Genomic DNA, 57,671 nt, shown 5'->3' with positions numbered 1-57,671 from the left:
GGATCCCTACGCATCTTTGAACCCGAGATCCACAGTCAAAGAAATCATTGCCGAACCAATGGAAGTCCATGGGTTATTTCCAAATAAGAAGGAACGTCTTGAACGCATCTATCAACTGCTCGAGGATGTTGGCCTGAATCGGGATCATGCAAATCGTTATCCCCATGAGTTCAGCGGCGGCCAGCGTCAAAGGATAGGAATAGCAAGAGCACTTGCGCTCGATCCGGATTTCATCATTGCTGATGAACCGATTTCCGCACTGGATGTATCTGTACAGGCGCAAGTAGTGAATCTGCTGAAAAGACTGCAAGCGGAAAAAGGATTGACATATTTATTCATCGCCCATGACCTTTCTATGGTAAAGCAAATAAGCAACAGGATTGGTGTCATGTATCTTGGCCACATCGTCGAGCTGACCGTAAGCAGCCAGCTGTATAATAAACCGCTTCACCCATATACCCAGGCATTATTATCGGCCATCCCAATACCTGATCCTGATATCGAAGACCAGAGAGAACGCATCATTCTTGAGGGAGAACTGCCTAGTCCGATGAATCCGCCAAGCGGTTGTGTTTTCAGGACAAGATGCAAACACGCAATGGAAATCTGCGCCCAGAAGAAACCGGTCTGGCAAGAAATCGATAAGGACCATTTTGTAGCTTGTCATCTATATAATGAAGATGTAGCCAACGATAGGAATAAGGAAATGTTAGTAAATATCAGGTAAGGGTTTGGTATGATGCACATTGAAGAATTAGAGGATCAACTAGTAAAAGAACTCGCCAGTGGGAAAGGCCAGGCGAGTTTGTTTTTAGAAATTGAAGATAGGATCATAGAGTTTAACAGTACCGAAGTTTTCCGGTCAGCGAGCCTGATAAAACTGCCGATCTTATTTGAGGCTTTGAGGCAGTTGGAGGAAGGAATTCTGCAGCCGGATAGGCTGCTAAGTGTCAGGCAAGAAGACAAAGTGGGAGATACAGGGGTCCTGCAAGCAATGAACACACAGCAGATAACCATTCATGACCTGTTGACCCTTATGATAATCGTTTCTGATAATTCAGCAACGAATTTGGTGATCGACCTGATTGGAATGGCCCCGATTAATTCGACAATTTCAAAAATCGGGATGAAAAACACGATTCTGAAGCGAAGAATGCTAGATTTCAAAGCTGCCCAAGCCGGAAACGATAATTTCACCACTTCTGCGGATATTGTACTTTGCCTGAAAGAAGCTATTGAAGGCCAATGGTTGAAGGAGCAATCAAGAGATCGATTCACTGCTTTGCTCCTTCAGCAGCAATTTAAGGAAAAACTGCCTGCTTATATGGATCAATCTTTAATGGAAATTGGAAATAAGACTGGAGAATTGACTGGTATTGAGCATGACTGTGCTTTTATCACTTATGGAGACAAAAGAGCATATGCCGCTGTCCTGATCGATGGCCTGGAAGATAATGAGACAGGAAAATCGATAATTCGGCAAGTTGGAAAGCAGATAAACAGCTATATTTCAGGAATTTCGACAGGGAACCCCAATTATTGATAGCTATTGATATTAAAAAGATATAAATTGCTAGCAGCTTGCTATTAAGCGGGGTGGGTATGAATTATTAAGTGCAAGCGGATATACAATGATTATGGTCCCGCTTGGTTTTACCAATAAAATTTTCTCGAAATGAAAAAGAACGAGGGTTCACTCTCGTTCTTTTTTTCATGAATTCTTATCTGTTCATATTAATATGGTTTTTTTAATCAAAAATATATCCAAAAAAAATAAAATGTACTATAATGATTTTCGTATTTCTGAAGTTTTGATTTCAAGATGCTATTTCTTTATTATACAGGGGGAATGATGGATGAAAATGAGGGTTTCCGCAGTCCAATACCATCTTCACACGATCAGGTCGTTTGAAGAGTTCGCTCAGCAATGTGAGCATTATGTTAAAACAGCACAGGAATATGGTTCTGAGTTTGTATTGTTTCCTGAGTTCTTCACTACTCAATTGTTATCAATCGGCAGTGAACAGGGTACAAGACTGACCATCAATGAACTCCCTGGTTTTACTGAACAATACTTAAACCTGTTCCAGAATTTCGCTTTGGAAACAGGCATGCATATCATCGGAGGAACACATGTCATCGCGCGAGAAGGAAAATTATATAATGTGGCACATATGTTTTATCCCGATGGAAGGATCGTTGAACAGGCAAAGCTCCATATCACACCAACTGAAGTGAATGAATGGAATATGAGTGCGGGAGAGGATTTCAGGGTATTTGATACAGAAAAGGGGCGAATTGCTCTTTTGACCTGCTATGATATTGAGTTCCCGGAAATTGTCAGAATGGCTAAAGCTAAAGGTGCTGATGTTATATTTGTACCTTCCTGCACGGATGACCGACATGGTTTCCACCGTGTTCGTTATACAAGCCATGCACGGGCGATCGAAAATCAAGTTTATGTAGTTTTGACCGGCACAGTCGGTGCGTTGCCGACGGTCGATTTTATGCGTGCCAACTTTGGCCAGGCGGCAGTCATCACACCAAATGATATCCCATTCCCTCCTAAAGGTCTTCAGGTAGAAGGAGAACTGAATGATGATATGGTCGTTACTGCAGACCTTGACCTCGAGCTTTTGTACGAAGTAAGGGAGCGAGGTGCTGTGACAACTTGGCGTGACCGTCGAACAGATCTTTATCCAGACTGGGAAGAAGCAGAAAAAATCTAACTCGAGAAGGAGCATATTAGATGGAGTATATCCGTGTTAGCAGCATTGAAGATCCCCTTTTTGCCAAACTCCATAACTTAATGAAAGAGTTTTTCCCTCCTGAGGAAGTTTTGGAATTTGATCTGTGGAAAGAACCGCTTGAAGACCCGGGAATCCGTGTTTTCGTTGCCCTCCATGAAGAAGAAGTCGTGGGGGTGACTGAATACCGCTATTACCCGGATTGGAATATCGCAATGACAGACTTCACGATTGTCGGCAAACCGGGCCTTAGCATTGGGCGCTTTCTAGCCAATAAAAGAATGGATGATCTGCAAAGCCTAGCAGCTGAGCAGGGTGTAGACTTATTCGGGATGTTTGCTGAAATTTATGACCCTTATCGTAAAACAGACCACGAGTTTGGCGGCGTAAAAACAATGGACCCATTTGTTAGACGCGAAGTACTTTCGCACCTGGGTTATAAGCGATTGGATTTAGATTATGTCCATCCTTCATGGGAAAATGACGGAGAAGCTGTAGAAGGGTTGGATTTATGCTTCATGCCGGGTGATGAGGAAACCATTGAATTGCCGGCAGCTTTAATCACAGACTTCTTGACGACTTATTATTCTGTACTCGAAAAGAAGCCAGAGAAATGGATCAAGATGGTGGAGCAGCTTAAGAGGAAAGAAACAGTGTCCTTGCTGCCTCTATAATGTATAGGACTAGCAGTAATCGAAACTGCTGGTCTTTTAATATGCAAGTAGAATGAAATGACGTAGGCAAAAGCAATTTATACAGTGGTCCGCAATAACAGGATAGAACCATTTGGTTTTATCTTTTTTTTATTGCTCAGATTGCGATCGGCGTAGTATCCAAACGGTGTCCGTCTCAGAAATACACTTCCGTTGCTATTAGTACCTGGTGATAATTCCAGGTAAATCTGTTGTGAAAAAGTGCTTAAAATCCATAAAAATAGGGCGATGCTATTCTAGAAAACAACATTATTATGTTGAGATAATATTTTTAGATAAACAAAAAAACGGCCAAAGCCGTTTTAAAAAGCGTATTGAAAAATTCCATAATATAATGGTGCGACAGTAATCAAACCAACCAATCTCGCTGCCACTGGCATTGATTCCTCATCTTCATCAAAGCCAAAATCACCGGCAAAACGTTCAGCAAAGAAAATGGTGAATACCACATCCCACAGTAGTCCAAGAATAAATACCATTTTCCACACCAACGTTACCAGCATTTCCGTTTCAGTTACATATCCGAATAGACCCATCCAGGTTATGATCGAAACAATGAAGTCAAGTCTGGTGATATTGTTCTTGTATTTTCCTTTAATTAAAAACCAGATTGCCGTTGTCCCCAGAAACCCGAGATAAATTACCCATAAAAAATCAGCCATCTTATTAACCTCTAAATCTCTTAATATTTTTTGTGATTATTTATTTTAAACCTGTACCACTTTGCTATTATAAAGGGATTTAGGCATGAATGGAACAGAGTTTGTCGAAAAAACACGTATGGAAATTCCTGATAAAATATTGAATTATTTTATTAATGGTGTAAAATTACACTAAATGATCAGATTGGGATTATACAGGAATAGAGGGATAAAAATGGAATTCACTCCTAAAGAGGAAAGACGGAGAATTTTCCGTGATGAGCTCTATCATTTAAAGGAGCTAGGTTATGTTTCTGAACAGGAACATGACACCGTCGCTGAAGCGTATAATGAATATTTCATTGATTTGCTTGCCAGGGAACAGCAGGAGAAAGAGAAGGTAAGAACAGTCAGAAGTGCGGATCAACATAGTATTAAATCGGTAAAAACGAAACAGCAGGTTAAACACACAAGTAATGTTCATAATTCATCTGAAAATAAAGTGGAAACGAAGCCGAAATCGGTGAAAATCAGGCCTAAGAAATCTCCAGAAGACATTCGTGAACGGAATATATCCTGGTCTTTGAATATTGGGGTAATTATGCTCTTAATCGGCGGCCTGTTCGTGGCGACAAGCAATTGGGACACAATGACTTCCTGGATGAAAGCTGGATCGATCGCCCTTGTCTCGGTGTTATTTTATGGTATCGCCTATATAAGCTACACTGTGCTGAAAATCGAAAAGACCGCATTCGCGTTTGTGGTACTTGCAAGTTTATTTTTGCCTATTTTCACTCTGTCACTGGGTTGGTTTGAATTGCTAGGTCCTTATTTATCATTTTATGGTGAAGGAAGATTCATTTTAGGAACAATCAGCAGTTCAATTCTGATTCCGATTTATGCCATGCTTGCCAGGGGATTATCATCAAGACTATTTGTATGGTTTACGTTTATTTCATCTTCGATTGCGGCTGCTTATGTACTGAGGGCAACAGGTCTTGAATCAGATGGGTTTTACCTGGTATTGGTGATTTTCAATGGGATTTTGATCACTGGGTATCACCAGCTCAAAAAGAAAGGCCGTCTGCCTCTTTTCACAAGGGAACTTGCCGTTTATTCACAGGCTAACTTAGTCTTATCAACTTTGTTGATGCTCTTTTTCTATGAGAATCAGTTTTTCAATGGATTCAGTTTGATTTTAACTTCCATTGTTTATCTATCCATGATTTTTGTGATTGGCCAAAAGCAGTACCATTTTGTGTTCAGCACTATGTTAGTGTATGGTGCTTATCAAATCTTAGAAAATTGGCGTCTTACAGAAGTGAGTCCTATCGGCTATGCGCTTCTTGGATTTGTCTTTCTATTATTGCCAAGATTGTTCGGGGACCAATTTTCTTTGAAAAAGGCTTTCCAAATGACAAGTGCAGTTGTATCAGCTTTTGCGTTCCTCTTCATAACCGCTGAGGGACTGATGATGCACTCACAAAATCCGTCGCTGGTTTTATTTGTGGCTTACCTGCTGATTGCTGCTAATTTCATTTATCTTGCAAATGCAGATAGAAATATGATCTTTGCATATCTAAGCCCGATATTTCTTGCGGCCGCATTGTTTGAAGTGGTGTTGAAGCTGCAAAACTGGATTCAATTCGAGAATCTAACACTGCCGTTATACTTAATTGGTCTGGTCCTTTTTATGACCTTTGGCTGGCTGCTTCAACATAAGCAGCTTCAGGTCATTAAAACCAGCTCGCGTGATATTGGGTTGTTGATTATGCTTTTCATGGTCCTTATTACTTTTTCGATGTTTGGCTGGTGGGAGCTGGGACTGATGTTCATGCTCACGAGCTTTGTATTTTACAGCATGCGGAAAATCGATTCTAGGAATCTTATCCCTACTTTGGCTCAGTGGGCTGTTCCAGTCTGCCTTGGTTTGGCTGTTGCCTCATTTGGAGAGGAAGTAAGGACCCAATCCAGTATGTATGATGATTTTATTGGAATGGCAGGAAACTTTGCGATGGCAGGAATCTTGCTTTTAGCTGTTCACAGGGCCTTTAGGAAAATGAAAGATTCCGTTCTAGCCAAAAGTTCCTTCATCACTGCCCATGGTTTTTATGCTATCAGCCTATTCTTTACGTTCGTTTCACATATTGACAGCATATATGGCGAATCACTTATCTGGTTTGTCGGCATTTTCATGTCACTGCTGCTTTACTTTGCGGTCAGGGAAAGAATAATAGTATTTTTGCCGGGAATCATTTTCCTTGTCTGGTATCTGATCACTGTAAATTCAATAAGTGAAGAGATTATATTCTTTAATGACATAGCGGAGTCACTTTTAATGCCAGCAGGAGGATGGCTGCTGCTGGGCATGGCAGCAGGGCTGCGGGGTAAGGAAACGCGACTCGCAACAGGTTTTGCCTGGGTTGGAAATATATATTTAATTCCTCTCATGGCATTTAACTTTTTCTATTATGAAGATACTGCGGTGTGGAGCTACCTGGTCGCAACAGCTGTATATGCTGCAAGCCTTATATTCGCGAAGAAAGAATGGATGATCAAATCCTTCCTGTATGGAGCGTTCACTACATTATTTATGGCAACCAAGACTGGGATCAGCTATTTTACAACAGAAGAATCGAGTCAATATGCTTTTCTGATGGTCAGTATGTTAATCACAGTCATCTGGTTCTTTTCATCCAGGGATTTTAAAAACAGAACACAGTTTTATCTGATTCCGTTTTCGCTATTGGGAATCTTAAAATTTCTCGTCGCCTATCCATACACATGGGTTTTATATGGTATAACGATTGGTTATGCGGTGATTGTATTGGTCCTGCTCCGCCGATTTAAGTGGGATTTGATTGCCATTGCACCGTTGCTGATGATTTTTTACGGAACAATCCAGTTTATGTTCCTGTCCAATCTTCAAGTGTTTTTCGAGATTGCCATCCTTGCTGCCTTTGGAGTCACGACTGTTTTACTAGGAACATGGCTGTATAAGCATTTTTGGGAGAGTGGCGGTGTTTATGGGCTGAAGAGTCTAGATGCTTATACAATCGTTGGCTTCCTGTTCATCTGCTCAATCGCACCACTTCACACTGAAACGTACTGGGCACTGATTATTCATGGTCTGCTTCTTTCAGGAGGATTATGGCTTCAAAAAAACAGGATCAACGGTGTGAATTCTGAGTGGATTCTTTTTCTGGCAGGAGCCTATTTACTGGTACCGTATTATACGGTCATTGGGCAAATCGAAGTTCCAGCTTTATTAGAAAGGGAGGTATATGTATTGCCGTTCGTGGGGCTAGTCATCTTCATGCGACGGATGTTCAAAAAGCAAAATGCAAAGATTATAGACTATATTCAATGGGCAGTTCTCGTGATTGTCTCTCTGCTGCTAATTCAGGATGGGCTGGCAAGCAACACGGTCTATGATGCATTGATTCTTGGGTCCTTGTCGCTTGTTTCCATGCTTGTGGGTATGTGGCTGAGGGTAAAATCGTATTTCTTTGTTGGAGCGGGGGTCTTGCTTTTGAACTTGTTCCTGCAAACGAGACCTTTCTGGGGAAACCTTCCGTGGTGGGGGTACCTCCTGATTGCAGGCTCAATCCTTATCAGTGTCGCAAGTTTTAATGAATGGAACAAACAAAAGGGAGCTAAAGGAGAGAAGACCATTTTAGTAAGGATAAAAGAGAGTGTAAGAAAGAAGTTGAAAAACTGGAACTAATGACAGACTGCCGGCAAAGGGACTTCTTTGCCGGCCTTTTTAGCGTTACAAAGATAAGGAAGGTTTTAAGTGTGCAATTTTTCTTTAATTCTGTTAACATTCATAAAAATAAGCAAATCACTATGTATGGAGGTCAGCCAATGAGAGATGTCACTCTTTTGGATATATATGAACACCATATTGCCCAAAAGTATTTGAAACGTTCTGGAATGGCGCATGCAATCGCAGTTGCCTATCATGCGTTCCAGCTTGCCAAGGAGCATAATGTGGATGTAGATATGGCTGCCAAAGCTGGGTTCCTTCACGATATCGGCCATTTTACCTGGTACAAAAACGGAAAGTGGGATTACGAATTATACCGGAAGAACGATATCCACCCTATAAAAGGAGCGGAAAGAGCGCACAAGCTCCTGATCAGACTGGGTGAAAACCCCGTACAGGCGAAAGCCACTTCACTTGCCATCCTTTTCCACACAGACTCTTTTTTGCCTTCGAATGATATTGTCCGTACTCCGCTCCAAAAAGTCGTAAAATGGGCGGATGAAAAAGACGAAGAAGAAGGCGGTGAACACCATTACCGAAAAATAGATCACGATCGGGCGAAACAAAGTATTATCCGGCTTGATAAAATGATTGATGCAGAATTGTCGAAAGGGGCGGACAGCGGGGAAACCAGCCTGCCTATTTAAGTGATGATAAGGGCACCGGATATGTTCCGATGCCCTTTCACTCCGGATTGTTTTAACGATTTACAGGGAATGTCCTTTCAATCGTATCATTAAAATCTTCTGCGAGCCCTGGGATCGGTCTTCTGCTCTGCAGCTGATCACGATAATCCGACATTTCCACAACAAAATCTGCATTTGATGATACATAAACTTCCGAAATCGTTTCATCGGCGGCTTTAATTTGGCTGGTGATCTCATCGTATACGTCGTCGGGAACAGATTCAGTATTGCCATCCTCCAGCACAACAGCTACATAGGCTTGTCTCTGGATAGAAATGACGGTAGCGCTCTGCACATCCTGAAGCCTTACTACTTGATCCTCTAAGTCATCCTCGACCCTCATCCTGTATGTCTGATTATAAGAAGCAGAGCGGTATTCCTCATTAACATTTTGGATACGCGGGCTATTCTCCCCGTAAACTTGAGGATTTCCTGCTCCTTCATCTGTATAAGTATTGCAACCAGCAATCAAAAAGGCCGGTGCTAATAGTGTCAGGAATGACGAGTTGACGCGATTCATTGGCAAATCCTCCCTTATATCAAATTGGGAATAGACTGCCCAAATAAATCCCTTTTTATACGGTTTCAAATCAATCTTGCTGAATTCATATATTCCTTTTTTTATTTATGGAATTTTACGAAATCAATTCCATAAGATTTATAGATTATATATTTAGGAGGATTGATATAAGCAATGATCAGGGGATTTATAAGTTTATCTGTTTCGATTGTCCTGCTCCTTGTTCTTGTTTCACCCGCCGGTGCAGCCAAGAGGGTTACAGCGGCCTCTGAAAAAGATCCGGTTGTTTTTGTCCATGGGTTTACAGGTTCATCATCGAGTTATGATGATATGAAACAATGGCTTGTCAGCCAGGGATGGCCATCAAACTATCTGTTTGCTATCCAATATTCGAATACAACTGGAAGCAATATTAATAACGCGTATGAATTGGAATCGTTCATTAAAAATGTCCTTCGGCAGACAAAAGCATCGAAAGTAGACATAGTCGCCCATAGTATGGGTGGGTTAAGCACTCGCTATTATGTGAAGTACCTGGATGGTGCCCAGAATGTCGATGACGTTATAACTTTAGGTTCACCGCATCATGGAACAAATTCTTCTTATTTCGGCTTATGGACTGAGGGAGCAAGGGAAATGGTGCCAGGGAGTGCTTTCCTGAATGATTTGAACAGTGTTGATGAAACCCCAAATGGAAATGATTCTACCTCAGTTATCCAATATACATCGATATTCAGCAGTGCCGATACGGTTATTAACCCGTATACGAGTTCGATTATTGATGGAGCAGACAATGTGGAAATTAGCGGTGTTAGCCACAGTGGCCTGCTTACAGACTCGTCCGTTCGACCATTGATTCTTAATGGACTCCAGGATGGCGGGGAGAACTCTAATTAAGGAAAGACTAAGAACCCAGTTCCGTACTATGTACACGGCACATGTAAAAAAATGCAAGTTCCTGCTTCCTAATACCAAAAAAGACTGCCAGAGGAATTTGGCTGTCTTTTTCAGGTTATATCTTTTTATCTCGAAGTTTATAGAACTTCCAAACATCCTTGATGATGATCTTTACCACCGAGTATAGTGGTATGGCAATCAGGATGCCGATAAATCCATACAATGATCCGGCTGCAATCAAAATCAGGATGACGGTAATTGGGTGGATGCTGAGCTTTTTCCCCATTACCTGCGGAGTGACAAGATTACCCTCCAGCTGCTGCACGACCACCAGCACGATGAGCACCTTAAGCGCCATTAATGGACTGTTCGTTAATGCAATGAACAGCGCCGGAATGATTCCTAAAAGGGGGCCTAAAAATGGAACGATAGTTAAAAACATTGCCAAGACCGCAAGCAAGAGAGCGTAGTCCAGGCCGATAAATAAATATCCTAAGTACATTAAAATACCGTCAACCAGTGCGATTATGAATTGTCCTGTTACATAGGTAAACAAGGTTTTATCAATGTCCGTTAAAATTTTATTTCCTTCCTGTGCATGTTCACTGGGTATATGCTTTAGAATATATGGTCTTAATTTTTCATCATCCTTCAGGAAGAAAAAAGCCAGGAAAGGTACTACGACTAGAACAGTTGCAATACTCGTAATCACGGAAAATAATGTCATGATATTTTCCCCGAGATTTTGAGAGAGCTTGCTTAAATAATTTAAAGCCTTCTGCTTGATTTCATCTGCCTTGATAATTCCTATTTTATTGTCATTGATGACTTTTTGGGATTCTTCTGTAACCTCGTCGACTTTTTCAGGAAAATTTTCTGTCAGGGCGCTAATCTCTTCTCCCAATAGGGAGCCTGCAAAATAAGATAAGGCTGTAAATAATCCTGCTACAAGGGCGAACACGATTAAAATACTGGCGATTTTAGGGAGATAGCGGCTTATCCATTGAACCGGCTTACGTAAAATATAATACATCAGGCCTGAGATCAGGACCGGAAAGAAAATGGCGATTATAAAATTTTGCAGAGGCGAGACGAAGTAATCAATTTTACCAAAAAGAAAGATGATTAGCAGTATCAGGATAAGACCTGTCGAATATTTAAAAAAAGGCCGTTGAACCCACATTTCATTACCCCCTGGTTATTATATCTACTAATTACTTACCTTAAAGGGCCACTCGTTAAACAATGGTTGTCATATAGTGGACAGCTGCTGCATATATTATTAAAAATTGGTAGTTTGATAGTTTATTTAACGGGTAAATATTCAGGTCTGAGAAAACGGAATTACAGAAAATGCCAATGGTCATCTTGTGTGTAAAGGGGTCTCTGTATGGTTGCAGTAGAAGAACATCTTTTGTTTATCAAGGAATTAGGCCGTTTGTTCGATGAATATGCGCATTGTGAAGACAGTGATGTGAAAAACGAGATTTATAAAGACATTCAGTTAATTGGTGAAGCAATAAACATTAGCAACTAATATAGATTCTGGCAGGCCCTTAGAAAAGGGACCTGCCGTTTTTATTTTTCACGTTTGGGAGTTAAGGGGCGGTCACGAAAAAGTCGAAGATGTCGCGGAAATTTTGGAAAATCGGGCGCACTTCCATCATATAAATGGAACAAGCATATGAAAGGGGAGGGTGTAATGAGAATTGACCTTTCAAAAGATCAATTTTTGACGCTTGTCAAGCTGTTGCAGCTTGGAAATTGGCCGCTTGGACTGACGGAAGCAAATCATGGACTGGCCGAAAAAGCAGAGGACCTGGAACAGTATATTTTTTCCCTTGCAAGGGACTTTGAAGCTGGTGAAGAAATATACTTTGACAATGAAGAGGAGTATTACTATCTTTCCGATAGCCTTAAAGAAACAGTCGAAGCCATTATCGATGAATATGAGGAAGATGTCTTTTGGGACCAGCTTACGCATAAATTGGCAACGATTGATTTAAAACGTGAAGTCGATTTCAATTCTACGATTGAAGAAAAAATCAATCGACTATTCCAGCTGAAAGCCCGCTATGAAAAATACTTCCTTGAAAATGGGCTGGACAAGTTGGATCTTCTATAAGGTTTTTAAATCGAAAAGATTAAACCCGGCCTTTTACTGGCCGGGTTTATTTTATGAAGAATCTTGCTTTTTCCGAAATATAGTCTGCAGCAAAGACAAGAACAAGATAGAAGAACAGTAATAGTGTGATATCTGTATAATGGAAGAAGCTCATGCTTAATTTGAATTGCTGTCCAAGTCCGCCTGCTCCAACGAAGCCAACTACGATAGTGGTCCGCATGATTACCTCCCATCGGTAGAGTATATACGTCAGGAAACGGGGAAGCGCAGCCGGCAGGACACCGTATAATAATAATTGGACCCTGCTTGCACCGCAGGATGCCAGGTTCCTCACCGGGCGGGAATCTAAATCCTCTATTACCTCGGCCAACAGCTTGCCAAGAATTCCATAGTTATGAAGGGCAAGTGCTATCGCACCAGGCAGAATTCCAGGCTTGAAAATAAAGATGATCATCATAGCCCAAACCAGTTCCGGAACGGCCCTTGTAAAAATATACCCAGCCCGCACACTACCGAATGACAGCCATCCATACCATTTTTTTGACAGGGTAATCGACCCGTCTGCCACATTCCTGGCTGCAGGAATCATTGTTAATATGGCTGCAATGGTTGCAAACCCAGTGGCCATTATACTCATCACTAATGTTTCCCATGTAAGGGAAACAGCATTGGACCAGCTGTCACTGCTCAGAAAAGCCGGCTGATCTTCACCAATCCCAATTAGCCCTTTGAAGAACTGACTGGAGTATTGGAGATTTTCTTTTGTGAATAGCATTGATAGGCTAGCATTTTCGATGGTGTAAATGGAAAGCCAAGATCCAATGGCGAGTAGAATCATTGAATAGAAAGAAATTTTCAGCTGTTTTTTTTCTGCGTTTGCTGAATTCAGATTCTTCCTTAAAAGATTGCTCCAGACATCGATAAGGATGACAAGAAGGATCAGAAAGAACACAAATGTCCATACTTCATTATATTGTAAATCATCAAGGCTTAATTGTATTTGGTAGCCCAGCCCGCCAATGCCTACAAAACTCATGATGGCTGATGAACGAACCGCGCATTCAAAACGGTACATGGCATAACTTACGATGCTTGACCTGACCATCGGAAGGTATCCGTAAAATAGTGTCTGGAATTTGCCTGCGCCAGCAGCTTCCAATGCCTTGATTGGTTGTGTCGGGACGTCTTCTAGCATGTCTGCAAAAATCCTGCCAAGAATCCCCCCATAAGGGATGGCCAAGGCAAAAATAGCGGCAAAGGGGGAAAGGCCGATTGAAGCAACGAACAGCCAGGCCCAAACAAGCTCGTGGATTGCTCGCATGAAGCCAAGCTGACCTCTGAAGAATACTTTTACATGCCGCTTTGTTTTTAAATTGGATACAAGGACTCCAGAAGCAAGGATTCCCCAGAAAAAAGCAATGACAAGGGCCAGGCTCATTCCTGCCACAGCATAGCTTAGCGTCGTCCAGGTGGACTTCAGGGCAAGCTGGAGTATATCCTTCGATAAATCTGGACTGAAAAATGTCGTTGCAATCTGTTTGGCCGTTTTTATTCCTCCGCCATGAAACAAGTCCTTGTTCCAATGTATGGATGTCAGACTCCAAAGAAAGGCCAGCAAGAGGAGAAGACTAAGTATCTTTCTTTTATGAAGTTCGAATTTCCACCAGCTTCTCTCCATGTTACTCTTGCTCCTTCAGTTTGTACAAGCTGGCAATTTGAGCGTCTGATACGGATGATGAAGGCAAATCGAAGAAAATTTGCCCATCTTGCAGTGCGACCAAGCGATCGAAGTATCTTTTTGCATACTCAACGGAATGCAGACTGGCAATCAATGTTTGATTTTCCTCTGATGCGATTTTGACAAGGAGTGCCAGGATGTCCTCGGCACGAGCAGGATCAAGTGATGCGACAGGTTCATCCGCCAGTACGATCTCAGGGCTCTGGACAAGCAGCCGGGCAAGGGCAACACGCTGCTGTTCCCCACCTGAAAGGGCAGATGTTCGTTCATACAGTTTTTCACTCAGACCCACACGTGTAAGAGCTCGAATTGCATCATCCTTATCCTGAGGAAACAACATGGATAGGAGAGATTTTATGATGCCCCATTCTGATAATTTTCCTGCAAGCACATTATGAATCACCGGCAATTCCCCTATAAGGTCAAATTGCTGACGGATGATTCCGATCTTTTTGGCCCGTTTTTTCTGGTCGGTCATTTCAGCCAACAGCTGGCCGTCAATCGTAATTTCTCCTTGATCTGGCGATAAGTTAGCGGCAAGCAGATTCAGCAAAGTCGTCTTTCCTGCACCACTTGGCCCGATCAAAGCGATTAATTCACCCTTTTTTACCGACAAAGAAAGGGAAGATAAGGCTATCTTCCGCTCGTAAACTTTTTCTATATTTTTTACATCAATGAATTCGCTCATGAAGTCCACCTACTTGATGATCTTTAGTTGCTTGGCGACCTCTTCTATTGCTTTATAATTTTCATTATTTGTTTCAATGAATCGATCGGTTTGCAGTAATTCCATAATTTCATTGTCTTCTTTAGTCATTGATAGAATCGCATCTTTGATTTTCTTTTTTGATTCTTCATCTGCGATGTTGACAGTCCAGTTGTAGTCAAAATACTCAGGAGTTGTGTAGAATACTTTTACCTTTGATTCATCGACCTTGCCTTCTTTGACAGCTGCTTCCCAAACAGAAATATTCAATGCTCCTGTCTCGTAGGCTCCAGATTCAACTAGCTTATAAGTTTTATCGTGGGAACCTGAGTAGTTAGGTTTCCCATCAAGGTCTTGATCAGCGTCAATGCCTGCTTCCATCATGAAGTAACGAGGCATCAGGTGCCCCGAAGTTGAACTTTCGCTGCCAAATGTAAAAGATTTACCTTTTAAATCTTCAAGACTATCAATCTCACTATCTTTTTGGGCAATAAAAACAGACTTGAATTTTTCATCAATCGGCCTCTGTGCGAATGGTTCAGCTTCAGGGACTAAATTTCTAGCCTGGACACCCGTCAATCCTCCAAACCATGCAAGCTGAATTTCACCGCGTTGAAAAGCAGTTACTAAAGCTGAATAATCCACAGAAGGGACGTACTCAACATTCATACCTGTCTTTTTGCCCAGGTCCTTTGCAAAGTCTTCCATGCTCCTGTTCAAATCAGCTGCGTTTTGATCCGGAATTGCGCCAATCTTGATTGTTTCCTTTTTAGCTTCTTCGGTATTTTCCCCAGCACAGCCCGAAAGAGCAGTCAGCAGCAAGACTGCTGCGATCATAAGTTTTTTCATTTTCACATCACCTATATAAATAAATTTTATAACCTTTATAAAATTTATCAATAACGAGTGAATAACTCAATACATTTTACTAACTTTTTTATGGAAGGATGAAATTTCTTTAAACAACTCGAATCAGAGGTAATGATAAAATGGCAATTTTTGAATAATAAACAATAAACCTGCTGGTATATGAACCAGCAGGTTTATTCCTGGATTAGTTATTCGCATTCGCTGCCCATTCTTCCACGTTCCAAACTTTTGTAACCCAATCTTCATAGAAGTCAGGTTCGTGGCTGACCAGGACAATTGTTCCTTTATATGCTTTTAATGCACGTTTTAATTCTTCTTTTGCTGTGATATCCAGGTGGTTTGTCGGCTCATCGAATAATAGCCAGTTGCTTTCATTCATAAGCAATTTGGTCAGGCGTACCTTAGCCTGCTCGCCGCCGCTCAGTTGATTGAGGGGGCGTGAAATATGCTCGTTCTTGAGGCCGCTTCTGGCCAATGCCGCCCTTACTTGATGCTGGTCCATCCCAGGGAATTCACTCCACACATCCTCAATAGGTGTGATACTTCCTGCTTTAACTTCCTGTTCAAAGTAGGAAGGGAAGAGGAAGTCACCCCGCTCGATTTTGCCGCTCAATGGAGGAATCTTTCCGAGCATTGTTTTAAGTAGAGTGGATTTCCCGACTCCATTCATACCAACTAGCGCAATCTTTTCACCGCGTTCTATTGTAACGGATAGTTTTGGAAGCAGCGGGTGCGTATATCCGATTTCGAAATCTGTGCCTTCAAATACATATCGGCTGCTTGCGCGTGATTCCTTGAAATCAAAAGCGGGTTTTAAAGCCGTCTCAGGTCTGTCGATCCTTTCCATGCGATCAAGTTGTTTCTGGCGGCTCTTCGCGCGGCCTGTTGTCGAATAACGTGCTTTATTTTTTGCAATGAAATCTTCTTGTTTCTTGATGAAATCCTTTTGTTTTTCATATGCATTTAGATGCTGATTCTTGTTGATCTCAGCTAATTCCAGGAATTTTTCATACGTAGCAGTGTATCGTGTCAGTTTTGAGAACTCGAGCTGGAAAATGACGTTAGAAACCTGATTCATGAACTCGGTATCATGCGAGATCAAAATGAAAGCGTAAGGATAATCTTTCAGGTACCTGGTCAACCACTGAATATGCTCAACGTCAAGATAGTTAGTCGGCTCATCAAGCAGAAGGACCTTTGGTTTTTCAAGCAAAAGCTTAGCAAGTAAGACCTTAGTGCGCTGTCCGCCGCTTAATGCAGAAACATCACGGTCGATGCCGATTGCATCAAGGCCAAGGCCTCTTGCCGCTTCCTCAACTTCGATATCAAGGGAATAAAAACCGCCAGCATCAAGAGCATCCTGGATTTCCGCCATTTCTTCGAGCAGCTTTTCCAGTTCCTCAGGTGTTGCATCTGCCATTTTGCCGGTGACTTCGTTCAGCTCTTCTTCCTTTTTAAAGAGAGGGAGGAAGGCATCACGTAACACGTCCCGAATTGTTTTTCCAGGAGATAAAACCGTATGCTGGTCCAAATACCCGTACTCAACTCCGGGTGTCCATTCTACTTTTCCAGAATCGTGGATTAGTTGTCCGGTGATGATGTTCATGAGGGTGGACTTCCCGACACCGTTTGCGCCAACAAGGCCGACATGATCCTCGGCTAGCAGACGAAATGACACATCTTTAAAAAGGGTACGATCCCCAAATGTATGGCTTAAATTTTCTACATTCAATAAACTCATTGTTTTAGTCCTCGCTTTATATATTTTCAGTTCATTCATTCCTAATCACATTCATTAATCATACTAAAATCTTTGATTTTGTTCTAGAGTTTTGTGGGCAGGAAGTAATGGAAACGAAGAATTTAATTGTTGTGGAAATTTACCTAATTCGATTTTCGAAACAATTACCATTTCCTTAGGAATTTTTTGTAAAATTAGGGATAATTAACTGAATTTACAAAATATACAGTTTTTTGTTTGCTGATGAGTTTCTACCTCTGCTATATTGTTATTCAATACATAGGAGGAGGTTTTAAATAGTGAAAAAACGATTGTTCCCTAGCTTGATTCTTGCTGGAGCTTTAACTGTTTCTTCTGTTCCATTCAATGTCCTTGCCCATGATGAACTTGGTGATGTAAACATTGAGAAAGGTGAACGGACAGGCTATAGCGAAGTATCGGTCCCTGTCATGGAGGGAAATAAAAACCTCAAATTCTTACATGAAGCCGCTGCTCCTGAAATGAAAACAGTCAGGGCAGATGGAAAGCAGAATAGTTTTGCAGATGTATTTGCCCACAAAGGGTACGCTTATCTTGGCACCCATACCAGGAATGGCGGTAATGGCGGAGTACGTGTATTTGATCTCAAAGATCCGGCCAACCCAAAAGAAGTGTCTGTATTCGCGAATAATGACATCCCTGGTACATGGCAGGAAAAGGTTATCGTCAAGAGTGTGAACACACCATCTTTTAAAGGGGATCTTGCAGTTGTTAGTGTTCAGCAGCTTAATAGAAATAATCCTGACTCAAAGGGCGGATTTTTGCTATATGATGTAACAAATCCAGAAAGCCCTAAGAAGCTGGGTTTTTATGAAGTGACCAAAAAAACCAATGGAACGCATGAGCTGTACCTGACCATGCAGGGCAATCGCGCGCTTGTACTAGCTGCTAACCCTTATGCTGACTATTACAGTCATGGGGAGGAGAAGGATTTTCAGATTGTCGATGTAAGCGATCCGTCGAATCCAGAGAAGCTATGGGAATTCGATCCTAGGTCAATGGAAGAAATTCCTGAAGATTTTAACGGCTACCACTGGAATTCTCCTGATGGGAAAACACGTCCAGTCTTCAACCATAGCACTATGATCGATGAAACCGGGAAGTATGCATATGTTTCGATGTGGGATCTGGGAACGGTCATTTTTGACATCAGCAACCCAGAAAATCCGGAATATCTGGGAAGGACAGATTTCGCTTCTAACCAGCAGGGATCTGCACACTCAGCTACACTGGCAAAAGGCGGCAATGTGCTGATTGAGACAAGGGAAGTTTATAATCCATCTAAAGAAGGCTATGAACAATCATACGGCTATACTAGGATTTTTGACATTAAAGATAAAACAAATCCTAAATTGCTTAGCGAGTTCAAGACCGATTTAGTCGATAATATAGAAAATGGGGTTACTTTCGCCAATACAGTCCATGACCCGAAAGTACAGGGGAATACATTGTATTTATCACATTACGCTGGGGGAGTATACGCGGTGGACATAACGGATCCGGCAAATCCTAAACAAGCTGGGCAGTATGTTCCTGAAAAGTCAGATGTTTGGGGAGTATTTGTCGACAGGAACTTTGTTCTTGCTTCTGATATTGGATCCGGACTAAAAGTATTACTGAAAAACAATGGATCATCACCTGAAATCCAGGGAGTAGAATAGTACTTTGAATAGAACTTTGAAAAGCACGCATTTTGCGTGCTTTTCATTTGCAAATGAAGATTTTTAAAAGTAAATATTTTAACGAAACCGACACTTGATAAATGTAAATATATGCCTCGTTTTGCTATAATTGTATTGGGCTAGAATCGTTTCACAGTACAGACATCCATATCCCACATGGTAGGAAGGGGAGGATGCAATATGAAAGCTACAGGAATCGTGAGGAAGACGGATCAGCTGGGCAGGGTGGTCATTCCGATGGAATTAAGGAAGAAACTAAGTATCGGTGAAAATGATCCGCTGGAGATATTCGTGGATGAGGATATGATCATCCTGAAAAAATACCAGCCTGACCTGACTTGCCTTATAACTGGCACGATCAGCAATGACAACATGTCGCTTGCAGACGGAAAAATTGTGTTAAGTAAAGAAGGGGCTGAACAATTGGTTAAAGAATTGCAAAGCTACCTTGCTGCCAACTAGAATTTTCATATAAAAGCAGTCCTGAATTAAATCCAGGACTGCTTTATTCTTCTTATTTACAAATCTTCCCGGTAGATTGGCATACTCATACATCGAGGGCCACCGCGCCCGCGTGAGAGTTCAGAACTTGGAATTTCAATTACCTCGACGCCATTTTTCCTCAGCAAATCATTGGACACATAGTTTCGATCATAGGTGACAACGACTCCGGGAGCGATCGCCAGTGTATTAGAGCCATCGTTCCACTGCTCGCGGGCAGCAGCGATTTCATGACCGCCTCCACAGGGTATCAGGATTAAATCCTGAAGGCGAAGGACCTCCTTCAATGTTTCTGTTAAGTTGGAGCGTTCTGAGATGGCAAGTTTGTCTGGGTCTGTACCTTTTTCAAGAATATATATTTTCATATCACCGTTGGGCCCCTCGATTCCATGATGGATGGTGAATTTTTCATGGTCAACCATTGTAAACACTGTATCAAGGTGCATATATGCCCTCAATTTAGGGATTTCAACAGCTACCACCTTTTTTATTCGATCATTTTTGGAGAATATCTGTTTTGCCAATTTTTCAATTGCCTGGGCAGAAGTCCGCGCACTTACCCCGATGGCAATGACTTCAGGACTGAGCACGAGTTCATCCCCGCCTTCGAGAGGGTAGTACTGATCCCGGTCGTACCAAAAAGGAATATCATGGGCAGCGAACCGGGGATGATGCTTCATGATGAAATCCATGAAAAGTGACTCCCTTTTCCTTGCTCCTTCACACATTTTGTTCAATGATATTCCATCCCCAATCACGGCGGCTGGATCTCTTGTAAAATAGAGATTTGGCATAGGATCCAGGAAGAAAGGATAGTAGTCGTCCAGAAGTTCATGCAAGTGCACTTTCTTCTCCTGTTCGATTTCTGATTTCAACACGCCAGACATCACTTTTTGAATCATCTCTTCAGTAGAATAGGAATGAAGATACTCTTCCACTATGCTTCTCGATCCGTTCAAATTGCTTTTGCTTTCATTGAGTACCTGATCAATGAATTCCTGTCTTAATTCTTCTGTATGTAAGGCCTCTTCCATTAATTTTTCGAGATAAAGAACCTCGATGCCTCGGTTCCTTAATACATCAGCGAAATAATCATGTTCTTTTTGGACTGCTGGAAGATACGGAATGTCGTCAAAAAGAAGCCGTTCCAAATATTTTGGTGTCAGATTTTCGACTTCCTTGCCAGGCCTATGCAGCACTACTGACTTCAACTCTCCAATCTCTGAATTTATATTAAGTGGATATTTCATAAAAATTAACCTCCAAAACTCAGTTTCTATTTCTATATGAGACATGAGGGAGTGATGATGATGCAGATGAAAGGTTGTTCGCTGCCCTCTTGATGCCTGCCTGGTTACAGACGGGCCCTCTTTTATTTACCCTTTAAAAATTATTCAAACCACGTTTTAATAAAATCATGTTTTTTAAAGCACATTAGGGAAAAGTAATAAAAAGTAAGCGTTTTCTGTCCTTCATAGATGTACAATTCATAGAAATGTGATAAAGTATAATTTATAAATACCCATTACATATGGATTGATGGACTTAGGTGTTGTCCGCTCCAAAAAGACAGTTGTTTTTGTAAAAATGACATGCCGTTTCGGCAGAAAGGGGAATTCGATGTCTAGCAAAACATTGGATCAATTTTTGAACGAGAACCTGGAGGAATTAAAGGGGAAGGGGCTATACAATGTAATCGACCCGCTAGAAAGCCCTAATGGACCAGTCATAACAATCAATGGAAAAGAAATGATCAATCTATCTTCTAATAACTATCTAGGACTGGCTACTGATGACAGATTGAAAAAAGCTGCCGATGAAGCGATTTCCCGGTTTGGAGTGGGAGCAGGCGCCGTTAGGACGATTAACGGCACACTTAAGCTTCATGTTGAACTTGAAGAAAAGCTTGCCAAGTTCAAAAAGACAGAAGCTGCTATTGCTTATCAATCCGGCTTCATGTGTAATATGGCTGCGATTTCCGCTGTAATGGATAAAAATGATGCGATTCTTTCTGATGAATTGAATCATGCTTCGATTATTGACGGCTGCCGTCTGTCACGTGCAAAAATCATCCGTTTCAACCATTCTGACATGGAAGACCTGCGCGCAAAAGCAAAAGAAGCCAAAGAATCCGGTCTATACAATAAAATCATGGTCATCACCGATGGCGTATTCTCCATGGATGGAGACATTGCAAAATTGCCGGAAATCGTTGAAATCGCCGAAGAATTCGACTTATTTACATATGTCGACGATGCACATGGTTCTGGAGTACTTGGGGAAGGCGCAGGAACTGTCAAGCATTTCGGACTTTCAGATAAAGTCGATTTCCAGATTGGAACATTATCGAAGGCTATTGGTGTAGTCGGAGGATATGTTGCTGGAAAGCAAAACCTGATTGACTGGCTGAAAGTGAGAAGCCGTCCATTTCTGTTCTCAACCTCACTCACTCCTGCTGACGTTGCTGCCAGCATAAAGGCAATTGAAATCCTGATGGAAAGCACAGAATTGAACCAGCGTCTATGGGAAAATGCAAACTATCTGAAGGATGGACTGCAAAAGCTTGGTTTTGACATTGGACACTCTGAGACGCCGATCACTCCATGCATCATTGGAGACGAAGTGAAAACACAGGAATTCAGCAAGCGATTATATGAAGAAGGGGTTTACGCAAAATCAATCGTATTCCCAACAGTACCGCGGGGAACAGGCCGGGTAAGGAATATGCCTTCCGCGGCGCATACGAAAGAAATGCTTGATCAGGCATTATCTATTTATGAAAAGGTAGGAAAAGAATTAGGGATTATTTAATTGGGGGATGCCGGTTTGTCTGACAAGCCGGCATAGTTTTAAGGAAAAGCAGGAGGAGTACATAGAATGAAAAAGATTTTGATTACTGGTGCACTTGGCCAGATTGGTTCAGAATTAACAGTTAAACTTCGTGACATATACGGACAGGACAATGTCATTGCGACTGACATCAGACAGACTAATTCAGAAGCAGCAGTCAACGGCCCATTCGAGATTCTCGATGTCATGGATGCCAACAGGATGGCTGAATTGGCAAAAGAATACAATGTTGACACAATCATGCACATGGCTGCACTGCTATCAGCAACAGCTGAGACGAAGCCGGTTTTTGCATGGAACCTGAATATGGGCGGTTTGATGAACGCCCTCGAAACAGCAAGGGAACTGAACCTGCAATTTTTCACTCCAAGCTCTATCGGTGCTTTCGGTCCGAACACACCTAAAGACGATACGCCTCAGGACACAATTCAACGTCCTACTACGATGTATGGTGTGAACAAGGTTGCAGGAGAATTACTTGCAGATTATTATTTCCACCGTTTTGGAGTTGACACCAGGGGAGTGAGATTCCCTGGATTGATTTCTTACGTCACACCTCCAGGAGGCGGAACAACTGATTATGCGGTTGAGATTTATTACGAAGCAATCAAAAATGGTAAATACAGCTCCTATATCAACAAAGGGACATACATGGACATGATGTACATGCCTGACGCGCTTGGGGCGATCATTGATTTGATGGAAGCAGACCCTTCTAAGCTCATCCACCGTAATGCTTTTAATGTAACGGCAATGAGTTTTGACCCGGAGCAACTTGCAGCTGAAATAAAAAAGCATATTCCAGGATTTGAACTGTCTTACGAAGTGGATCCTGTAAGGCAGGCAATTGCTGATAGCTGGCCGAATTCAATCGATGCTTCTGCTGCTGCTGAAGAATGGGGATTCAAGGCAAAATATGACCTCGGGAGTATGACTGCCGATATGCTGGAAAAATTGAAAGTCAAATTATAATAAATTAAGAAAAAAGGTGAAATCAAATTTGATTTCACCTTTTTACATAAATCAGTTTATCCTGCTTTTCTGTGACTTTTCCTATTACAGCAGCTTGATTCAATCCTTTGTCTTGGAGTGCTTTTACATATTGAATGGCCTCATTTTCTGGCAGTGATACAAGAAGGCCGCCTGACGTGATTGCGTCACAAAGGACCAATTGCTCTTCAGGAGATATGTCTGCATACTCGACATCATCCACTAGCCACTTATGATTTGACTTAGAACCTCCTGGTACAACGCCTTTTGCCGCCAATTCATATGTACCTTCCAGGACAGGAACTCTGGTTAATTCAATCTCAAAGCTGACATTGCTGCCTCGTGCAATTTCACTTCCATGACCGAGGAGGCCGAATCCAGTCACATCTGTTACTGCATGAGGAGTGAAGCTTTTGAGCGCTTCTGCAGCGGATTTGTTCAATAAGGCCATTGTTTCGGTAACGGACTGTTCTTGTTCGGCCGTTACCACACCACGCTTAATTCCGGTCGTTATGATTCCAACCCCGATTGGTTTTGAAATGACCAGCACATCACCTGGTTTGGCGCCGACATTTTTCCATATGGATTCAGGGTGTGCCAGACCTGTCACGGATAAGCCGAATTTAGGCTCCTGATCATCGACTGAATGTCCGCCAACTGTAACGGCACCAGCTTCTTTCACTTTGTCACTCGCCCCTCTTAATATTTCTGCAAGTATATCTGGACCAAGCTTTTTGACAGGATATCCTACTATATTAAGAACAGTTTTTGGCTCTCCACCCATTGCGTACACATCGCTAAGTGCATTGGCGGCAGCAATCTGGCCAAACATATATGGATCATCCACGATTGGGGTGAAGTAATCAATTGTTTGGATCAGGGCGATATCATCTGTCAGTTTATATACACCTGCATCATCGGATGTTTCATGTCCGACGAGCAACTCAGGAACAGGTTCCTGTTCAGGTAATAGACGCAGAACCTGCGTCAAGTCCTCTGGACTGATTTTACATCCTCAGCCAGCTTTTGTTGACAACGAAGTCAAACGGATTTTTTCATGTTCACTCAACCTTATCACCTCAACAGAAAGTATACTCCTTCTTGTTTTTAAAATCATCCTTAAGCTACTATTATTTGCACAGAGTCAGACTTTACACTAAAATTACAGTAATTATATATATATTTGCAAGGGGGATTTTTAATGGAGAAGTATCAAGTCGCCGTCGAATTTTGCATGATGTGAAATTATGCACCAAAAGCCGCGAGTCTCGCGGAAGATTTATTCACGCATTTTCGAAGCCAAATAGAAAAAATGGAACTGATACCAGGTTCCAAAGGAGCTTTTGAGGTTACGGTTAACGGAAAACTTCTATACTCCAAACTTGATACAGGCTTATTTCCGGATGTCGACGAAATCATAAAGCAAATAGAAGCATAAATATTGCCTGGCAGCTGCCAGGCATTTTTTTAAGCTGCAGGATGCAATATTGCTGTAATTTCACAAGACTTAATTCACCTGATTGAAAAAATTACGATTGGATATTAATGATATAATGGAACAATGTAGATTTGTTTTGTGGGGGCATGCGAGCATGAAAGAATTTTTGAGAGCCTTGCCTGCAGTACATGAACTGCAGAAAGATACAAGGTTTACGGATTTAATTGACCAGTATGATCTAGATGAAGTCTATCTGACTGATGTGATGAAATCAGAAATAGATAGGATAAGGAAAGAACTGCTAAGAGGGAATTGGGCAGGGGCAGAACCAGGGACAGAAGCATTTATAGACCAAATCTTTGAAGCTGTTGACCGTTCTGCAGCTGAACGATTGGAATATACACTTAAAACTGTCATTAATGCTACCGGAACCATTTTGCATACAAATTTAGGCAGGGCCCGATTGAGCGAGAATGCCATAAAGCATGTAGTGGAAACAGCTATGAACTATTCCAATCTTGAATATAAGCTAGATGAAGGCAAACGCGGGTCACGGCACAGTCATGTGGAAGCATTGGTCAAGGAAATTACAGGTGCAGAAGCGGCTATGGTCGTCAATAATAATGCTGCTGCTGTTTTTATCATTCTCAGTGCGCTTGCACGAGGTAAAGAGGTTATCGTTTCGCGTGGACAACTTGTGGAAATTGGCGGTTCCTTCCGTATCTCTTCGATAATGGAAGAAAGCGGAGCGAGATTAGTCGAAGTAGGGACAACAAATAAAACCCATCTATACGATTATGAGAATGCGATTTCAGAAGAAACATCCATGATACTGAAGGTCCATACAAGCAATTTTAAGATATATGGCTTTTCGAAAACCGTAGAAACCGAAGAGTTAGCACAACTGTCAAATAAACACGAAGATGTCATTTTTTACGAAGATCTAGGTAGTGGTGTTTTATATGATTTTCAAAAGCATGGTATTGGGGAAGAACCTGTTGTTAGTGAAGTGCTCAGAATGGGAGCGGATATCGTATCATTCAGCGGGGATAAATTGCTGGGCGGTCCGCAAGCTGGTATTATCGCTGGAAAAAAAGAGCTTATCGATCAACTGAAAAAGCATCAGCTGGCCAGGGTCGTAAGAGTTGATAAAATGACGCTAGCAGCACTCGAAGCAACTTTGATGGATTATCTTAAGGGCGAAAAGGGAATGGGCAATATCCCGACTCTTCGGGATTTACTTGTGCCTTTAACGGAACTTGAGGCAAGGACTGAAAAATTTGTCAAGTCTATCCAATCTTTTGGCGGAAAATTAAATGTAAATATCACAGAAGGGACTAGCCAGGTCGGCGGGGGAACAATGCCAGATGTCGAGCTGCCTGCCTGCCTGGCCAGCATCAGCCACCCTGAAGTAAGTGCTGAACATATTGCGAGAAAGCTTAGGACAGAACATTCACCAGCCATCATAGTGAGAATTCATAAAGAAGAGGTGCATGTCGACCTTCGTACCGTTACCCCGGAAGAAGAACAGCAGCTCTTGGACGCGCTCAAATTAATATAGCATGATGGCTGCCAGATTATTTGGCAGCCATGTGTTTTTTACATATCGTGGCCAGAATTGTGCTTTTGGCGAGTATGGTTGCGGTTTTTTACCTTTTTGGATCCGCTTAGTGGAGCAGGCTGGCTGTCTTGGTCACCCTTGGGAGCATTTTTGTGCATATCCTTGGAATCGTTTTTGTTCATTGCTCATCCCTCCTGATTTTAGGATTAGATTTTCACTTGAATTTATACTGAATAAATAACTTTTAAATGTGCAATTTAACGGTATAGATTTTACTACATCAGGAGGAAATCACACATGCCTTACAATAAAGATAAACAACAAGCCTTCCAGGCAGCCCAGCAAGGGTTTGAAGACGCACAAGGTCTTTATTCGAAAATTGTCCGTGATTCAGCAAGCTATGGTCACCAGTTAAAGCACCTTAAAAATGAAGTGAATGAAGCATTCCAACAAATTGAAAATGCTCTTGAAACCGCTTCTGAACATCAAAGGGGACAATTAGAAAGGTTCCAGCAGGATCTCAGAAGTATCGTGAACGAAGTGAATATGGAATAAAAGTTGAAAGCGGAAGGTGTTCCTTCCGCTTTTTCATATACCAGGCATGTTATTATTTATTGATTCTTTTTACGCTTCTTATTATTTTGTTTTTCAAGCTCGGTCATAGGTTCATTTGCCATTTCTTCATTGAATCCCGCACCATTTCCCTGAGCTTTTGCAGCATTTGCTCCGGGAATGACATGATTTGCTTTTCTTTTTACCACATGAATCACCTCCATCTGTCATATTTTTTCCCATTACACACTGCATAATCCTGCTTTTTCACTTTTGTAAAATAGTTTTTAATTGACTTGGATTAAATTAGGAAACAATATTCCTCTTTGATAAAATAACAGAAAGTTTGTTTTTAACATGTTTATAATTTTTATAATAAGGAAAACTTATCAATCGCAATAACTTTCTTGTTATTTACTTATATACAAGGTTATATTAATATGAAATTGTGAGAAAAGTTAGGATGGAATACAAGATTCAAACTTTTCGACAATTACTTTTATTTAGTTTATGATGTTTACGTAGAAGAAGGGGGTAAACATATGTCAAACCAAGATGTTTTTAACGCCCGCAGTTCATTTGAAGTTGACGGGAAACGCTATCATTACTATAGCCTGGCAGCATTAGAAAATGCTGGAATCGGCAATGTATCAAAACTGCCTTATTCTGTTAAGGTATTGCTTGAATCCGTGCTTCGCCAGCATGATGGCTTTGTGATCACAAAAGAGCATGTTGAAAATCTAGCAAAATGGGGAACCAGCGAAGTGAAAGAAGTGGATGTGCCGTTTAAGCCTTCACGTGTCATTCTTCAGGACTTCACTGGTGTACCAGCAGTCGTTGACCTAGCTTCTCTAAGGAAAGCAATGGCTGACATGGGTGGAGACCCAGACAAAATCAATCCTGAAAAGCCGGTTGATCTAGTCATTGACCACTCTGTACAGGTTGATAAATACGGAACTCCAGACGCACTTAATGTGAACATGGAACTTGAATTCGAACGTAATGCTGAACGTTACCAGTTCTTGAGCTGGGCACAGAAAGCATTCGACAACTACCGCGCTGTTCCGCCGGCAACAGGTATCGTTCACCAGGTGAACCTTGAGTACCTTGCAAACGTTGTCCACGCTGTAGAAAATGCAGATGGTGAATTCGAAACATTCCCAGATTCATTAGTAGGTACAGACTCTCATACTACAATGATCAACGGTATTGGCGTTCTTGGATGGGGCGTAGGCGGTATCGAAGCAGAAGCTGGAATGCTTGGCCAGCCTTCATACTTCCCAGTACCAGAAGTAGTAGGTGTTAAATTAGTAGGAGATATGCCGAACGGCGCTACTGCAACAGACCTTGCACTTAAAGTGACTCAGGTTCTTCGCAGCAAAGGCGTTGTTGGCAAATTCGTCGAGTTCTTCGGACCTGGCGTAGTGACGCTTCCACTTGCTGACCGTGCGACTGTTGCAAACATGGCACCAGAATACGGCGCTACTTGCGGATTCTTCCCAGTAGATGGAGAAGCATTGGATTACATGCGTTTAACTGGCCGCCCAGAAGACCACATTAAAGTGGTTGAGGCATACTGCAAGGAAAACGGATTATTCTTCGATCCTGCTTTAGAGCCAGTTTATACTGATGTAGTAGAAATCAATCTTTCTGAAATCGAACCTAACCTGTCTGGTCCAAAGCGTCCGCAGGATTTAATTCCACTTTCTGCAATGCAGAAATCCTTCCAAGAAGCATTGACTGCTCCTGCAGGAAACCAGGGATTCGGACTTGGCAAAAAGGAAATCCAAAAACAAGCTGTTGTTGAATTCGCAAATGGCGATACAACTACTATGAAAACAGGTGCTATCGCGATTGCTGCGATCACTAGCTGTACAAATACATCTAACCCATACGTACTTGTAGGTGCAGGTCTTGTTGCCAAGAAAGCTGTTGAGCTAGGAATGGAAGTTCCTAAGTTTGTTAAGACTTCATTGGCACCTGGTTCAAAGGTTGTAACTGGATACCTTCGCGATTCAGAATTGCTTCCTTACCTTGAAACTCTTGGTTTCAACCTTGTTGGTTATGGATGTACAACATGTATCGGTAACTCTGGTCCATTAAAGCCAGAAATCGAAAAGTCTGTTGCTGAAAGCGATCTTCTAGTAACTTCAGTACTTTCAGGCAACCGTAACTTCGAAGGACGTATCCACCCGCTTGTAAAAGCAAACTACCTGGCTTCACCGCCATTGGTTGTGGCTTACGCACTTGCTGGTACAGTGGACATCGATCTTCAGAATGACCCTATCGGAAAAGATAAAGATGGCAATGATGTATTCTTCAAGGATATCTGGCCATCAACTGCAGAAGTGAACGAAGTCGTTCACCGCGTTGTAACACCTGAACTATTCCGCAGAGAGTACGAAACTGTATTCACTGACAACGAAAAGTGGAATGAGATCCAGACAAATAGCGATCCGCTATACACTTTCGATGAGGATTCAACTTATATCGCAAACCCTCCATTCTTTGAAGGTTTGACTCCAGAAGCTGGAGAAGTTGCTCCATTGAACAGCCTTCGTGTTGTCGGCAAGTTCGGTGATTCCGTCACAACTGACCATATTTCTCCTGCAGGTGCGATCGGCAAAGATACACCAGCTGGAAAATACCTTCGCGAAAAGGGTGTAGAGCCACGTGACTTCAACTCTTACGGTTCACGCCGTGGTAACCACGAAGTCATGATGCGCGGAACATTCGCGAACATCCGTATCCGCAACCAGATCGCTCCTGGCACAGAAGGCGGCTTCACGACTTACTGGCCAACGAACGAAGTCATGTCCATCTTTGATGCTTGCATGAAGTACAAAGAGCAAGGCACCGGCCTTATGGTTATTGCAGGAAAAGATTACGGAATGGGATCATCCCGTGACTGGGCTGCAAAGGGTACTAACCTATTAGGCATCAAGACTGTTATCGCTGAAAGCTTCGAGCGTATCCACCGTTCAAACCTTGTATTGATGGGCGTTCTGCCACTTCAATTCAAAGCTGGTGAAAACGCTGAGACTCTTGGCCTGACAGGCAGAGAATCATTCGATGTCCAGATCGATGAAAAGGTTCGTCCGCGCGACATCATCACTGTGACAGCTACTGACGAAGAAGGCAACAAGAAAACTTTCGAAGCGCTTGTCCGTTTCGATTCAGAAGTAGAAATCGATTACTACCGTCACGGCGGCATCCTGCAAATGGTTCTTCGCGACAAATTAAAAGCGTAAATTACTAAACAGAAACCCCTGGTTATTTTTCCGACCAGGGGTTTCTGTTTTTTTAATATAATCTGTGAGTATTCTAGCGTGATTTCGACAGTACTTCGGGTTTTGTTTAGAACCGCCTGAAAAGGGGATTTTTTTCGCCTGAATGGTACCCTTATGAGTGAGGAATCGCCCGTATAAGGTCACAATTCTGCCTGAGAGGTACCCTTATGAGAGAAGAATCGCCCGCATAAGGTCATCATTTTGCCTGAAAGGTACCCTTATGAGAGAAGAATCGCCCGCATAAGGTCATCATTTTGCCTGAAAGGTACCCTTATGAGAGAAGAATCGCCCGCATAAGGTCATCATTTTGCCTGAAAGGTACCCTTATGAGAGAAGAATCGCCTGCATAAGGTCATCATTCTGCCTGAAAGGTACCCTTATGAGAGAAGAATCGCCCGCATAAGGTCATCATTCTGCCTGAAAGGTACCCTTATGAGTACGGAATCGCCCGTATAAGGTCACCATTCAGCCTGAAAGGTACCCTTATGAGAGAAGAATCGCCCGCATAAGGTCACCATTCAGCCTGAAGAGTACTCTTATGAATGAGGAATCGCCTACATAAGGGCAATATTCAGCCTGAAAGGTACTCTTAAGAGAGAGGAAGCGGCTTCTTAAGGACATCAAACTGCATAGCCTTTCGCTTATTTAACTTTGGTCCCTTTCTTTATCCACCTATCCTACAAAATTCACGAAAACTTCTGATAAATCGACAAACTCTCCTATTGAAATTTGCTGCCAAAGAGGTATGTTTAAGGTAGGTGGAACATAAGGAGTGATTTCTATGGGCCTTGTATCAATAGTAGCAAGAGAAGATTTTATTTCATTGGTTACTGATTTGGGGATACAGCAGATGACTGATGACATCCATTTCAAAGAATTGATACCGGATACAGCGTTCATTGCTTTTTCAGGTGATGAGGAATATGCGGTGATGGCAGCAGATGCCGCTGAAACCCTTATTAAACAAGGATTCAGTCTCAGAGAACTGGCTGAATCAATCCAGTCATCAATCAATAATCCTTTGCTTCCTGCAGATGGCCGTCCCTTTGAGGCGGTGGTGGCTGGTTACTCTCAAAAAGGTAAAGCTCAATATCACATCATTTCCAACATAAAGCCGCTTGAATCCTATTATCCTGGCACTGGTGAGAGTCTCTATTATGTAAATGGCTACGAACCGATGCTTGTCCTTGAACGGTCATTGAAGATGTATGGAATGGGGACAGTTGACCAGGCACAGGCAGCTCAGATCCATCTGCTGCAAGAAGCTTCCAAGTTTATTCCGAATGTTTATATGAATCCTTCATCCTATATTCTAAAAAGAGCAAACTAAAACAGCCCTGGACCCAGGGCTGTTTTTCTCATTATAGAGCATATTGCAAAACAAAGTTACCCAGGAACAGCAAGGCAATCATATAGAGTGCAGGCTGGATCTCCCGGCCTTTCCCCATTAATAGCTTCATTAAGGGATAAAGGATAAAACCAATCGCCATTCCGTCTGCAATGCTATATGTCAGCGGAATCAGGACAATGATCAGCAGAGCAGGGAAGCTTTCAAGTAAATCATCGAGCTTGATGTTGGTAATATTCTGCAGCATTAGTACACCTATTAAAATTAAGACAGGAGAGACTGCGCTTTCCGGTACCATTTTAATAACAGGGATTAATACAATGGACGCCAGGAATAGGACACCAGTTACGATGCTCGTTAATCCAGTCCGTCCGCCAGCAGCAATTCCGGCAGCACTTTCGACAGATGCAACGGTAGGGCTAGTCCCGAAAATTCCGGCTGTGGCTACTGAAATTGCATTTGCCTGTAAAGCTTTCCTGGATTTTTGTGTCTGGTTTAGCATCTTTGTATGTCCATGGATCAAGCCAATATTTTCGAAGATAACAACCATTGCCAATGAAAAAGCAGTAAGCCAAAAAACAAAATCACCCGCTTTGGCAAACGACATTTGACCAAACACTGCCATATACCCTTTGAATGATGGCATACTCCATGACGCTCCATCACCCTTGAAATCACCAAAAATCAAGGCAAGTGCTGCTGTGAATGCGATACTTAGCAAAAGGTTGCCGGGTACATTTTTAATGAATAATACGACAGTGACAACTAATCCGATCAAAGTGATGAGGGCTGTTGAACTGCTGAGGTCTCCGATTGCAAGTAAAGTATGTTCCGAACTTGTAATGATTCCGCTATTATCGAAACCGATCAGGATTAATAGGATGCCGATGCCAACAGTGATGGCTTCCTTCAGGGAATCAGGAATGGACGAGACAATCGTTTTTGCCAGTGGAGTGAAAGCTAATAACATGAAAATGACCCCGGAAACAAACACCATGGCAAGTGCTTCCTGCCATGCAAAGCCCCCTGACTGTACGATTGTGTATGTAAACATCGCATTCAATCCCATTCCCGGAATCACCAAAATAGGTGTATTGCTCCAGAAACCCATGAGCAGGCAGCCAGCGAAAACGGTCAAAATGGTGGCAATGATTCCAGCTTCCAAAGGAATTCCAGCTGCTGACAGAATGGTAGCATTGACAATGATGATATACACAACAGTTATATAAGAGATCAGGCCAGCTGAAAACTCTTTTCCGATTGTTGTATCATGTGCTTTTAATTGAAATAATTTATCCATTTTTTCTCCTCTCTCTTTATATAGATAAATTTTTTCGCTTTGAAACGAATGAAAATATATCGTAACATAGACTATTGGTATATTGAAAATATATAATTTATATATTAATCATATCTTTTTTAAATAGAGGGATTACATGGATATTAGACAAATGCGTTATTTCATTGCGATTGCGGAGGAAAAAAACATCACAGCGGCTGCACATCGTCTTCATATGTCACAACCTCCGTTAAGCCTTCAATTGAAACAAATGGAAGAAGAATTGGGAGTAATGCTCGTTGAACGGCATGGAAAGAAACTGGAGCTGACTGATAAAGGAACATTGCTTTACCGGCATGCACTCAATATTGTCCATTCATTTGAGGAAGTAAAAAATGAACTTCAAGAAACCGATGAAGGCAGGAAAGGGAATTTATCAGTGGGAATCAATACACTTTCCGTTCCCCAGTTTCCGGAATGGCTTGACGAATTCCATTCTTTGTTTCCTCTGGTTTATTTGCGTATTGTCCAAAATGATTCTGCCTACCTGGCTGAACTTGTAAGAAATCGCTCTATTGAATTGGGGCTTGTCAGACTTCCCTTGTCTCATCATGATTTAAGTTATCTTCATTTGTATAATGAGCCATTTGTGTTTGTTTGCAGGGAGAAGATTGATGAAAGTATATCATTTGAAACGATCAGCCGGTTCCCGCTCATCCTTCCTTCGACAGAGGGACTTGGGAGCTATAATATCATCCATGAGGCCATAACAAAAGCGCAGCTGCCTGTGCAGATCATTTCTGAGTGTTCTGACATGAATATCCTGATGAAGCTGGTTTCTTCAGGGATTGGCGCGACCATCGTTCCTGAATCGGTATTCCGGTCATACGGCCAAAATAATTTGTATGCCAGAGAAATAACAGATTCGACCCTGACTTCATCGATAGGGTTGATCTGGCTGAAGCAGCACCATCTATCCCGGCCAGCACGTAATTTCATCGAACTGGTGAAACAGCAGCTTGGTATTCATGATCATAACATTGATTGAGTGCATCTTATATTTATAAATATGAAAACTACGCCCACTTAATATTTCACTTGCTCAATGCCTGAAAATTGGTAAAATGATATTTAGTTTCAAAATTGTGTTAATGCAGAAGGAGGAGCAGCAGCATGGAGGAGATATTTTTACAGTCGGTAAAATTTGACGATGAAAAGCTTTACATATTGAACCAAACAAAACTTCCACAGGTGACAGAATTCCTGGAAATCACGGATATAGAGGATGTATGGGACGCGATTAAACAGCTAAAAGTCAGAGGGGCTCCAGCAATTGGCATTGCAGCTGCCTACGGACTGGCTCTCGGCATCAAAGACGCACCTGAGTCAGACTTTGAGACATTTTATGAGTATTTCAAGGAAAAGGCAGATTATTTAGCCACCTCCAGGCCGACTGCAGTCAATTTGTTCTGGGCTCTAAATAGGATGGATGCACGCGCCAAGGCTGAAAACGGGAAACCTGTAACGAGTATTAAGAAATTGCTGATCGAAGAAGCTCATACCATTCGCCAGGAAGATGAAAATGTCTGCAGCTCCATAGGTGAAAATGCGTTAAGTTTATTTCAAGATGGGATGACAGTCCTGACTCACTGTAACGCAGGCGGGATTGCGACAGCAAAGTATGGAACTGCCCTGGCGCCGATTTATTTGGCGAAGGAAAGAGGCATGGATATAAAGGTATTTGCCGATGAAACGCGTCCATTGCTGCAGGGAGCCCGACTGACCGCCTGGGAGTTGATGCAGGCTGGGATCGATGTGACTCTTATAACTGACAGCATGGCGGCAATGGTAATGCAACAAGGCAAAGTCCAGGCAGTCATTGTCGGCTGCGACCGCGTTGCCGCCAACGGCGATGTCGCAAATAAAATTGGTACTTACGGTGTTGCCTTACTGGCAAAAGCCCACAATATTCCGTTTTACGTGGCAGCGCCGTTATCAACCATCGATCTTGAAACCAAAACAGGTGAAGACATTCCAATTGAAGAGCGTGCTGCAGAAGAAATCACGGCCGGATTCGGGAAATCAACTGCTCCTGAGGGCGTCAAGGTTTTCAATCCAGCCTTTGATGTCACACCTCATCATTTGATAACAGCCATCATCACCGAAAAAGGAATCATGCGCGGAAATTACAGTGAGGAACTGCCGCGTCTTTTTGAAAAATAATGAGGAAGACCGCCGGAGATAAGATCTCCGGTTTTTTATTTGCAACGATATAGTTCACACAATCATCATATATTCTGACATATCCACTTTCATTATCTTAGTATACTTGGGATAACCTACTTGTAACTAAGTCTAAGGAGGGTACTTCATGATTAAAAAAGCGATTGGTGCTGGTATTCTTGCTGGATTGCTGTTGTTTGCTGCTTATCAGCATTTTTATAAGGCAGATGATCCTAGCGCCATTCAGGCTTCAACCACATCTGCTGGAATAGATATTGGTTTGATGGCACCACCTTTTACCTTAAAAAACCTTGCAGGGGAAAAGGTTGATCTTAATGAATATAAGGGCAGGAAGATTATGATTAACTTTTGGGCTACATGGTGCCCGCCATGTAAAGAGGAAATGCCAGCGATGGAGAAGTTTTACAAAAGTCACTCAGAGGAGGTAGAAATTTTGGCCATTAATCTGGATCCCCAAAATGATGTAAAAACATTTGCTGAAAAAAATAAGCTGTCATTTCCGATCTTGCTTGACGAATCTGGCACAACACAGCAGACATACCAGATTATTTCGATTCCGACTACCTTTATTATTGACGAAAATGGAGTGATCTTAAGAAAGCATATTGGTTCCATGAGTTATGAGCAAATGGAAGAACTGTTAAAATGACACATCAGGGACCCTTCCTGGTGTTTTTTTTATGGGAAAAATTGCATGAAGAGTACCCGGAAAATATGGGTATGAATAAAATACGATTAAATTTTCAAAAAGTTGTAATAATTGCAACCGTTTCCGGACATAATAACTGTTAGAATGATGATAAAGGATGGTGAACACGATGAGGAAACCTAGAAAACGTTCTTTTCAAGAGCTAGTTATGGAAAATAAACGTCAACTTCTGAATGACCGTGATGCACTCGAAAAAATCGAGGCAAAATTAGAGCAAAAACACTTAGGTAAAGCTGAGTAATTTTCATACATTACCATTCATGATTAACTCTTCTTCTGGTAAAACTTAATCTAGAGGAGGGATGGTCATGAGTAATCCTAAAAGGGACAGCAAGCACCATGTTCCGAGCCACCTTGGAACCCAGCCGCGCGGTTTCAGCGGTAACAAGGGCAAGAAGATGAATGATAAATCTGGAGAACATGCACAGGTAATCCAGACTAAAGGTGAATAGATCTTGGAACCACGCCTGCCGAATAGATGGCAGGCTTTTATTTTTTATTTAATTTCTCTCAAAATGCCGTACCCAATGCCTAAGACCCAGAAAGCAACTATATCTGCGATAAAATCTTTGTCGAAAAAGTATCCACTGTTTTCCGCTTATATTCACTTTCATTCATCACATACTATTGTTGTACTTTTTAAAAGGAGGTACATGACAATGGCAAACCATACACCAAAGCCAGACGATCGCAGTGATAATGTAGAAAAGCTGCAGTCGATGATCCATCACACCATTGCGAACATGGAAGATGCTGAGGCTGCAATGAATAATTCGAGTCCTGAAGACCAGCAGCGGATTCAGGAGAAGAATGAGCGCCGCCGTGAGAGTATTGATGCCTTCAGGGCAGAAATTAAGGATGAAGCTAACAGACAGCAGTAAGGGGAGAGACCCGTCGTAAAGGCGGGTCTTTTTTCGTTTGCGGGAAAATGTGTTAATATACGGAATGTAAAGTTGAAATGGCATTCGTTAAATTATAGATAAAGAAGTGATTCGTATGGAACAACACAAAAAGCAAATCCCTTTAGATGAACAGCTGTTACTTTGGGAGGAAGAAATACATTCTAAGGGTTTCATTCGTGATGAAGCTGGTTTGATTACAGCCATTAAAGTACTGACAAAAAGTGAAGCGCCGACAAAACTGTCACATGTTTTGACGCTGGCAGCTCAATCAAGAGCTAAACGGAACGGATTTGATTCACTTGTCCTTGAGTGGCTGAAATCAGCGGTTGAGCAAGATGCTTCTAACAAAAAAGCTAAATCCCTGCTTGCGTCAAACCAATGGAAGAATAAAGGGAATTTGTTCGAAAACCTGGTCTACCCTCGGATCAGGGAAACAGACAATCGGGCACTGAAAAAGAAAACAGCAGAACAATACATCGATATTTCCCAGCAATTCCTTGGACATGCCGAAGAAGTGCTGGATGAGCTAAAGGAACAGACACCAGGAGATGGTTCCGATTTAAGCCGAAAATTCGGCAGGCTGACAAAATTACTCGAAAAGGCAATCGATGAAACAGCAGCACTCCTGAAAGCAACAGAACTATATGAAGAGTCGGTAACGGGCGTTTTCCATACAGCAGTCCACTATGAAGAAATGAAAAAAAGACTTCATAACCTTGATGAAATCAAGCTTCAATGGAAAGAAGAATTCGCCGAGGATATGGAGTTTCAAAACCAGTCGGAAACGGATCCTTTGGCTGAACTAAATCAGATGGTTGGCCTGGAATCCGTAAAAGAGAGAGTGAATGATTTTTATCGTTTCCTCAAATATCAGCAAAAGCGAAAAGAACTTGGACTGCAAACAAAAGATGACCAAAGCTTGAATATGGTGCTGACAGGCAATCCAGGAACAGGAAAAACATCGCTTGCACGATTGCTTGCAAAAATTTATCATCAACTTGGTGTTTTGCCGAGAGAAGAAATCATCGAGGCTGACCGTTCACAGTTAGTCGGCGCTTATGTTGGGCAGACCGAGGAAAACGTACGCAAAATTGTCGAACAGGCTCTTGGCGGTGTGTTATTCATCGATGAAGCATATAGTCTTAAGCGTGAAGGCCAGACAGGGAATGACTATGGCCAAACTGCAATCGATACACTGGTATCCCTAATGACTGGAAATGAATATGGAGGCAAATTTGCGGTAATCCTTGCTGGATATCCAGAAGAAATGCGCCAGTTTCTCGATGCAAATCCTGGATTAAGGTCTCGTTTCCCACAATCGAATTTTATTCATCTGCCTGATTATACGGAAGATGAACTGATGGAGATTGCCGAGCAGGCAGCGCGGGATAATGATTACGCCATGACTGAACCTGCAAAGCTTGAGCTAAGGGACAGAATTGAAAAGGAAAGAGTTGATGATACATTTGGCAATGCGCGAACAGTGCGTAACCTTGTATTGGAAGCTATATTTAAAAAAGGCTCAAGAAAGTCTGAAGAGGATGATTTTTCAACATATACGTTGTTGGAAAAAGCAGACTTTGAATCATCTTCCAAGCCTTCAGCAGAAAAACCACTTGATCGCCTCCAGGCATTAGTAGGTTTGGATACGGTAAAATCAGAAGTCACCTCGCTTATTTCTTTCGTAAGGATGCAGAAGCTCCGAAAGGAAAAAGGGCTGCCCGCTGTACCGATCCAGCTGCATTCTGTCTTCACCGGGAACCCCGGGACCGGAAAAACGACTGTCGCAAAGATTTACGCTGAACTGTTAAAGGAATGCGGGATGTTAAAGCGGGGACATCTGATTACCAGCAGCCGGGCGGATTTTGTCGCTGGTTATGTGGGCCAGACAGCCATTAAGACAAAGAAAAAAATCCGTGAGGCACTTGGTGGAGTTCTTTTTATAGATGAGGCCTATTCATTGCTTGGTCAAAGCTCAGGTGACTTTGGCAAAGAAGTGATCGATACGCTTGTGGATGAGATGACCAGGCATAATGAAAACCTTGTCGTCATCCTGGCGGGCTATCCTGCCGAGATGGATCTGCTGTTGGAAAGCAATCCAGGCCTTCGATCACGCTTCAAGAAGTTTTTTCACTTCCCTGATTATAGTGTCGATGAATTATTGCTCATTATCAGGAACTATGCCGGAAAATATCAGTATAAAATCAATGATCAGGCCATTGTTTTTTTATCAGAAAAGCTTTCCAAAACAGAGATTAAGGGGAACGGAAGGTTTGCTACAAATCTGGTGGACGAAACCATACAGTCTCAAGCCTATCGCCTGATGGGCGGCGGATCGGTAGAGAACTTGGACCAGGATGTTATATACTTGGAGAAACAGGATTTTGAAGCGGCGCTGTCAAAAATACTGTCATAATAATGTTTCGGAAATTTTTATTGAACAAGACAATCTATCAGCAGAAGGGGAATGAGGATGCAGATTTCATCAAGAGAAATAGAGGTTAGATATGCAGAAACAGACCAGATGGGTGTAGTTTATCACGCAAATTATCTGGTTTGGATGGAGCTGGGCAGGACGCAATTGATTAAAGAGCTCGGTTTTAATTATGCTGAGATGGAGAAGGACGGCATTATCTCGCCTGTCCTTGATATTCAGGCTTCTTATAAAAAACCTTTGCGGTATGGGGATACTGCCACAATCAAGACTTGGGTCGAAGAATATGATGGCATTCGTTCTGTCTATAATTATGAAATTTTTAATGGCGAAGGTCAACTTGCACTCACTGGCAGCTCAAAGCACGTCTGTGTCAAAAAGGACAGTTTCCGGCCCATTTCATTAAAAAGGTCTTTTCCTGACTGGCATGAAGCTTATCTAAAAGCCATGAAAAAGCCTGAGAATGAAAAGGAGCAGGTCTGATTGGCATTCGGGATCAAAAGGCATGAACTAGCAGAGTGGAAAGAGAAAATCCGCAAAGGAGAGATTGCCTTTCTCACTCACTACTGGATAGATGACCGTTTTCCTGGTTGTACCACGGTGACAAAAGCAGGGTGCAGGGACATTGAAAAGTTGGCAGAGTGGGGGAGAAAATACGGTCTCAGCCCTGAATGGATTGACAATAGAAAACCTGATTACCCGCATTTCGACCTCTTTGGCATGAAACAGGAAGAGGTATTGAAAAAGGAAGGCATTAAGAATTTTCTTGGCAAAAAATAAGGCAGGCGCACATGCGCCCGCCTTATTTTTTTTCAAATTTAAACTCGGGTTCCTGGCCAACAGGGTGAAGATCCACTACCATATCGTGGCCGTCAAAATACCAAATGTCTTTTTCTTCAATATAATAAGTGATTCCGTTTTTGTCTGTTTTCACGCCGATATGATCGGGTTCCTCTTTCGAAACGCCAAGTGAAAAACCTTTTTGAATCGAACTGAAGCCTCCATACCGTACAAAAAAGCGTAAATAGCTTCCGGTGGAAAGGTCCATTTCGTTTTCATACCAGGCTGCCGCATCGTCATTGATTGTAATTTCCATATCGTTCTCCTTCCATACCAGATGCCCCGATTATAACATAAGCAATGCCCGGTCATCATTTGCCAGGCACTTACAGGATTATTTTTTAATGTATTGTGTCATATGATGCATGATTTCGTTATATTTATTTTCTGCGTCGGCAAGACCGAATCTCCCTGCTTCCTTCAAAGGTACCACCCTGTAATGGCTTTGTCTGCTGCTGGAAACGAAGGTAGGAAGGAATTCTGGATTCTGCAAAGCAATATCAGTACCATCGGGAGTGATGCGCTTTGTAACCTCCACCGTTGCGAGGCCTCCAATATCCTTGTAATCCCACATTTGACCAGACAGGAAATTACCGAGAGAATACACTACAAGACCCTTTCTGCCGTCAGAGGCGGTCACCCATTCCATTGGCTGAAGGACGTGCGGATGATGTCCGAAGATGATATCTACACCTTCGTCGATGAGGAACTGAGCAAGTTCTCTTTGATCATCTGTCGGAAAGCGCTGGTATTCATTTCCCCAGTGAATGCTCATGACAACCACATCCGACTCCTCTCTGGCACGGTGGATTTCAGCTTTCATTACCTCGCGGTCAATCAGGTTGACGAGGTGGTCTTTGCCGAAGGGTACCGGAATCCCATTTGTTCCATAGGTGTATGACAAATAAGATATATGAATACCGTTTTTATTCAATATCCTTAATTTATTCTTGTCAGCATCATCCTTGAAAGAACCCACATAAGGCAGCCCGGCAGCTTCCAAATTTCGTAAGGAGGTCATGACGCCTTTTTCAGAACGGTCCAGGGAATGATTATTGGCATTGGAAACAATATCGACACCAGCGTCGATCAGTGCATCCCCAATTTCAACAGGACTATTGAACGCCGGATAGCTGGATAAACCAATTTCGACCCCGCCAAGAATGGTCTCCTGATTGGCCAGCAGAAGGTCAGGCTCCGTTAATTGCTGTTTAACATTGGTTAACATCGGTTTAAAATCATATCCTGAATTAGTAAGAGCGTCTTCATAAACCGTATCATGAATCAGAATATCGCCGATTGCCCCTAATTTCACGGTTTCCTCAAAATTTTTACCGGATACATCCATACTTCGCACAGAATGTTTTTTTTGTATTACTGTCAAATTCGGTTCTTTTGCCTGTGCTTCATGATACATCTGGAATGTTAGTGTTCCTGCTATAATGCTTAATCCGGTAACCAAGATCATGCCAAAAAAAGTTTTCTTCTTTTTTCTCATAGAAATCTCCCCAGTATTTGATGAGGCTTATCTATTTTTTTGCCCCTAAAGATAATATATTATAAGATAGATGCTAAATATATATGTTTCATTATGATATTCAAATTTTTGTCAAAATTTGATTCTTTCATGTCCCGAAGATGTGAGAAAAATGCAGAAAGAGAGGATGGAGGATGATGTTCAAGATAACGGAGAGCGCCAAAAAAATACTGGAACATGCAATCCGCAAAGAAAGCAGCGACGGAGAAAAACTTTTTATCCGCCTCACTATGGGAATTGGCTGAGGAGGCCCCCAGCTCAGAGTTGCTCTGGAAGAGCGGCCATTAGGCAATGATCAAATCTACACTTTCGATGATGTCGACATCTTGATCCATCAGGATGATTTGGTTTATTTTAATGGAATCAAGCTCGATTATATTAGGGATGTGTTTGGGAAGGGTAAGTTTAAACTCCTGAAAATATGAAAATGCGACTCAATCAAGAGCCGCATTTTATTCGCTATCCATTTTTTCTATAAAGTCCATTAACTCATCGAGATTCTTGATCTTAATAGTCTTTGGATTCGATTGTTCATGTAAATCAGCCAGGAATTCAACTATAAAGTCATCTGGAGTCGTTACATCGGCTGTTGTGGTTGAATAAACAAATTGGTCTGTCAGCTTCATAACTTCTTCCATACTAGTCCGCCTTCTTTCCTGTGTTCTTATTTTTATTTTATCAACAATCGTACAATTAGACCGAATTCAATTTGACAATTTTTTGACTAATCGAAAAGCTGTTTACAACAGGGCGGGTAGAGAGATCTTGAATATTGTTCTCGAAGACTCATTATAGACGTTCATTTCACCGCCGTGATTTTCAATTAATTGTTTGCTGATTGCCAGTCCAATGCCTGTTCCCTCTGCCTTTGTTGTATAAAAAGGGGTGAAGATTTTCTTTAAGCTCCATTCATCAATTCCGCTTCCATTATCAATTACACTGATCGTTGCAAAATCCGCATCCTTTCCAGCAATCATTTTAACGGCTCCATCGTTTCTCCCACTTCCTTCGACAGCCTCCATTGCATTTTTCAATAAATTGAGCAGGACTTGTTTTATTGAATTTTCCTCTGCCATTATAAAAAGTTCCTCATCCGGAAGTTCAAAACTTAAGTCGATCCCCTTCAGGATTGCCTCGCTTGTATACAAATCCTTCATTTTTTTTATCAGACCGTTGATTGGAAGCCTTTTTTTCACAGCAGGAGTTGGTTTTAACACAGATAGGAATTCAGTTAGTAAGCTGTTTGCCCGATTGATTTCCTCCAGTGCAACGTCGGCCAGTTCTTGTTTGCCAGTTGATTGAAGCTCAGGCTTCAATAATTGGATAAATCCTTTTATTGTAGTTAATGGGTTCCTTATTTCATGGGCGAATCCGGCCGCCAGAGCGCTTGAAGAAACAGATTGAAAGTCTCTGGATACATCGGTCAAAGCGGTTTTCAATGATTTTAAGATTTGTTGTTTTTCTTGAATCTCCTGGTTTAAATTTTGAAGTTCACTTTCCAATTCAGCCTTCTTTTTGTCAATCATAATGGTTAACTCATCCTTTACCATTAATTTACGAAAAGCTATTGACTTGTTTTCAGAGGGGAGAACTGTGCTTAGCGGGAAAATATGTGAACCGTTCTGTGATGTGAAATCAGCTCGAAACGAAGAATTCGGTTCGATCATTGGGTAAAAACTATAGGCAGAGGAAGGATTCATCATTTTCATCTGGTTCCCTTCTTTTAAAAAATTCACTGCATCATGTTGTTTGAAAACATACGTATTTGGGTAATTTCATCAGGAATTCGCAATATTAAATTAGACAGCCAAATTCGATTTCTTTCGGATATATATGACATTTTTATATAAATTATACCATTAAAAATAAAATATTCATTATAAAGAACGAAAATATTTTAATAAAGAACAAATGTGATTACTATAAAGGAGATATAACATGACAAAGGTATTCAATGATTTGCTTAAGGAAAGAGAAAAAGATTTAGTTGACAAGATACACCAATCGATTAGTGACAACCAGCCGGATACCTTCCTGAAGCTTGCAAGACAATCACAATCCGAACTCTATAAAGAACAGATTGGAAAGTTAATTCGTTTATTAGAAAGGATTATGGAAGGAGAATCGGTTGATCAGGACATACTTGATTGGGGAACAAGGGTAAGTGAGGACAAGGTTCGGCAAGGACTTTCACTTAGTTAATCGATTAAGCATTTTCATATCATTCGCGATGTGCTGTGGGATGAGTTTATAAGCATAACGGAAAATGATAGTCAGCTTACCATGGGAGAAGGTATGAGGGTAGGGAAAGTCATCAACGGATTTATAGATGATTTGATACTTATTTTCTCTGCGTCCTATACAGGATTGGCGAATAAAAGGTTAAAAGCACAACAAGCAGTTATCGATGAGCTCAGTACTCCTGTGATTTCAATCGTTGATGGAGTGGCAGTGCTCCCGATTATAGGCGATATCGATACCCATAGAGCAAGAGTTCTAAGGGAGCATACCTTGCGAGAAGCAAACCGCCAGGAAGTTGATTGCCTGATCCTGGATCTTTCAGGAGTATTCATTGTCGATACTATGGTGGCCCAGGAACTATTCAAGATCATCGACGGTCTGAAGCTTACTGGAGTGGAAGTGAATCTTACAGGTATCCGGCCTGAACTTGCCCATTCAGTTGTAACTCTCGGCATCAGGTTTGATGATGTAAAAATGTACAACAATTTGGGACAGGCGCTGAAGGCCTTTGGAGTCGTCCGCAAATAAAAAACCGGCAAACCATCATCTGGTTTGCCGGTTTTTTATTTGACTGTTTTACAGCCACGTGATCTTTGGTTCTGTTTTATTTCGGATTCTCTTAATATTTGCCCTATGCCTGTATATTACGAAGGTTGCCAGCACCGCAACGACCAATATTAGAGGAAGATCCCGGGTGAAAAGTGAGTAAATGAAGGCAGCAATCCCAGTCAAAATGGAAGAAAGAGAAACATATTTTGTTATGTACAAGCTTATGAAAAAGAAGATCAGCATGAACAAGAATAAAACCGGTACATAGGCAAGCAAAACACCGCCGGAAGTAGCGACCGCTTTTCCGCCGCGAAAGCCCGCAAATATAGGGTACATATGTCCAATTACTGCAAAAATACCAACCAGCAGGGTGTGGATTTCAGCATCAAGAAGTAAAGGAAGACTTGCAGCAAGAGTACCTTTAAGTACATCAGCGATACTCACCGCCATTCCTGCTTTAACACCTAGTGTCCGGAATGTGTTTGTGCCCCCTAAATTCCCGCTCCCATGTTCACGGATATCTTTGCCATAGAATACTTTTCCCACAATCAATCCAGAAGGAATCGATCCGAGCAAATAAGCTAGAATAATAATAATTGCATTTAATGCCATGAAATATTCTCCTTTAAAGATTTTACGGTTCTTTTATTTTACCACGTTCTCCTGAAAACACCATGTAATTCTTGAAACAAAGGTTTCATCCGGCTTAGTATATTTTCCAAAACTGTTAAATTAGAATATTCTTTTATACTCAGATTTGCTATTCGAAGAAATAGCAGAGTTTGTTCGATTTGGAATCAGTTAATTTCCCGGCTGCATGCTTGCTAAGTTTATAACTTGCTTAAGAAGTGAATAAGTATACTATCAAAGTTTAAGGAGTCCTGCCCGATGGTGAAGTTTAAGAATATGATAAAAAGTAAAAAGCTTATGTTCATGCTGTTCATTGGGTTATTGGTTCTCCTGACAGCCTATTATCATACACATAAAGACCTTCCGCCAGGCCTTTCCTACGAAGGTGATGTCCATAGGGCAAAGAATGTGCGATTTTTATATGATCTTACCTATCAAGGAAAAGATGGCAAAAGAAAAACTGAACAGGAAATTTTTGATACTGTTTTGAAGAGGATCGAAGAAGCATAAGATTTCATCGTCCTCGATATGTTCCTGTTCAATGATTACTATAATGAGGATCTTGGATTTCCTGACTTAAGCCGGAACATCACCGATAAACTGATCGCCCAAAAGAAGAAACATCCCAATCTCAGAATTGTCTTCATTACTGATGAAATCAACCTGACATATGGATCCCATAAAGCCAAATTTTTAAAAGAATTAAGGGAGAATGAAATCGAGGTTGTCTTTACTGACCTGGACCCTTTGCGGGATTCCAATCCGCTATATTCAGCAGTTTGGAGATTATTTTTTCAGTGGTTTGGTCAATCCGGTGAAGGCTGGATACCGAACCCCATGGCCAAGAATGCTCCTGATGTAACGATCCGTTCTTATCTCGAATTGATGAACCTAAAGGCGAATCATCGGAAAGTGTTTGTGACTGAAAAAACGGCCATTATTACATCTGCCAATCCTCATGATGCTAGCGGTTTGCATTCGAATATCGCCCTTGAAACAAGCGGAAATATTATCGGAGATATCCTCGAGTCGGAACAGGCTGTCGCCGACTTTTCGGGAGGGCCTGAGCTTCCTGAATACATGCCAAAAAAAGAAACTGGCCCCTTTGAAGTCCAGGTCCTGACGGAAAGCAAGATTCTCAAACATATCCTGAATGAGTTGAAGAAAAGTGAAGAGGGTGACCAAATTTGGATCGGAATGTTCTATCTTGCTGAAAGATCCGTTATTGATGAAATCGACAAGGCGGCCGATCGAGGTACGAAAATAAAGATCATTCTCGATCCCAATAAAAATGCCTTTGGAAATCAGAAAACCGGTCTTCCAAACATACCGGTTTCGGCAGAAATCAGAAATCTGGGCAGTGATAACATCGAGGTTAAATGGTACAAGACGGGAGAAGAACAGTATCATACCAAAATGATTTATTTTGACCGTAAGGATAAGGATGTCATAGTAGGAGGATCAGCTAATTTTACCCGAAGGAATCTGGTTGACCTAAATCTGGAAACCAATATGAAAGTATCCGCTCCTTCCGACAGTGAGCTCGCCAGGGACGTTGACCAATATTTCAAGAAAATCTGGAATAACGAATCTGCAGTATACACAGTAGAATATGAAGAAAACAAGGACAAAATGACACCATTTAAATACATTGTCTACTGGATTCAAAGAATATTATGGTTTACCAGCTATTAACCAAAAGGACACCGACACTGGGTGTCCTTTCTTGTTTGAGAGCTTGGATGGAAGCCCTTGAATGCCTGTGACAAAAACTAATCATCCTTATATATATCTTTAATTAAAATATTATTATAGACTAAATGCATCAGTGTGCTGCACATGGGTTATACATTTAGAAACTTATTAGAACGGAGATCCACATATGAAAACTTTTCTTTCAGCCATACAGTGGATGGCTTTTATTATTGCCGGCTCAATTGTTGCCCCTATTGCGATTGCAGATGTTTTTCATCTTAATGAAATACAGACAACCGGCCTGGTTCAAAGGACAATGTTTGTATTGGGAATATCAAGTCTTCTGCAGGCTTTGATCGGCCACCGGCTGCCGATCAACGAGGGACCTGCCGGTTTATGGTGGGGTGTCTTCACGATCTATGCAGGTTTAAGTACTGCCTTGTTCACTTCTAATATTGAGACCCTTCAGGCACTGGAAGGCGCCATGATTGTAAGCGGAGTGGTCTTTTTCCTGTTAAGCTTTTTTAAGCTGATCGACAAGCTGGCAAAATTGTTCACGCCTGTTGTCAGTGGAATTTATCTGCTGCTGCTGGTTATCCAATTAAGCGGTTCATTTCTTAAGGGGATGATGGGGATTGGGAGAGGCAATTGCGAAGTGAATCTTTCAGTCGCTTTATTCAGCTTGTTTCTGGTTGCTTTAACATTTTACTTAACCCGTCACCGTTTAAAACTAATCAGTCAGTATGCCATATTGATCAGTTTGGGTACAGGTTGGCTGCTTTTTTCACTGCTTGACTTAGGGGAGACTTTTCATCGGTATGAAGGACCTGTGTTTGCTTTCCCGGATGTTCTGGCTTTCGGGACGCCTATTTATGATTCAGGTCTGATGGTAACCTCTGTATTCATCACCTTCTTACTCATAACCAATATGCTCGCAAGCATCAGGGTAACAGGCCAAGTGCTGAATGATCTGGGAGCTGATAATCGTGAATACCGTTACCGTGCCAGCGGATATACCGCCGGAATCAATCAGATCCTTGGAGGGTTATTCTCTGCCATTGGTTCTGTGCCTATTTCAGGAGCAGCCGGGTTTATCGCAACAACAAGAATCACAAAGCTGCTGCCGTTCATCATTAGTTCTTTATTCATAATCGGAGCGAGCTTCCTGCCGCAAGTCATGTCTGTATTTGCCGCATTGCCAGCACCTGTCGGCTATTCAGTCACGTTTGTGATCTTTGCTAATATGATTGGAATTGCATTTTCCGAATTCGACCGGGAAAATGACAAACATAGGACACGGGCGGTTATTGGAACCTCCCTGTTTGCAGGCGTAGGGTCCATGTTTGTACCAGCAGAAGCATTCAGCCATGTTCCTCCTATCATGGTTTCAATCCTGAATAATGGTTTGATTCTTGGGACGTTAATAGCAGTTATAACTGACCAGTTCTCATTAGCCAGGAAAAGGAAAATGCAAACTTTTAAAGAAGCTTAATAGTATACTGTTCTTCAGGTTAATAAGTTAAAATAATTCTTTTAGAGGGTAGGATAAAAGTAAAGAAACTAAACATTGGAGTGATGGAGGATGGAAATGAAGTATCCAAGCCGTGAAGAAATCGGCAAGATTTTAAAAAAGTCAAAAAGGATAGCGGTAGTGGGCTTAAGTGATAATCCGCAGCGAACTTCATACATGGTATCTGAAGCCATGCAGAAGGCAGGGTATGAAATTATCCCAGTGAATCCTGCAGTGGAGGAAGTACTTGGCGTAAAAGCGGTAAAGTCCCTTAAAGAAATAGACGGTCATGTCGATATCGTAAATGTCTTCCGAAGGTCGGAATATTTGATGGACGTCGCTAAGGAATTTGCAGAAATTGATGCGGATATCTTCTGGGCACAGCTAGGTCTCGAAAATGAAGAAGCTTATCGCTTTTTGAAAGAAAAAGGGTACACCGTGATCATGGATCGCTGTATAAAGGTAGAGCATGCTTTAACCAAATAATATCTTTGCGTGAGGAGGAACAGCTTCCTCACGTTTTACTTTTATCGGCATTTATTAGTCAGGCTAGGGTCGCCTTCAGACAAAACCTGGTGGAATCGTCGTCGTTTTGTCTGAACCAGGGCCAACTTCGGACAAAATCAGGAGTAATCGGGGCTGAGTTGTCTGAACACTGTTCAACTTGGACAAATCCTGGTGGAATCGCCGTCGTTTTGTCTGAACCAGGGCCAACTTCGGACAAAACCTGGTGGAATCGCCGTTGATTTGTCTAAACTAAGGTCAACTTCGGACAAAATCAGGAGTAATCGCGGCTGAGTTGTCTGAACAATGGTCAACTTCGGACAAATCCTGGTGGAATCGCCGTCGTTTTGTCTGAACCAGGGCCAACTTCGGACAAAATCAGGAGTAATCGCCGTTGATTTGTCTGAACCAGGGCTAACTTCGGACAAATCCTGGTGGAATCGTCGTCGTTTTGTCTGAACCAGGGCCAACTTCGGACAAAACCAGGAGTAATCACCGTTGATTTGTCTGAACCAGGGCCAACTTCGGACAAAACCTGGTGGAATCGCCGTCGTTTTGTCTGAACCAGGGCCAACTTCGGACAAAACCAGGAGTAATCGCCGTTGAGTTGTCTGAACAATGGTCAACTTCGGACAAAACCAGGAGTAATCGCCGTCGTTTTGTCTGAACCAGGGCCAACTTCGTACAAATCAGGAGTAATCGCCGTTGATTTGTCTGAACCAGGATGCACTTCAGATTAAATGATCAATAGAAAATCTTTGTTTTATAATATTTATTAAGTAATGGTGATAAAGTAGATACATATGTTTTGCGAGGCGGGAATATAGAATGGATTTTTTAGACAAGCAGCTGGCTCAGGAGATTGTTGACAGGACGATGGGAATCATCGGGAAAAATATCAATGTAATGGATAACCGGGGTGTCATCATTGGGTCGGGGGACCAGAAACGAATCGATGATATACATGAAGGTGCTGTCAATGTCATCAAACAGGGATCTGGCTATGAAATTACAGAAAAAGAAGCAAAGAATCTCCATGGGGTGAAGGCAGGTATCAACCTTCCCATTCGCTTTGACGGAGAAATAGTTGGTGTTATCGGTATCACTGGTTCTCCTGAGGAAATCAGAAGTTTTGGTGAACTTGTCAGGATGGCTGCTGAACTAAGTCTGCAGCAAGCAGTGCTAATGAATGAAATCCAGTGGGATGAGAGGCTGAAGGAAGAGCTTGTCAGTCAAATTATCCATTCCCAAGGGAAGATGGATCCGCTTTTCCTGGAAAGGGCCATGCGTTTGGGAATTAATCTGGATTTACCTCGGATAGCGATGGTTATTTTATCTTCTGACAGGAAGAAAACCTTCACCTTTCTTAAAGGCAGACTGGAAAAGGATGACCTTTTGCTTATGCAGCATGACAGGATAGTGATTTTAAAGAGGATGCCTTCCGCCCAAAGTGCCAATCAGGTTAGAAAACTGGCAGAGGGATGGGTCGACAGTTATAAATCAACCAGTGATGTGTACATAAAAATAGGTATTGGACAACAACACCCTGGATTGACAGGATTGGCAATGTCTTATCAACAGGCTGAACATACCTTGAAAGCAGGCCAGAAATTAGCACCTGACAAAGATATCTTCGTGTATGAAGATTATTATCTGCCTGTTTTCCTCCTAACAGCTTCAAATATGGGATTGACTGAGGGTTTAGAGCCTTATTATACAAGGTTAAAAGCCAGGGATACTAAAGGGGAATTGACTGAGTCATTAAGAGCACTGATTGATACCAATGGTGATATGAACAGTGCGGCGAAAATGCTTTTTATCCATAGGAACACCCTTAGGTACAGATTAGACAAGATAACAGAAATAACAGGCAAAGATCCTCGAAAAACCACGGATTTGCTTCATCTTTACTTGTCATTTCTCAATAATGAACTTGAATGATTGTGCAAATGCACGAAAGATCTGTATTAATACAGATCTTTTTTTGGTGGTTTGACCAATGAAATCGAATGAGATAGCGCTTACAATTGAGGTAATCAAAGATTTGAAGGAGGAACACAACTTGGATATTCAAGTAAGCGCTTTCGGCGCATTAGTAGCCCTTATCGTAGCTATATTCTTAATACTGAAAAAAGTTTCACCTGCTTACGGAATGATCGCCGGAGCATTGATTGGCGGTCTCGTTGGCGGCGTCGATGTTACAAATACGGTTACCTTGATGATGGAGGGCGCCAAAGGAATTATTCCTGCTGTATTGCGCATCCTCGCTGCAGGTGTACTGGCCGGGGTCTTGATTGAATCAGGCGCAGCAGCAGTCATTGCGGAAACGATTGTTAAAAAAGTCGGGGAAACTCGGGCGTTGCTTGCTTTGGCAATTGCAACGATGATCCTTACGACAGTTGGTGTATTCATTGATGTGGCTGTTATCACAGTCGCTCCAATTGCCCTGGCAATTGCCAGCAAAGCAGGCATCTCAAAAACTGCGATTCTGCTTGCGATGATTGGCGGGGGTAAAGCCGGTAACATCATGTCACCAAATCCGAATGCCATTGCTGCATCCGATGCGTTCGGTGTTCCATTGACTTCAATCATGGCAGCAGGAATCATCCCAGCTGCATTTGGACTTACAGTCACGTATATTTTAGCTAAAAAATTGGTTCATAAAGGTTCAAGCGTTTCAGCTGAGGAAAGCGAAACGAAAGTTAACGGGGAGCTGCCGCTTGTGGTGCCAGCGATTGTCGCCCCATTAGTGACGATTATCCTGCTTGCCCTTCGACCATTGTTTGATATAAACATTGATCCAATGATTGCCTTGCCAGCCGGCGGGATTGCAGGAGCACTGGCAATGGGACGAATCAAGCATATCAATGACTATGCTGTATCAGGCCTTGGGAAAATGTCCGGTGTCGCTATCATGCTTCTGGGTACAGGTACTTTGGCGGGAATCATCGCGAATTCAGGCTTAAAGGATGTTCTCATCAACAGTCTTGATGCACTTGGACTTCCGGCCTTCGTTCTTGCACCTGTATCGGGTATCTTTATGTCTGCTGCTACAGCTTCGACTACTGCTGGAACAGCTGTTGCCTCCCAGGTATTTGGAACCACCATTTTAGAAATGGGTGTAACTGCATTGGCGGGTGCGGCAATGGTGCATGCTGGTGCAACTGTGCTTGACCACCTCCCGCACGGAAGCTTTTTCCATGCAACTGGAGGAAGTGTGAATATGGAGATTAAAGAGCGTCTGAAATTGATTCCGTATGAAACTGCAATAGGTTTGACACTTGCCATCGTTTCAACCCTGATTTTTGGAATCTTTAAGTTCTTTGGATAGATTTTTCGGTTAAATTTCTTCAGAAACCTTTTTGAAATTGGCTCTGTTAATTAAGGCTGTTGATTTTCGTTCCAGGCGCTTCGCTTTCCGCGGGACTGGCGCTGAGCCTCCTCATCGCTTTGCTCCTGCGGGGTCTCACCTGACCAGTTGAGCCCGCAGGAGTCTACGCGCCTTCCACTACAATCAACAGGGTTTAAAAATCAACATTCAGCCTTAACAGAGCCAAATTAAAAAATATATTTTCACAAAATCAATATGGATTATTTTAAACTCCATACCTTCCTTACACATTACTCCGTTAGTAAATGAGAGGAGAAACAAAGTATGAAAATCGTAATAGCTCCAGATTCCTTCAAGGAAAGTCTGACTGCACTTGAAGCAGCAAGCGCGATCGAGGCAGGCATGAGAAAGATTTTGCCAGAAGCAAGTTTTGTAAAAGTTCCAATGGCGGATGGCGGTGAAGGCACTGTACAATCTCTCGTTGATGCAACTAAGGGAAAGATAATCTCAAAAACTGTAACAGGACCGCTTGGCGAGCCAGTTAAGGCATTTTTCGGCCTGTCTGGTGATGGAAAGACCGCGATTATCGAGATGGCTGCAGCTTCAGGGCTTCATCTGGTATCCAGGGAGAAACGCAATCCGCTGGTAACCACTACGCGCGGCACTGGAGAATTAATTTCTGCCGCCCTTGACTTTGGTGTGGAAAAGATCATCATCGGAATTGGCGGCAGTGCCACGAATGATGGAGGAGCAGGAATGGCGAGAGCCCTCGGGATCAAGTTCCTCAATGTTGATGGAAATGAGATCAGCGAAGGTGGCGGATCTCTTGGTGAATTGGCTTCCATTGATATGAAGCAAGCAGATAGCCGTTTGATCGCGGTGAATATCGAAGTGGCCTGTGATGTGGATAACCCATTAACCGGTCCCAAAGGCGCATCCCATATTTTTGGTCCGCAAAAAGGGGCAACTGCAGAAATGATTGAAGTATTGGATGGCAATCTTCAACATTACGCAGAAATTATCCGGAAAGATCTAGGAAAAGATATCGAACATATTTCTGGTGCAGGGGCCGCAGGCGGACTCGGCAGCGGCCTGCTGGCATTCCTGTCAGCAGACTTGAAAAGAGGAGTTGATATCGTTCTTGAGGCTACAAAGCTTGAAGAGCAACTTTTAAATGCGGATTTTGTTATTACTGGAGAAGGGAAAATAGATGGACAAACGATTTTTGGCAAAACCCCAATTGGGGTAGCAAAGACCGCAAAACGGCACGGCATCCCTGTAATCGCAATTGCTGGCCATGTTGCACAGGACAGTGAAATTGTCCACGAACACGGAATCGATATTTTATTCAGTGTTGTACCAGGTGTGATATCTCTAGAGGATGCATTCAATAATGCCAGTACGTATGTTAGAAATACTGCTGCGAATATAGCGTCCCTGATCAAATTAAGCAAGTAAAAAGAAAAACCGCGATGCTGATTGTCTGCAGCTCGCGGTTTTTTTGATGTTTAAAATAGGTGGAATTCGAATAAATATAAAAAAGAAGTGCAAAAAATAAAAAACACCCTTAAAGGTGTTTTGGAGAGTATGTATTTCTATTCGAAATATGTAAATAGTAAAATGGAAGTTGGCACTGAATTGTTTTGTAGGCAGAATAAATTTATTATAATTATATCATAAATAAAAAGTGTTGTCAAATAAAAGAGGATAGATTCGGGGAGTGGAATTCATGGATGAAAAGCAGCTAAACGCCTTAAAAATGGAACAGGATCGTGTTCATTCCATCATTGAGGAAATTGATAGGAAGGCCAAAAAATGGAGGGCGAGTTCAAGTGATGTCGGCTCAGATGCCTTTCAGATCAGGAAGACGTTTTGGGAGGATGTAACTGTAAACTTTGATGAAGCAGATGATGTAGCGGAAACCTTCACAAGCATCAAACAGCAGGCAGCACTTTTATCAGAGCGTGAGCGTACACAATCGCAAATGGTGAAACAGCTTAAAACACTTTCCCAACTAAGGTTCTCCCCTTATTTTGGCAGAGTTGATTTTAAAGAAGACGGTGAAAGCGAAGCAGAGAAAATCTACCTGGGTATTGCCTCGTTAATGGACGAGCAGGAAGAAAATTTCTTGATTTATGATTGGAGAGCGCCGATTTCTGGCCTTTATTATGACTACTCCCCGGGCCCTGCCCAATATGAAACAGAAACAGAGACCATTCAAGGAGATATGGAGCTAAAGCGGCAATTTGTCATTAGGTCTGGGAAAATCAAGGCGATGTTCGAGACCGGTGTAACAATTGGTGACGAGATGCTTCAGGAAGTTCTCGGCAATAATGCTGACACTCAGATGAAAACCATAGTAGCGACCATTCAAAAGGAACAAAACGAGATCATCCGTAATGACTCAAGCAGCCTTGTTGTTGTGCAGGGAGTAGCCGGGAGCGGCAAAACGTCAGCGGCTATGCAGCGTGTAGCTTATTTACTTTACAAGTACAGGAATATCATCTCATCAGAAAATATCATGCTGTTCTCTCCTAATCCGCTTTTCAATAGCTATGTTGCTACCGTCCTGCCTGAACTTGGAGAAGAAAACATGCAGCAGGCCACATTCCAGGAATATCTCCTGTCACGTTTTGGTGCTGAATACGAGCTGGAGGATCCATTTGAACAGATGGAGTATCTGCTTGCAGCAGAAAACGATGAGAGCCGCCAGGAAAGAGTTGAAGGCATCCGTTTCAAAGCAAGCCTGGAATTAAAAGAATTGCTGGACCGGTATGCAGAGAAGTTATCCAGAAAGACACTTATCTTTAAAAGCTTGTCATTAAAGAAGCGAACGATTATATCAAAGCATGAGATTGCCAAATTTTATGATTCACTCGATAAGGGTATTTCAATGCCGAATAGGATTCAGCTTGTAAAGGAATGGCTGGTCAAGGAACTGAAGAAAAAAGCAAAGGCAGAAAAATCCCAGGAGTGGGTAGAAAAAGAAATTCAATTCCTTGAAAAGGAAGATTATCTCGAGGCTTTTAAACAAAGCCAGAAAAAACAAGGCGAAGCAGAAGATACATTCCATGATTATGACCGTGAAGAAAAGTGGCTATCTGAACTTGTCGTAAAAAGACGGTTCAAACCATTGTTCAATGCAGTGAAAAAACTGAAATTCATAAATAACAGGGCCATTTTTATGAACTTTTTCAAGGATGAAGGTCTTCGAGCAGATACGGCGCCAACTAATTGGCCTTCTATTTGTGACCAGACAATCCGTTCTCTGGAAAGAAAGTCTATCCCTTACGAGGATGCAACACCGTTTCTCTATCTTCAGGATCTGATTGAAGGGAGGAAGTCAAACACATCGATTCGCCATGTCTTCATCGATGAAGCTCAGGATTATACTCCTTTCCAATTTGCATATATTAAAAATCTTTTCCCGTACAGCAAAATGACCTTGCTTGGTGACATGAACCAGGCGATTTACTCTGGTCCTACAGGGGCTCCGACCATCTTTGCCGAAGCAGCGCTTGACTTTGGAGATAAGGAAACCTACAAGCTTACAAAAACCTACAGATCGACAAAGCAGATTGTAGAATTCACGAGGGAGCTGATTGAAGGAGGTAATCTGATTGAACCTTTCAATCGTTTAGGTCCAAAGCCGGTAGTCGTGAATCCCGGAAAACATATTGACCACACAGAAAGAACGATTGGACTTATTTCGGATCTTAAAAATAAGGATCATAAAAACATCGCTATCATCTGCAAAACAGCAGCTGAGAGCATAGAAGCTTTCGAATCCATCAAGAAGTCCCATGAGGCAAGATTGATTGAAAAAGGCACCTTGACCTTTGAAAACGGGGTCAATGTCGTACCAACATACCTGGCAAAAGGAATAGAGTTTGATGCGGTGATCATTTTTGATTCATCTTCCTACACAAGAAATGAGGAAAGGAAATTGTTTTATACGGCTTGTACGAGGGCTATGCATGAGCTTTATATTCTTTCAAGAGGTGAATTAAGTCCGCTTTTAGCAGAAGTAGACCAGGAACTTTTTCAGGTCATTTAAAAAACAAGCCGCCAAAATCCATGGCGGCTTGTTTTGTTGCATTTATTTTAGCCATTTGAATATAGACTTTTGTGTCTTGCCTCTTGCTGGCTGTTTTTTATTCGCCTCCTGCAAGGCTGAATTTACATCGATCAAGCCATTTCCGTAATCAATGTCTTTTCCCTGTTCACCAAGATCGATGGCAGATGTTTTAATGATATTGATGACCTGGGAGCTTTTGAGGTCTGGATTAGCTGATTTAATTAAAGCGGCCAGACCTGCAACATGGGGAGCAGCCATTGATGTCCCGGAAAGGGCTGCATACTGTGCATTGAAAAAGGTGCTCGGAATATTCACCCCAGGAGCAGCAATGTCTATATAATCCCCATAGTTAGAAAAGTTCGCTCTGTTTCCGTTATAATCAACAGCAGCCACGCTCAAAACCTCGGGATAAGCCGAAGGGTAAGTAGGCTGATTGGATCCGTCATTGCCGGCTGCAGATACCATGACAACATTGTTGTCAAAGGCATAACGGACAGCTTCTTCCAGGACCTTGGAGGGCTGGTAATTGCCAAGGCTCATATTTATAACATCTGCACCATGGTCGACAGCCCAAATGATACCTTTTGCGATATCGAATGTGGTACCATAGCCTTTCGCACCCATTGCTTTAACAGGCATGATTTTGCTGAACCATGTCATGCCGGCAACACCCTCACCGTTATTCGTTTCTGAGGCTATGATCCCAGCTACATGTGTTCCATGGCCATTATCATCATCCGGCTCTCGTTTTTCATCTATCACATTATAACCAGATATAATCCTGTTCTTTAACTCTGGATGATCCAGGTCAACACCTGTATCTATAATGGCTATTTCAATTTGTTCTTTTCCGCGTGTAATATTCCAGCCTTGCTCTGTTCCAATCGCTGGCAAATTCCATTGGTAATTCTCCTGGTAAAGTAAATCATTTGGTACGTTTGCTTCGTTTTGCATGAGGATAAAATTTGGCTCGGCATACTCAACGTTTTGCCTCTGGTTAAAATATTCAACCATTTGCGGTGTTTCCATGGAAGTGGACCTGAAAATATAAACCGAATTCAGGTGTTTGATGACCCAGCCATTGATATCGCGTGTAATTTCATCTATTTCGTCAGGTCCTGGTTCTGTAAAAAAATCAACAGCAGCCTCATGATCATAATAATGACTTGTATCTTTCTTGTTATGGTAAATAAGCGTGACTTCGTCTTGTGTATTGAGCTGCCTCTTGATTTTCTCTCCCATTTCTACATTATTTACGTTTGCCATCGACTGCATCTTCATGATTCGTTGGCCAGTAGAATGAGTTTTCGCACTAAGTTTATTGCTGTGTACAGGCTCATGCCTGAACACTCCGGCCCCTGTAAGGGCAAGAACAAGAATTAATGTTGCCCCCAGGATGAAACCCTTCGTGCTTTTCATGATAAGAGCCCTCCAAAAAAAGATTTGTTCTTATATTGCAGAACAAACGGCAAAATTAACGGCGGTAATCACTGGCAGTTTCATTTAGTTGGAAATAGGACATTTAAAAGTATGCAAAGCACTTTTATAAGCATAAAGTTTCCTTTTTCCTAATCACAAGTTACCAAAAATCCTATTTTTTATGACAAATTTCAAAATTAATTCTTTAATTCCGTTTGCCAAATCCCAATTAATCGCTACAATTAAGCATAGACGCCAATATTATGGTAAAATAAACAAAGAGAACAATTGTTCTGATATTGATAAAAGGCATATTATTTAATATCCTTTTGACAAAAAAGAGGAATACTTAAGGAATTCATTGA

At 42.0% G+C, this 57,671-nt stretch carries 54 protein-coding genes and 1 pseudogene (1 of these 55 cut by a window edge); 37 read left to right on the top strand and 18 right to left on the bottom strand.

Annotated features, from left to right (window positions below; translation table 11 throughout):
* The 4 genes from QNH36_RS13070 to QNH36_RS13055 form a co-directional block, all read left to right on the top strand.
* Positions 1–727: the 3' portion of an ABC transporter ATP-binding protein gene (locus tag QNH36_RS13070; RefSeq protein WP_283905415.1), read on the top strand. Its footprint begins 284 nt before the window's first position; the window shows 727 of its 1,011 coding nt (coding positions 285–1,011); the start codon falls outside the window, past its left edge; its stop codon occupies positions 725–727.
* A gap of 9 nt (positions 728–736) precedes the next feature.
* Complete coding sequence (locus QNH36_RS13065; RefSeq protein ID WP_283903627.1) at positions 737–1,543, top strand: serine hydrolase; 807 nt, start codon at positions 737–739, stop codon at positions 1,541–1,543.
* A gap of 313 nt (positions 1,544–1,856) precedes the next feature.
* Positions 1,857–2,729, top strand: a complete 873-nt coding sequence (locus QNH36_RS13060; RefSeq protein WP_251540242.1) for a carbon-nitrogen hydrolase family protein — start codon at positions 1,857–1,859, stop codon at positions 2,727–2,729.
* 20 nt (positions 2,730–2,749) lie between these two features.
* Complete coding sequence (locus QNH36_RS13055; protein WP_283903626.1) at positions 2,750–3,421, top strand: GNAT family N-acetyltransferase; 672 nt, start codon at positions 2,750–2,752, stop codon at positions 3,419–3,421.
* A 341-nt stretch (positions 3,422–3,762) separates the two neighbouring features.
* Here the strand turns inward: QNH36_RS13055 and QNH36_RS13050 are convergent, their stop codons facing one another.
* Positions 3,763–4,122: a hypothetical protein gene (locus tag QNH36_RS13050; protein ID WP_144480805.1), complete on the bottom strand. Its 360-nt coding sequence runs from the start codon at positions 4,120–4,122 to the stop codon at positions 3,763–3,765.
* 214 nt (positions 4,123–4,336) lie between these two features.
* Between QNH36_RS13050 and QNH36_RS13045 the strand changes: the two genes are divergently transcribed.
* Positions 4,337–7,828 carry a hypothetical protein gene (locus QNH36_RS13045; protein ID WP_283903625.1) on the top strand — a complete coding sequence of 1,164 codons (3,492 nt, stop codon included), beginning with the start codon at positions 4,337–4,339 and terminating at the stop codon, positions 7,826–7,828.
* A gap of 140 nt (positions 7,829–7,968) precedes the next feature.
* The gene (locus QNH36_RS13040) at positions 7,969–8,517 is read left to right on the top strand and encodes an HD domain-containing protein (protein WP_144480808.1); all 549 of its coding nucleotides are present in this window, start codon (positions 7,969–7,971) and stop codon (positions 8,515–8,517) included.
* 52 nt (positions 8,518–8,569) lie between these two features.
* Here QNH36_RS13040 and QNH36_RS13035 read toward each other — a convergent pair whose 3' ends face one another.
* Positions 8,570–9,076 (bottom strand): YhcN/YlaJ family sporulation lipoprotein, encoded by a 507-nt coding sequence (locus QNH36_RS13035; protein ID WP_144480809.1) that lies wholly within the window; start codon positions 9,074–9,076, stop codon positions 8,570–8,572.
* 174 nt (positions 9,077–9,250) lie between these two features.
* Between QNH36_RS13035 and QNH36_RS13030 the strand changes: the two genes are divergently transcribed.
* Positions 9,251–9,973 carry an esterase/lipase family protein gene (locus tag QNH36_RS13030; RefSeq protein ID WP_251540236.1) on the top strand — a complete coding sequence of 241 codons (723 nt, stop codon included), beginning with the start codon at positions 9,251–9,253 and terminating at the stop codon, positions 9,971–9,973.
* Positions 9,974–10,088: 115 nt separating this feature from the next.
* On the opposite strand, the gene QNH36_RS13025 is transcribed toward QNH36_RS13030, so the two are convergent.
* Complete coding sequence (locus tag QNH36_RS13025; RefSeq protein ID WP_144480811.1) at positions 10,089–11,156, bottom strand: AI-2E family transporter; 1,068 nt, start codon at positions 11,154–11,156, stop codon at positions 10,089–10,091.
* A 207-nt stretch (positions 11,157–11,363) separates the two neighbouring features.
* Here QNH36_RS13025 and QNH36_RS13020 point away from each other — a divergent pair, with 207 nt between their 5' ends.
* Together QNH36_RS13020 and QNH36_RS13015 are read left to right on the top strand one after the other, a co-directional pair.
* Positions 11,364–11,510 carry a hypothetical protein gene (locus tag QNH36_RS13020; RefSeq protein WP_186326872.1) on the top strand — a complete coding sequence of 49 codons (147 nt, stop codon included), beginning with the start codon at positions 11,364–11,366 and terminating at the stop codon, positions 11,508–11,510.
* Positions 11,511–11,675: 165 nt separating this feature from the next.
* Positions 11,676–12,098 (top strand): hypothetical protein, encoded by a 423-nt coding sequence (locus tag QNH36_RS13015; protein ID WP_144480812.1) that lies wholly within the window; start codon positions 11,676–11,678, stop codon positions 12,096–12,098.
* Positions 12,099–12,144: 46 nt separating this feature from the next.
* Here QNH36_RS13015 and QNH36_RS13010 read toward each other — a convergent pair whose 3' ends face one another.
* The 4 genes from QNH36_RS13010 to QNH36_RS12995 all read right to left on the bottom strand — a co-directional run bounded on the left by QNH36_RS13010 (position 12,145) and on the right by QNH36_RS12995 (position 17,153).
* Positions 12,145–13,776: a PhnE/PtxC family ABC transporter permease gene (locus QNH36_RS13010; RefSeq protein WP_283903624.1), complete on the bottom strand. Its 1,632-nt coding sequence runs from the start codon at positions 13,774–13,776 to the stop codon at positions 12,145–12,147.
* Position 13,777: 1 nt separating this feature from the next.
* Positions 13,778–14,524, bottom strand: a complete 747-nt coding sequence (locus QNH36_RS13005) for a phosphonate ABC transporter ATP-binding protein (protein WP_283903623.1) — start codon at positions 14,522–14,524, stop codon at positions 13,778–13,780.
* A 9-nt stretch (positions 14,525–14,533) separates the two neighbouring features.
* A complete protein-coding gene (locus QNH36_RS13000) occupies positions 14,534–15,391 on the bottom strand; it encodes a putative selenate ABC transporter substrate-binding protein (RefSeq protein WP_283903622.1) in 858 nt (285 codons plus the stop codon).
* 205 nt (positions 15,392–15,596) lie between these two features.
* On the bottom strand, positions 15,597–17,153 hold the full coding sequence (locus QNH36_RS12995) for an ABC-F family ATP-binding cassette domain-containing protein (protein ID WP_283903621.1): 1,557 nt from the start codon (positions 17,151–17,153) through the stop codon (positions 15,597–15,599).
* Between the two features lie 299 nt (positions 17,154–17,452).
* Here QNH36_RS12995 and QNH36_RS12990 point away from each other — a divergent pair, with 299 nt between their 5' ends.
* Positions 17,453–18,853, top strand: a complete 1,401-nt coding sequence (locus tag QNH36_RS12990) for an LVIVD repeat-containing protein (RefSeq protein ID WP_144480817.1) — start codon at positions 17,453–17,455, stop codon at positions 18,851–18,853.
* Positions 18,854–19,054: 201 nt separating this feature from the next.
* Complete coding sequence (locus QNH36_RS12985; protein ID WP_144480818.1) at positions 19,055–19,336, top strand: AbrB/MazE/SpoVT family DNA-binding domain-containing protein; 282 nt, start codon at positions 19,055–19,057, stop codon at positions 19,334–19,336.
* 56 nt (positions 19,337–19,392) lie between these two features.
* On the opposite strand, the gene arcA is transcribed toward QNH36_RS12985, so the two are convergent.
* The gene (arcA, locus tag QNH36_RS12980) at positions 19,393–20,625 is read right to left on the bottom strand and encodes an arginine deiminase (protein ID WP_283903620.1); all 1,233 of its coding nucleotides are present in this window, start codon (positions 20,623–20,625) and stop codon (positions 19,393–19,395) included.
* A gap of 370 nt (positions 20,626–20,995) precedes the next feature.
* Between arcA and QNH36_RS12975 the strand changes: the two genes are divergently transcribed.
* Together QNH36_RS12975 and QNH36_RS12970 are read left to right on the top strand one after the other, a co-directional pair.
* The gene (locus tag QNH36_RS12975) at positions 20,996–22,186 is read left to right on the top strand and encodes a glycine C-acetyltransferase (protein WP_144480820.1); all 1,191 of its coding nucleotides are present in this window, start codon (positions 20,996–20,998) and stop codon (positions 22,184–22,186) included.
* A gap of 66 nt (positions 22,187–22,252) precedes the next feature.
* A complete protein-coding gene (locus QNH36_RS12970; protein WP_283903619.1) occupies positions 22,253–23,197 on the top strand; it encodes an L-threonine 3-dehydrogenase in 945 nt (314 codons plus the stop codon).
* A 34-nt stretch (positions 23,198–23,231) separates the two neighbouring features.
* Here the strand turns inward: QNH36_RS12970 and selD are convergent, their stop codons facing one another.
* The gene (gene selD / locus QNH36_RS12965; RefSeq protein WP_186326873.1) at positions 23,232–24,332 is read right to left on the bottom strand and encodes a selenide, water dikinase SelD; all 1,101 of its coding nucleotides are present in this window, start codon (positions 24,330–24,332) and stop codon (positions 23,232–23,234) included.
* 138 nt (positions 24,333–24,470) lie between these two features.
* Between selD and QNH36_RS23925 the strand changes: the two are divergent.
* Together QNH36_RS23925 and selA are read left to right on the top strand one after the other, a co-directional pair.
* Positions 24,471–24,653 (top strand): annotated as a pseudogene (locus QNH36_RS23925) (Rdx family protein); the annotation flags it as partial.
* A 154-nt stretch (positions 24,654–24,807) separates the two neighbouring features.
* The gene (selA, locus tag QNH36_RS12960; protein WP_283903618.1) at positions 24,808–26,214 is read left to right on the top strand and encodes an L-seryl-tRNA(Sec) selenium transferase; all 1,407 of its coding nucleotides are present in this window, start codon (positions 24,808–24,810) and stop codon (positions 26,212–26,214) included.
* Between the two features lie 38 nt (positions 26,215–26,252).
* Here selA and QNH36_RS12955 read toward each other — a convergent pair whose 3' ends face one another.
* A complete protein-coding gene (locus QNH36_RS12955) occupies positions 26,253–26,396 on the bottom strand; it encodes a small acid-soluble spore protein P (RefSeq protein ID WP_283903617.1) in 144 nt (47 codons plus the stop codon).
* A 115-nt stretch (positions 26,397–26,511) separates the two neighbouring features.
* Between QNH36_RS12955 and QNH36_RS12950 the strand changes: the two genes are divergently transcribed.
* Entirely contained in the window at positions 26,512–26,769 is a 258-nt protein-coding gene (locus tag QNH36_RS12950; protein WP_283903616.1) for a DUF2524 family protein, read from the top strand.
* A gap of 56 nt (positions 26,770–26,825) precedes the next feature.
* Here the strand turns inward: QNH36_RS12950 and sspO are convergent, their stop codons facing one another.
* Positions 26,826–26,975: a small acid-soluble spore protein SspO gene (gene sspO / locus QNH36_RS12945; protein ID WP_144480826.1), complete on the bottom strand. Its 150-nt coding sequence runs from the start codon at positions 26,973–26,975 to the stop codon at positions 26,826–26,828.
* Positions 26,976–27,308: 333 nt separating this feature from the next.
* Here sspO and acnA point away from each other — a divergent pair, with 333 nt between their 5' ends.
* On the top strand, positions 27,309–30,017 hold the full coding sequence (gene acnA / locus QNH36_RS12940; RefSeq protein WP_251540217.1) for an aconitate hydratase AcnA: 2,709 nt from the start codon (positions 27,309–27,311) through the stop codon (positions 30,015–30,017).
* A gap of 820 nt (positions 30,018–30,837) precedes the next feature.
* Entirely contained in the window at positions 30,838–31,386 is a 549-nt protein-coding gene (locus tag QNH36_RS12935; protein WP_283903615.1) for a hypothetical protein, read from the top strand.
* A 31-nt stretch (positions 31,387–31,417) separates the two neighbouring features.
* Here QNH36_RS12935 and QNH36_RS12930 read toward each other — a convergent pair whose 3' ends face one another.
* Complete coding sequence (locus tag QNH36_RS12930; protein ID WP_144480832.1) at positions 31,418–32,704, bottom strand: NCS2 family permease; 1,287 nt, start codon at positions 32,702–32,704, stop codon at positions 31,418–31,420.
* 136 nt (positions 32,705–32,840) lie between these two features.
* Between QNH36_RS12930 and QNH36_RS12925 the strand changes: the two genes are divergently transcribed.
* From QNH36_RS12925 to QNH36_RS12885, 9 genes are all read left to right on the top strand, one after another.
* The gene (locus QNH36_RS12925; protein WP_144480834.1) at positions 32,841–33,731 is read left to right on the top strand and encodes a LysR family transcriptional regulator; all 891 of its coding nucleotides are present in this window, start codon (positions 32,841–32,843) and stop codon (positions 33,729–33,731) included.
* Positions 33,732–33,856: 125 nt separating this feature from the next.
* Entirely contained in the window at positions 33,857–34,906 is a 1,050-nt protein-coding gene (gene mtnA / locus QNH36_RS12920) for an S-methyl-5-thioribose-1-phosphate isomerase (protein WP_283903614.1), read from the top strand.
* Between the two features lie 148 nt (positions 34,907–35,054).
* Positions 35,055–35,576 carry a peroxiredoxin family protein gene (locus QNH36_RS12915; RefSeq protein ID WP_283903613.1) on the top strand — a complete coding sequence of 174 codons (522 nt, stop codon included), beginning with the start codon at positions 35,055–35,057 and terminating at the stop codon, positions 35,574–35,576.
* A gap of 169 nt (positions 35,577–35,745) precedes the next feature.
* Entirely contained in the window at positions 35,746–35,877 is a 132-nt protein-coding gene (locus QNH36_RS12910) for an FbpB family small basic protein (protein WP_144480839.1), read from the top strand.
* Between the two features lie 67 nt (positions 35,878–35,944).
* A complete protein-coding gene (locus QNH36_RS12905) occupies positions 35,945–36,088 on the top strand; it encodes an acid-soluble spore protein N (RefSeq protein ID WP_144480842.1) in 144 nt (47 codons plus the stop codon).
* 207 nt (positions 36,089–36,295) lie between these two features.
* Positions 36,296–36,517, top strand: coding sequence for a small acid-soluble spore protein Tlp (gene tlp, locus QNH36_RS12900; RefSeq protein WP_144480844.1), 222 nt, complete (start codon positions 36,296–36,298; stop codon positions 36,515–36,517).
* A gap of 115 nt (positions 36,518–36,632) precedes the next feature.
* Complete coding sequence (locus QNH36_RS12895; protein WP_283903612.1) at positions 36,633–38,954, top strand: AAA family ATPase; 2,322 nt, start codon at positions 36,633–36,635, stop codon at positions 38,952–38,954.
* Positions 38,955–39,011: 57 nt separating this feature from the next.
* Positions 39,012–39,455 (top strand): acyl-CoA thioesterase, encoded by a 444-nt coding sequence (locus tag QNH36_RS12890; protein ID WP_251540205.1) that lies wholly within the window; start codon positions 39,012–39,014, stop codon positions 39,453–39,455.
* On the top strand, positions 39,456–39,752 hold the full coding sequence (locus QNH36_RS12885; RefSeq protein WP_251540203.1) for a hypothetical protein: 297 nt from the start codon (positions 39,456–39,458) through the stop codon (positions 39,750–39,752).
* A gap of 22 nt (positions 39,753–39,774) precedes the next feature.
* Here the strand turns inward: QNH36_RS12885 and QNH36_RS12880 are convergent, their stop codons facing one another.
* The 4 genes from QNH36_RS12880 to QNH36_RS12865 form a co-directional block, all read right to left on the bottom strand.
* Positions 39,775–40,068, bottom strand: coding sequence for a HesB/YadR/YfhF family protein (locus QNH36_RS12880; RefSeq protein ID WP_144480851.1), 294 nt, complete (start codon positions 40,066–40,068; stop codon positions 39,775–39,777).
* Between the two features lie 78 nt (positions 40,069–40,146).
* On the bottom strand, positions 40,147–41,310 hold the full coding sequence (locus QNH36_RS12875) for a CapA family protein (protein ID WP_251540200.1): 1,164 nt from the start codon (positions 41,308–41,310) through the stop codon (positions 40,147–40,149).
* Positions 41,311–41,801: 491 nt separating this feature from the next.
* Positions 41,802–41,987: a hypothetical protein gene (locus QNH36_RS12870; RefSeq protein WP_144480855.1), complete on the bottom strand. Its 186-nt coding sequence runs from the start codon at positions 41,985–41,987 to the stop codon at positions 41,802–41,804.
* Between the two features lie 102 nt (positions 41,988–42,089).
* Positions 42,090–43,058, bottom strand: a complete 969-nt coding sequence (locus QNH36_RS12865) for a two-component system sensor histidine kinase NtrB (protein ID WP_144480857.1) — start codon at positions 43,056–43,058, stop codon at positions 42,090–42,092.
* Positions 43,059–43,287: 229 nt separating this feature from the next.
* Between QNH36_RS12865 and QNH36_RS12860 the strand changes: the two genes are divergently transcribed.
* Together QNH36_RS12860 and QNH36_RS12855 are read left to right on the top strand one after the other, a co-directional pair.
* Positions 43,288–43,551 (top strand): hypothetical protein, encoded by a 264-nt coding sequence (locus QNH36_RS12860; RefSeq protein ID WP_283903611.1) that lies wholly within the window; start codon positions 43,288–43,290, stop codon positions 43,549–43,551.
* A gap of 93 nt (positions 43,552–43,644) precedes the next feature.
* On the top strand, positions 43,645–44,118 hold the full coding sequence (locus tag QNH36_RS12855; protein ID WP_283903610.1) for an STAS domain-containing protein: 474 nt from the start codon (positions 43,645–43,647) through the stop codon (positions 44,116–44,118).
* A 48-nt stretch (positions 44,119–44,166) separates the two neighbouring features.
* Here the strand turns inward: QNH36_RS12855 and plsY are convergent, their stop codons facing one another.
* The gene (plsY, locus tag QNH36_RS12850) at positions 44,167–44,751 is read right to left on the bottom strand and encodes a glycerol-3-phosphate 1-O-acyltransferase PlsY (protein WP_144480861.1); all 585 of its coding nucleotides are present in this window, start codon (positions 44,749–44,751) and stop codon (positions 44,167–44,169) included.
* 276 nt (positions 44,752–45,027) lie between these two features.
* Between plsY and QNH36_RS12845 the strand changes: the two genes are divergently transcribed.
* From QNH36_RS12845 to helD, 8 genes are all read left to right on the top strand, one after another.
* On the top strand, positions 45,028–45,279 hold the full coding sequence (locus QNH36_RS12845; protein WP_283903609.1) for a hypothetical protein: 252 nt from the start codon (positions 45,028–45,030) through the stop codon (positions 45,277–45,279).
* A gap of 18 nt (positions 45,280–45,297) precedes the next feature.
* Positions 45,298–46,464 (top strand): phospholipase D family protein, encoded by a 1,167-nt coding sequence (locus QNH36_RS12840; protein ID WP_283903608.1) that lies wholly within the window; start codon positions 45,298–45,300, stop codon positions 46,462–46,464.
* A 187-nt stretch (positions 46,465–46,651) separates the two neighbouring features.
* A complete protein-coding gene (locus tag QNH36_RS12835) occupies positions 46,652–47,956 on the top strand; it encodes a purine/pyrimidine permease (RefSeq protein WP_283903607.1) in 1,305 nt (434 codons plus the stop codon).
* Between the two features lie 90 nt (positions 47,957–48,046).
* Positions 48,047–48,460, top strand: a complete 414-nt coding sequence (locus QNH36_RS12830; protein ID WP_144480867.1) for a CoA-binding protein — start codon at positions 48,047–48,049, stop codon at positions 48,458–48,460.
* 846 nt (positions 48,461–49,306) lie between these two features.
* A complete protein-coding gene (locus QNH36_RS12825; protein ID WP_283903606.1) occupies positions 49,307–50,419 on the top strand; it encodes a sugar diacid recognition domain-containing protein in 1,113 nt (370 codons plus the stop codon).
* 121 nt (positions 50,420–50,540) lie between these two features.
* Positions 50,541–51,809, top strand: a complete 1,269-nt coding sequence (locus QNH36_RS12820; protein ID WP_144480906.1) for a GntP family permease — start codon at positions 50,541–50,543, stop codon at positions 51,807–51,809.
* 324 nt (positions 51,810–52,133) lie between these two features.
* Positions 52,134–53,267, top strand: coding sequence for a glycerate kinase (locus QNH36_RS12815; protein ID WP_283903605.1), 1,134 nt, complete (start codon positions 52,134–52,136; stop codon positions 53,265–53,267).
* 271 nt (positions 53,268–53,538) lie between these two features.
* The gene (gene helD, locus QNH36_RS12810) at positions 53,539–55,866 is read left to right on the top strand and encodes an RNA polymerase recycling motor HelD (RefSeq protein ID WP_283903604.1); all 2,328 of its coding nucleotides are present in this window, start codon (positions 53,539–53,541) and stop codon (positions 55,864–55,866) included.
* 42 nt (positions 55,867–55,908) lie between these two features.
* On the opposite strand, the gene QNH36_RS12805 is transcribed toward helD, so the two are convergent.
* Positions 55,909–57,306, bottom strand: coding sequence for a S8 family peptidase (locus tag QNH36_RS12805; RefSeq protein WP_144481131.1), 1,398 nt, complete (start codon positions 57,304–57,306; stop codon positions 55,909–55,911).
* Positions 57,307–57,671: the final 365 nt, after the last annotated feature.

The sequence above is a fragment of the Mesobacillus sp. AQ2 genome, assembly GCF_030122805.1.
GTDB lineage: Bacteria > Bacillota > Bacilli > Bacillales > Cytobacillaceae > Mesobacillus > Mesobacillus oceanisediminis_A.
This window is presented reverse-complemented; position numbering and strand designations above follow the sequence as displayed.

Bases quoted from the DNA above. Each gene is read 5' to 3' on its own strand.
- QNH36_RS13065 (WP_283903627.1), top strand. From the start codon at position 737: ATGATGCACATTGAAGAATTAGAGGATCAACTAGTAAAAGAACTCGCC.
- QNH36_RS13060 (WP_251540242.1), top strand. From the start codon at position 1,857: ATGAAAATGAGGGTTTCCGCAGTCCAATACCATCTTCACACGATCAGG.
- QNH36_RS13055 (WP_283903626.1), top strand. From the start codon at position 2,750: ATGGAGTATATCCGTGTTAGCAGCATTGAAGATCCCCTTTTTGCCAAA.
- QNH36_RS13050 (WP_144480805.1), bottom strand. From the start codon at position 4,122: ATGGCTGATTTTTTATGGGTAATTTATCTCGGGTTTCTGGGGACAACG.
- QNH36_RS13045 (WP_283903625.1), top strand. From the start codon at position 4,337: ATGGAATTCACTCCTAAAGAGGAAAGACGGAGAATTTTCCGTGATGAG.
- QNH36_RS13040 (WP_144480808.1), top strand. From the start codon at position 7,969: ATGAGAGATGTCACTCTTTTGGATATATATGAACACCATATTGCCCAA.
- QNH36_RS13035 (WP_144480809.1), bottom strand. From the start codon at position 9,076: ATGAATCGCGTCAACTCGTCATTCCTGACACTATTAGCACCGGCCTTT.
- QNH36_RS13030 (WP_251540236.1), top strand. From the start codon at position 9,251: ATGATCAGGGGATTTATAAGTTTATCTGTTTCGATTGTCCTGCTCCTT.
- QNH36_RS13025 (WP_144480811.1), bottom strand. From the start codon at position 11,156: ATGTGGGTTCAACGGCCTTTTTTTAAATATTCGACAGGTCTTATCCTG.
- QNH36_RS13020 (WP_186326872.1), top strand. From the start codon at position 11,364: ATGGTTGCAGTAGAAGAACATCTTTTGTTTATCAAGGAATTAGGCCGT.
- QNH36_RS13015 (WP_144480812.1), top strand. From the start codon at position 11,676: ATGAGAATTGACCTTTCAAAAGATCAATTTTTGACGCTTGTCAAGCTG.
- QNH36_RS13010 (WP_283903624.1), bottom strand. From the start codon at position 13,776: ATGGAGAGAAGCTGGTGGAAATTCGAACTTCATAAAAGAAAGATACTT.
- QNH36_RS13005 (WP_283903623.1), bottom strand. From the start codon at position 14,524: ATGAGCGAATTCATTGATGTAAAAAATATAGAAAAAGTTTACGAGCGG.
- QNH36_RS13000 (WP_283903622.1), bottom strand. From the start codon at position 15,391: ATGAAAAAACTTATGATCGCAGCAGTCTTGCTGCTGACTGCTCTTTCG.
- QNH36_RS12995 (WP_283903621.1), bottom strand. From the start codon at position 17,153: ATGAGTTTATTGAATGTAGAAAATTTAAGCCATACATTTGGGGATCGT.
- QNH36_RS12985 (WP_144480818.1), top strand. From the start codon at position 19,055: ATGAAAGCTACAGGAATCGTGAGGAAGACGGATCAGCTGGGCAGGGTG.
- arcA (WP_283903620.1), bottom strand. From the start codon at position 20,625: ATGAAATATCCACTTAATATAAATTCAGAGATTGGAGAGTTGAAGTCA.
- QNH36_RS12975 (WP_144480820.1), top strand. From the start codon at position 20,996: ATGTCTAGCAAAACATTGGATCAATTTTTGAACGAGAACCTGGAGGAA.
- QNH36_RS12970 (WP_283903619.1), top strand. From the start codon at position 22,253: ATGAAAAAGATTTTGATTACTGGTGCACTTGGCCAGATTGGTTCAGAA.
- selA (WP_283903618.1), top strand. From the start codon at position 24,808: ATGAAAGAATTTTTGAGAGCCTTGCCTGCAGTACATGAACTGCAGAAA.
- QNH36_RS12955 (WP_283903617.1), bottom strand. From the start codon at position 26,396: ATGAACAAAAACGATTCCAAGGATATGCACAAAAATGCTCCCAAGGGT.
- QNH36_RS12950 (WP_283903616.1), top strand. From the start codon at position 26,512: ATGCCTTACAATAAAGATAAACAACAAGCCTTCCAGGCAGCCCAGCAA.
- acnA (WP_251540217.1), top strand. From the start codon at position 27,309: ATGTCAAACCAAGATGTTTTTAACGCCCGCAGTTCATTTGAAGTTGAC.
- QNH36_RS12935 (WP_283903615.1), top strand. From the start codon at position 30,838: ATGGGCCTTGTATCAATAGTAGCAAGAGAAGATTTTATTTCATTGGTT.
- QNH36_RS12930 (WP_144480832.1), bottom strand. From the start codon at position 32,704: ATGGATAAATTATTTCAATTAAAAGCACATGATACAACAATCGGAAAA.
- QNH36_RS12925 (WP_144480834.1), top strand. From the start codon at position 32,841: ATGGATATTAGACAAATGCGTTATTTCATTGCGATTGCGGAGGAAAAA.
- mtnA (WP_283903614.1), top strand. From the start codon at position 33,857: ATGGAGGAGATATTTTTACAGTCGGTAAAATTTGACGATGAAAAGCTT.
- QNH36_RS12915 (WP_283903613.1), top strand. From the start codon at position 35,055: ATGATTAAAAAAGCGATTGGTGCTGGTATTCTTGCTGGATTGCTGTTG.
- QNH36_RS12910 (WP_144480839.1), top strand. From the start codon at position 35,746: ATGAGGAAACCTAGAAAACGTTCTTTTCAAGAGCTAGTTATGGAAAAT.
- QNH36_RS12905 (WP_144480842.1), top strand. From the start codon at position 35,945: ATGAGTAATCCTAAAAGGGACAGCAAGCACCATGTTCCGAGCCACCTT.
- tlp (WP_144480844.1), top strand. From the start codon at position 36,296: ATGGCAAACCATACACCAAAGCCAGACGATCGCAGTGATAATGTAGAA.
- QNH36_RS12895 (WP_283903612.1), top strand. From the start codon at position 36,633: ATGGAACAACACAAAAAGCAAATCCCTTTAGATGAACAGCTGTTACTT.
- QNH36_RS12890 (WP_251540205.1), top strand. From the start codon at position 39,012: ATGCAGATTTCATCAAGAGAAATAGAGGTTAGATATGCAGAAACAGAC.
- QNH36_RS12880 (WP_144480851.1), bottom strand. From the start codon at position 40,068: ATGGAAATTACAATCAATGACGATGCGGCAGCCTGGTATGAAAACGAA.
- QNH36_RS12875 (WP_251540200.1), bottom strand. From the start codon at position 41,310: ATGAGAAAAAAGAAGAAAACTTTTTTTGGCATGATCTTGGTTACCGGA.
- QNH36_RS12870 (WP_144480855.1), bottom strand. From the start codon at position 41,987: ATGGAAGAAGTTATGAAGCTGACAGACCAATTTGTTTATTCAACCACA.
- QNH36_RS12865 (WP_144480857.1), bottom strand. From the start codon at position 43,058: ATGAAAATGATGAATCCTTCCTCTGCCTATAGTTTTTACCCAATGATC.
- QNH36_RS12860 (WP_283903611.1), top strand. From the start codon at position 43,288: ATGACAAAGGTATTCAATGATTTGCTTAAGGAAAGAGAAAAAGATTTA.
- QNH36_RS12855 (WP_283903610.1), top strand. From the start codon at position 43,645: ATGAGGGTAGGGAAAGTCATCAACGGATTTATAGATGATTTGATACTT.
- plsY (WP_144480861.1), bottom strand. From the start codon at position 44,751: ATGGCATTAAATGCAATTATTATTATTCTAGCTTATTTGCTCGGATCG.
- QNH36_RS12845 (WP_283903609.1), top strand. From the start codon at position 45,028: ATGGTGAAGTTTAAGAATATGATAAAAAGTAAAAAGCTTATGTTCATG.
- QNH36_RS12840 (WP_283903608.1), top strand. From the start codon at position 45,298: ATGTTCCTGTTCAATGATTACTATAATGAGGATCTTGGATTTCCTGAC.
- QNH36_RS12835 (WP_283903607.1), top strand. From the start codon at position 46,652: ATGAAAACTTTTCTTTCAGCCATACAGTGGATGGCTTTTATTATTGCC.
- QNH36_RS12830 (WP_144480867.1), top strand. From the start codon at position 48,047: ATGGAAATGAAGTATCCAAGCCGTGAAGAAATCGGCAAGATTTTAAAA.
- QNH36_RS12825 (WP_283903606.1), top strand. From the start codon at position 49,307: ATGGATTTTTTAGACAAGCAGCTGGCTCAGGAGATTGTTGACAGGACG.
- QNH36_RS12815 (WP_283903605.1), top strand. From the start codon at position 52,134: ATGAAAATCGTAATAGCTCCAGATTCCTTCAAGGAAAGTCTGACTGCA.
- helD (WP_283903604.1), top strand. From the start codon at position 53,539: ATGGATGAAAAGCAGCTAAACGCCTTAAAAATGGAACAGGATCGTGTT.
- QNH36_RS12805 (WP_144481131.1), bottom strand. From the start codon at position 57,306: ATGAAAAGCACGAAGGGTTTCATCCTGGGGGCAACATTAATTCTTGTT.